Raw genomic sequence first — 45,055 nt, forward strand, 5'->3', positions numbered from 1 at the left:
CATAGCCGCCCTGCCCACCATTGGCCTTCGGATCGTAGGTGTAGGTGGTGCCGTCCACCAGCAGCGCCTTGATGAAGCCGCCGTCGGCCCCGAAGTCGCCGCCGCTCATCAGGCTGCCGGTGATCGGCGCGCCCAGCACCGTGCCGGAGAGCACCGCACTCAGCTGGCTGAGGTCGGTGACCACCACCGAGTTGGTGTCGGTATGGCTGCTGCCGTCGTACGCCAGCGGGTCGAGGTTGCCCTCGTTGACGCCGCTGCCCATGCCGATGGCGTAGGACTTGATGCCGTTGTTGTCGAGGAAGGTTTCCCAGGCGGCCTCGCGCGGCGCCGTCATGGCGTGGCCGTTGGTGGGCTCGCCGTCGGAGAAGAAGTAGCTGATGTTCTGCGCCCCCACCAGCTTGCCGGTGGTGGCGAAGGCTTCCTGGGCCTTGGTGGCCGCCGAGTCGTAGTAGGTCGAGCCGCCGGGATTGAGCCCGGCGATCAGGCTCTTGGCCTCGCTGATCGAGACCCACACCGGCGTCTTCATCTCGGCGCCGGTGCCGAAGGTGACGATCTGCACCTTGATGTCGCCCATCTCGTCGTACTTGTCGAGCAAGGCGCTGATGGCCTGCTTGGCCAGCTCCAGGCGGGTCAAGCCCGGAACGCCGGAGCTTGCGGCCATGCTGCTGGAAACGTCCACCACCAGCAGGATGTTGGAGTCCACCTGGCCGGGCGTGATGCTGCGCACCGCGCATTGCACCTTCGGCACATCGTCGACGATGTTGATGGCGATGGTGCTGGTGACGCTGTTGCCCAGGGCGTCGGTGGCCTTGTAGGCGAAGTACTCGTTGACGGTGTTGGCCCCGTCGTTGGCGCCACCCGGGGTCTTCGGCGCCGAGGTCAGGGTGTAGGTGTAGGAGCCATCGGCGTTGAGCTGGATCTGGCCGTACTGGCCCGCAGCACTGCCGACCAGGCTGTAGGTCAGGGCGCCGACGCCGCCATGCACCGAGCCGACCAGGCTGCCGGAGGCGGTCTCGCCGGTGGAGCCCGGATCGCTGCCGGTCACGTTGCCGGCGGCCAGGTCGTTGCCATCCTTGTGCAGGTCCAGGGCTTTTTCGTAGACGGTGACGTCGTTGTCCTCGCACGCCACCAGCTTGCTGTCCTGGACATTGATGCGGATGGTCGTGGTGCTCTCGTCGCCATCGGCGTCGCGGATGGTATAGACGAAGCTGTCGGTCGCCCCGGCGGGCGGCACGCTGTCGGGGTTGGCGTGGTAGGTGGCGTTGCCCTGGCTGTCCAGGGTCAGGTAGCCGTACTGGCCGACGATCGTGTCGCCGACATGGCCGATGGCTGACGTCGAGGTATCGGAACCTGAACGCACACCGACCACATATTGCCCGTCGGCACGTACATCGGCGCCGACCACATCGTTGTCCAGCACGTTGCCGCTGACACTGGCGCCCTCCTTGACCGAGGCCACGTCGCAATGGGCCTTGGGCACATCGTCGACGATGCTGACCACGATGGTGCTAGTGGTGGTGTTGCCGAGCGAGTCCTTCACCTGATAAGTGAAGCTCTCGGCGACCACATTCGGGCCATCGTTGGCGTGGTTGGGCGAGTTCGGCGCCGAAGTCAGGGTGTAGGTATAGGTGCCATCGCTGTTCAGCTGGATCTGGCCATACTGCCCGGCGGCATTGCCCACCAGGGTGAAGGTCAGGGCACCGATGCCGCCACTGACCGAACCGGCCAGCGAGCCGCTGGTGGTTTCCGTGGTGGCGTGCGGGTCACTGCCGGTGACGGTGCCAGCGGCCAGGTCGTTGCCATCCTTGGTCAGGTCCAGGGCTTTCTCGTAAACCTTGGCCGTGTCGTCGGGGCAGGCGACCAGCGAGATATCGTGCACGTCGATGGTGATGGTGGTGGTGCTCTCGTCGCCATCGGCGTCGCGGATGGTGTAGACGAACACGTCCGTGGCACCGGCCGGCGCCACGCTGTCAGGGTTGGCGTGGTAGGTGGCGTTGCCCTGGGCGTCGAGGGTCAGGTAGCCATACTGCCCAACCACATTGCTGCCCAGCTGGCCAATGGCCGAGGTCGAGGTGTCGCTGCCTGCGCGCACGCCAACCACATACTTGCCATCGGCCGGCACGTCCGCGCCAATCACATCGTTGACCAGCACATTGCCGCTGACGGTACCGCCTTCGTAGACATTGGCGAAGTCGCTGTGAGCCTTGGGCACGTCGTCGACGATGCTGATCACGATGGTGCTGGTGGTCGAATTGCCGAGCGAGTCCTTCACCTGGTAGGTGAAGGTTTCCGTCAGCACGTTCGGCCCGTCGTTGACGTGATTCGGCGAGTTCGGCGCCGAGGTCAGGGTGTAGGTGTAGGAGCCATCGGCGTTCAGCTGGATCTGGCCGTACTGGCCGGTGGCATTGCCGACCAGGGTGAAGGTCAGCGCCCCGGTTCCGCCACTGATGGAGCTGGCCAACGAGCCGCTGGCCGTCTCGCCGGTCGAGCCTGGCTGGCTGCCGACCACATTCCCTGCGGCCAGGTCGTTGCCATCCTTGGTCAGGTCGAGGGCTTTCTCGTAGACCGTGACTTCGCTGTCGGCACCGGCGATCAGCGAGCAATCACGCACGTCGATGGTGATGGTGGTGGTGCTTTCGTCGCCGTCACTGTCCCGCACGGTGTAGACGAACACGTCTGTGGCCCCGGCAGGTGCCACGGCGTTGGGGTTGGCGTGGTAGGTGGCGTTGCCCTGGGCGTCCAAGGTCAGGTAACCGTACTGGCCCTGTACCTGAGTGCCCAGCTGGCCGCTGGCCGAGGTCGAGGTATCGGCGCCGGCCCGCACGCCGACCACGTACTTACCATCGGTGCGCACATCCGCGCCTGAGGTGTCGTTGTCGAGCACGTTGCCGCTGACCGTGCCGCCTTCGACGACACTGGCCGAATCAGGATTGGCCTTGGGCAGGTCATCGACGATGTTCACGTCCAGCGAGCCATTGGCCGTACTGCCGTCGGTGTCCGTGGCCGTGACGGTGAAGTGCTCGGACAGGCTGTTGGCGCCGTCGCCGTTGGCGTGGCTTTCGTTGTCCAGCAAGGTGTAGCTGTAGCTGATCACGCCCGTGGTCGGGTTGTAGCCAGTAATGGTCAGGGTGTTGCCAAGAGCCGTGGTGATCGACTGCGGGAAGCTCGCCGCCACGCCGCCGCTGACCACGCTGATGCCGCCGACGCTCAAGGATTGCAGGCCATCCGGCGCGCTGACCGTGAAAGTGCCGCTCTGGGTCAGGGCACCCGGGTTCGGCGCGCTGCCGTCGGCCAGGTTCTTCTCGTAGACGGTCAGCTCGCCACCGTTTACGTCCAGACCGCCCAGGGTCACCGGCTCGTTGAGGTTGCTGACGTTGAGGGTCAGGGTCGCGGTGCTGGTGTCGCCGTCGGCATCCTTCAGGGTGTAGGTGAAGGTCTCCACCCCATTGCCACCGCCGTTCAGGCTCTTGAAGTCCGGGTCGTTGGTGTTGAGGGTGTAGGTGTAGGAACCGTCCGCAGCCAGGACCAGGGTGCCGTAGGTGCCGACGAAGGTACCGGCCACCACCGGACCGCTTGGGATACGGTCCGCCCCCTGGATATCGTTGCTCAGCACATTGCCGCTGAGTTCAACATGCTGCTCGGTGGCGGCAGTGGCATTGCTGTCGTTCACGGCCTTGGGCAGGTCATCGACGATGTTCACGTCCAGCGAGCCATTGGCCGTGCTGCCGTCGGTGTCCGTGGCCGTGACGGTGAAGTGCTCGGACAGGCTGTTGGCGCCATCACCGTTGGCGTGGCTCTCATTGTCCAGCAAGGTATAGCTGTAGCTGATCACGCCCGTGGCCGGGTTGTAGCCGGTGATGGTCAGGGTATTGCCCAGGGCCGTGGTGATCGACTGCGGGAAGCTAGCCGCCACGCCGCCGCTGACCACGCTGATGCCGCCGACGCTCAAGGATTGCAAGCCATCCGGCGCGCTGACCGTGAAAGTGCCGCTCTGGGTCAGTGCACCTGGGTTCGGCGCGCTGCCGTCGGCCAGGTTCTTCTCGTAGACAGTCAGTTCGCCACCGTTCACGTTCAGACCGCCCAGCGTCACCGGATCGTCGAGGTTGCTGACATTGAGGGTCAAGGTCGCGGTGCTGGTATCGCCGTCGGCGTCCTTCAGGGTGTAGGTGAAGGTCTCCACCCCATTGCCACCGCCGTGCAGGTTCTTGAAGTCCGGGTCGTTGGTGTTGAGGGTGTAGGTGTAGGAACCGTCCGCCGCCAGGACCAGGGTGCCGTAGGTGCCGACGAAGGTGCCGGCCACCACCGGACCGCTGGGGATGCGGTCCGCCCCCTGGATATCGTTGCTCAGCACATTGCCGCTGAGTTCCACCTGCTGCTCGGTGGCAGCGGTGGCATTGGTGTCGTTCACCGCCCGTGGCACATCGTCACGGATGATCACATCGAGCGTGCCACTGGCCACGTCGCCGTCCGTGTCGCTGACCAGCACCGGGAACTGCTCGCCCAGGGTATTGCTGCCCGCGCCGTCCGGGTGCTGCTCGGCGCCGGTCAGGGTGTAGCTGTAGCTCACCACGCCGGTGGCCGGGTTGTAGCCGGTGATGGTCAGTACATTGCCGAGCCCGGTGACGATGGACTGCCCGACGCCGGTGACCACGCCCGCCGTGACCACATTGATGCCGCCGACACTGAGGTTGAACACGCCGTCGGCAGCCACCACCGTGAAGCTGCCTGACTGGGTCAGGGCCGCCGGATTGCTGGCCGAGCCCTGGGGCAGGTTGGCTTCGTCCAGGGTCAATTCGGCGGGGCTGATATCCAGGCCATTAAGGCTGACCGGATTGTCGATCGCTGGCGCATCGGCCAATACCGGCCCGTCATCGTTGCCGTCTAGGCCACCGAGTTCGAGATTGGCCAGCAAGGGGAAACCATTGAATCCTGCGGTGGGGAAGCCGATGGTGGGATCCACCCGGGCGGCCACCTCGGTCAGTATCACGAAACTGTGCCCCCCGCCGAGCGCCCCCGACACACCCGACGGGTTGCCGCCCGCCGCCGTCGCCTCGGCCTCCTGGGTGGGGTCGGCGCCTGCGGCAATGGCTTTTTGCAGTTGCTCGACATCGCTGAGCTGGGCCTCGCTGGGCTGCGCGTCCGGCGCCTGCACATGGGGCGCGCGATTGGCCAGCAGATCGGTGGTCATCTCCAGGCTGCTGCCGCGACCCAGGGTCAGCTCCGCGCCATTGTGCAGCCGCACCGCCACGGCGCCCTCGCTGCCGGTCTCGAGCTGTTCGCCAGCGAACAACCGGTCACCCTCCACCAACAGGCGGCGATGACCATCGTCGCCCACTGCGAATACCTGGCCGATCACCTTGCCGACTACACCGACTAATTTAGCCATGAGCGTACGCCTCCCCTGCCGATGGGCTTTTCGCAGATCAAGGCGTGCCGGGTAATGTGCGCAACGTTCCGAGTGCCATGGCTGGTGGATCGCTGCTGTCACGTTCGTGAGAAACCACGCTCCTTGTGACGACTGCCGCGATAGCAGAGAGGGCGAATGGCCATTATTGAGTGCCATTTTTTTGTCGCCAAATTCCGCTTTCGCCTTCCTCCCCTGTCTCCTTAGCTGCAAAAAATCTGGAACTTTCACCAAGGCCCGAAAATCGCCTGTCCCAGCCAATTCCCGTAACCGCCTGAATGAAACAATGTCGCGGATTCCTTAGACCGCATAAGTTTTTTTTCGCATATATCTTATGAAAAAATCTTCTTAGCTCGCCCGATAAATGTTCTTAGCTCTGTTGTTACAAACCTGAAACGGTTTGATTCTAATTTTTCGTCATTTTTTTGGCGATTAGCAGGACATTATTCAAGACCAGGGAGATGTACCCCATGCGCGCTTTAACCCCCATCACCAGTGCGATTTTGTTGGCCATGGCGTGTGCCAACAGTCAGGCGATGTCGATCACCGAGGCTGTCCAGAACGCCGTGGACCAGCATCCCGAGATCAGCGCCAGCCGCAACAGCAGGCTGTCGGCCGACGAGGATGTGAAGTTCGCCCGCGGGGGGTACTACCCAACCGTCGATCTGGTCGCCGGCTACGGCCGGCAACGCTCGGACAACACCAACACCCGCGGCTTCAACCCCGACGGCACGCGTAACCACAACAAGGAAACCCTCAACTACACCCAGTCCGAACTGCGCCTGCGGCAGATGCTGTTCGACGGCTTCAACACCTCCAACGAGGTCGCCCGCACCGAAGCGGTGGCCACCTCGCGTGCCTACTACACCCAGGCCACCGCCGAGAGCATCGCCCTGCGCGCCATCGAGGTCTACCTCGAGGTGCTCAAGCGCCGCGAGCTGGTGACCCTGGCCAAGAACAACCTGCAGGCCCACCTGCGGGTCAACGACCAGATCGGCCTGCGCAGCGAACGTGGCGTGGGCAGCACCGCCGACCTCGACCAGTCCCGCGCCCGTCGCGCCCTGGCCGAGAACAACCTGGACACCGCCGAGGTCGACCTGGCCGACGCCGAGGCCAACTTCTACAGCGTAGTCGGGCGCATGCCGGACGAGCTGGAAACACCGGTCACGATCAAGGGCGAAGTACCGGGTGACCTGCTCAATGCCCGCCAGGGCATGCTGGAGAACAACCCCTACCTGAAGTCGGCGCAGGCTGACGTACGCTCCGCCGAGCAGCAATACGAAGTGGCCAAGTCGCCCTTCTACCCGCGCCTGGACGCGGTGCTGGCCACCGGCGCCAACAACAACATCGGCGGCCAGAAAGGCCACGACAACAACGACTGGCAGGCCGGCGTCGAGCTCAGCTACAACCTGTTCCGCGGCGGCAGCGACAAGGCCCGCCTGCAGTCCGACGCGCACAAGATCAACCAGGCGATGGACATCCGCAACAACGCCCTGCGCGAGCTGAACGAAAACCTCAGCCTGGCCTGGAACGCGATGAACAACGCCCGCAAGCAGACCCCGAGCGCCCGCGAGTACGCCGAAACCACCCAGCGCGTGCGCGCCGCCTACCAGGACCAGTTCGGCCTGGGCCAGCGCACCCTGCTCGACGTGCTCGACAGCGAGAACGAGCTGTACAACGCCAACCGGCGCTATACCGAAGTGCGCTACACCGAAGAGTTCTCCATGTACCGGGTCCTGGCGACCATGGGTGAGTTACTGAGCAAGCAGCACATCTCGCTGCCGCCCGAGGCCATCGCCAAGACCGAAGTACGCAACGAGGCGAAACTGCCCGACATGCGTTAGGTTCTGACGAGACAAGGGACTTTTCGCCAGCGCCCATTTCCCGTCCACCGCGGCAGGAGTAGGCCATCGTGACCAGTATGCAAAGCGCGCAACCGCGCCTGGATGTTGATGATCCGTTGCTCGATGGCCTGCTGATCCTGTGCAAGCTGCACGGCTGCCCTGCCAGCCGCGCCAGCCTGTGCAGCGGCCTGCCGCTGGCCGAGCAACGCCTGCCCCTGGCCCTGCTGCCCCGCGCCGCCGCGCGGGCGGGGTTGCAGGCGCGGGTCCTGCAACGTGACCTGGACGCCATCTCGGCACTCAACCTGCCGGTTCTGCTGATCCTCAACGACGGCCGCAGCGCCGTGCTGCAACGCTGGGGGAACAACGGCCGGGCCCTGCTGCTGCCGTGCGAAGCCGAAGGCGGCGAGCAGTGGGTCGAACGCGATGCCCTGGCCGAGGCCTACAGCGGCCAGGTCCTGTTCGCCCGTCCTCGCCATACCCTGGAAGAGGTGCGCGCCCCGCTGATCCCACGGGTCAATGCCTGGTTCCGCGACACCCTGCGCCACTCCCGCTGGCTGTATGGCGATGCCCTGCTGGCCAGCCTGCTGATCAACCTGCTGGGGTTGATGGTGCCGCTGTTCGTCATGCAGACCTACGACCGCGTGGTGCCCAACCAGGCGCTGTCCACCTTGTGGGTGCTGGTGGCCGGCCTGTTCATCGGCACCGCCTTCGAGCTGGTGCTGCGCATGGTTCGTGCACACCTGCTGGACCAGGCCGGCAAGAAGACCGACCTGATTCTCTCGGCCACCCTGTTCGAACGCATCACCGGCATGAGCATGAAGGCGCGACCCGCCACCATCGGCGGCTTCGCCCAGAGCATCCATGACTTCCAGGGGCTGCGTGAGTTCCTCACCGCGGTCACCCTGACCAGCATCATCGACCTGCCGTTCGTGGCGCTGATGCTGCTGGTGATCGGCCTGCTCGGCGGCTGGCTGGTAGTAATCCCGCTGATCGCCTTCCCGCTGGCCGTGGGCCTGGCGCTGTTCATCCAGGTGCGCCTGCGTGACACGGTGCAAAAGAGCCTGAGCCTCGGCGCGGTGCGCCAGGCGCTGCTGATCGAAACCCTCGGCGGCCTGGAAACCCTCAAGGCCTGCGGCGCCGAAAGCGAGCGCCAGTACCAGTGGGAACACACCAACGGCGCCATCGCCCGCCTCGACGCCCATGCCCGCAACCTGTCCTCGCTGGCCAGCAACGGCACGCTGTTCATCCAGCAGTTCTGCGGCATGGCCACCATCGTCGCCGGGGTGTACAGCATCATCGCCGGCAACCTCAGCGTCGGCGCGCTGGTGGCCAGCTACATGCTCGGCAGCCGGGTGCTCGCACCGCTGGGCCAGATCGCCGGGCTGATCACCCGCTACCAGCAGGCGCAGCTGACCATGCGCAGCACCGATGCGCTGATGAGCCTGCCCCAGGAACGCGAAGCCGAGCACCAGGCCCTGGAACACACCGCCCTGCTGGGCGGCATCAGCATCAACCACGCCACCTTCCGCTATGCCGGGCAGACAGCCCCGGCGCTCAACGATGTCAGCGCCACGCTCAAGCCGGGCGAGCGCATCGGCATCATCGGCCGCAGCGGCTCGGGCAAGAGCACCCTCGCCCGCCTGCTGATGGGCTTTCATCACCCTGACGAAGGCCAGGTGTTGCTGGACAACCTCGACCTGCGCCAGCTGGACATCGCCGACCTGCGCAGCCAGCTCGGCTACGTGACCCACGACCTGCCCCTGCTGGCCGGCAGCCTGCGCGACAACCTCACCCTCGGCGCCCGCCATGTCAGCGATGCGCGAATGCTCGAGGTGGCCGAACTGACCGGGGTCAGCGAACTGGCCCGCCAGCACCCGCAAGGTTTCGACCGCCCGGTGGGCGAACGCGGCCAGCTGCTGTCCGGCGGCCAGCGCCAGGCCGTGCTCCTGGCCCGGGCCCTGCTGCTGGAACCGCCGATCCTGATCCTCGACGAGCCCACCAGCCACATGGACAACAGCAGCGAGGAGCAACTGCGTCAGCGCCTGCTGGACTGGGTGCCGGGCAAGACCCTCCTACTGGTCACCCACCGCACCTCGATGCTCAGCCTGGTGGACCGGCTGCTGGTGCTGGACAACGGCAAGATCGTCGCCGACGGGCCGAAGGACGCGGTCATCGACGCACTGCGCAAAGGTCGTATCGGCGCGGCGCTGTAAAACAACAATCTGAGATCCCGGTGGGAGCGGGCTTGCCCCGCGATAGCGTCATCGCGGGGCAAGCCCGCTCCCACAAAGGCACCGGCCTGCATCGGAGGTAGAACATGCCCCTCAGCCACAGCGTGCGCAGCTACCTCCAGGGCGCCGACAAGCGCGCCGAACGCGACTACATGCCGGAACTGGCCGGCGCCACCTTGCAGGAGTCCCCCAGCCTGTCGCGCCTGACCGTGTGGCTGGCGGCGATCCTGCTGCTGGTGGCCCTGGCCTGGGCCAACTTCGCGGTGCTCGACGAGGTCACCGTCGGCGAGGGCAAGGCCATCCCATCGAGCAAGGTGCAGGTGGTGCAGAACCTCGAGGGCGGCATCGTCACCGAGATCTTCGTGCGCGAAGGGCAGATGGTCGACAAGGGCGCGACCCTGTTGCGCCTGGACGACACCCGCTTCAAGTCGAACAAGGGCGAGAGCGAGGCTGATCGCTATGCGCTGACCGCCCAGGTCGAACGCCTGTCGGCCGAGTCCGACGGCCGCCCCTTCGTGCCGTCCGACGAGGTACGCGGCAAGGCACCGCAGGTGGCCGAGGACGAAATCGCCTTGTACCAGTCGCGCCAGCGGCGCCTGGCCAGCGAGAAGCAGACCCTCAACGAACAACTGCGGCAGAAGACCCAGGAACTGGCCGAGTTCCGCTCCAAGGCCGACCAGTACCGTTCGGCCGTGGGCCTTTTGCAGCAGGAACTGGACATGTCCTCGCCGCTGGTGGGCAAGGGCGCCATCTCCCCGGTGGAGATCCTGCGCCTGAAGCAGCGCAGCGTCGAGGCGCGCGGCCAGCTCAATGCCACCAACCTGGCGATCCCCCGCGCCGAGGCGGCGATCGCCGAAATCCGCAGCAAGATCCAGGAGTCCGACGCCAGCTTTCGCTCCGACGCCGCCAAGGAGCTCAACGACAAGCGCACGGAGCTGTCGAAGATCACCGCCACCAGCATCGCCATCGACGACCGGGTCAACCGCACCACCGTGGTGTCGCCGGTGCGCGGCATCGTCAAGCTGCTCAAGGTCAACACCATCGGCGGCGTGGTCCAGCCCGGCAGCGACCTGGTGGAGATCGTGCCGATCGAGGACAACCTGCTGATCGAGGCCAAGGTAAGACCCCAGGACGTGGCATTCCTGCACCCGGGGCAGACCGCGATGGTCAAGTTCAGCGCCTACGACTACACCATCTACGGTGGTTTGAAGGCCAAGCTGGAGCTGATCGGCGCGGACACCGTCACCGACGACAAGGGCAATGCGTTCTACCTGATCCAGGTACGCACGGACAAGAACCACCTGGGTGGGGACAACAAACCGCTGCTGATCATTCCGGGGATGGTGGCCACGGTGGATATCATCACCGGGCAGAAGAGCGTGCTGGACTATCTGTTGAAGCCGGTGCTGAAGGCGCGGACGGAGGCGTTGCGCGAGCGGTGATAGTGATTTTCACTACATGCCGGCGTTTATTGGTTCGTCGTCGAGTGCTGTGTGCAGGTCAATGATTCTGACATTGAAGACCTGCTCGATGACTTGTCGAGGCCCCTGGTTCAGGCTCCAGGTGAACATCACCAGCAAACCGAGCAGCAACACGGAAATCACCGAGGCAACCACGCCCTGGGACACGCCGGTCCAGTAACTTGGCTTGTGACGCCGAAGTTCCTCGGTCGCTTGCTCCGCCAGGCGCCGCTCAAGCTCTTGCGCCCTGCCCTCCAACGTCGTGTTCAGAAAGTCCTCGGCCAGCTTGCCTGCCTGGCTGCGGTAGACCTCCAGTTGGAAGCGAGAGTTGCTGACCTCTTGGAAGTGTCGGAAGTCTGCTTCCTGGGGATCTTCGCCGAGCCTGTCCCGCCAACCCTGGATGAACTCGATCTTCTGCCGCTTGTACAGGGCATAGGAAATCATGCCCAGAAAGTCGACATCATCTGTCACAAGCTCCGTGTAGATGAAGTTGTAGCGATCCGTCGCCATGCATATTCAACCCTGGCCAAGCCTTCGCATCGCGGCTTCAAGCGCCGCGCGGATCTCCTCCCGGCTAACACGGGTGTTATAGATGATGTCCTCCACTTCGGCGGACCAGCGACGCCCCCTCTCGCGCACTCTGCCCGAGCGCTTCTCGCAAAGCCTCGCATTGGCTTCGGTGATGAGGCGTTGTGAAAAAATGACCTTGGCACTCATGACGGCACCCTCCTGGCGTTTCATGGAGTGGCAACCTTAGCGCATCTGGCAGTACCGGCATGTACCTTGTGGTTTCAAGGGATTTCAAGCGTTCCCCCCGCGCAGCAAGGGCTTTATCCACCGTGGTTACGCAAGTACGTCTGCGCGCCCATGGCTTCGATCTGACCTTCGATCAACGCCTCGAACGGCTGGAGCAAAGCATCGAACGACTCGGGCGCCTCGAGCACATTCAACGCCTGCACCGTTGCCTCCAGGGTCGACAAGGCCCCCGGCTCCGGTGCCTTGCGCAGCCGGTAGCGCGATGGCGGGACGTTGCCCAGCGTCACCCGCGGCAACGCCTCGAGCAGCGGGTTCAGGTACAGCATCTTGCGCGCCTTGCGCCAGGTGCCATCCGGCACGATCAGCATCAACGGTAGGCCGGCGTCTTGCCCATAGCCTTGCAGGACCTCGGCCTCGTCACCGGGGAACAGCAGCGCCGGTCGGTAACCTGGCGTTGCCAACAACGCAGCCAGGTCGCCGAACACTTCGCCGATGCGCAGCTCGGCGTTGACCAGCCCAAGGGCCGCCAGGCGTGCGGTGTTCAGGGCGTGGGCGGTTTCGCTGGGGTGCTGCAGCACGACCACGCGGGTGCGGCTGCCGAGGTGCGGGATCAGTGGGCAAAGGCAATGGGTGAGCGGGCGCTGGCAACGCTCGCAGCGGGGTCTGGGCATGGGGGGCTCCTTGGGGCGGGTAGTTTGCCACAGGGTTGCCATCCCCGGTGGGCTGCGAGGCGTTCGTGGGAGCGGGCTTGCCCCGCGACAAAGCCAGCACTGCAATCGCGGGGCAAGCCCGCTCCCACACCCCGCTCACACGGTCCAACTTCAGCGGTTGAACCGCTCCGCCAGGCTGTGCAGGTACTCCGCCATGCGCTCCAGGTCCTGGCTGATCTCGGCCCCCTGCCTGGCCTGCCCCGCGCTTTCGTCGCACAGATGGGCGATGCGCACGATCTGCTGGTTGATGTCCTCGGCGACATGGCTCTGCTGCTCGGACGCCGTGGCCATCTGCTGGCTCATGCCGGTGATGCGACTGACCGCCTGGGCGATCCCCGACAACGCCGCCTGCACCGCTTCGACGCTGTGCACGCTGTCGCTGGAGATCTGCTGGCCGCGGCTGGCGCTGGCCACCGCGCGGTCGGCACCGGAGCGCAGGGTGGAGATGATGTGGTGGATCTCCTCGGTCGAGGCGCGGGTCCGCTGCGCCAGCGAACGCACCTCGTCCGCCACCACAGCGAAGCCCCGGCCCTGCTCGCCGGCCCGCGCCGCCTCGATGGCGGCATTGAGCGCCAGCAGGTTGGTCTGCTCGGCGATAGAGGTGATCACATCCACCACACTGCCGATCGACTGGGTCTGCTCGGCCAGGGCGTTGACCGCCTGGCCGATGTCGCTCACCGCCTCGCTCATGCTGCCCATGGCGCGCAGGCTCTGCTGCGCCAGGTCGCTGCCCTGCTGGGCCAGCTGGTCGGCGTCGCTGGCGGCGTGGGCGGTGCTCTGCACGTTGTGGGTGACCTGCTGGATGGTCGCCGCCATCTGCGCGATGGCGGTGGCCGACTGGTCGGTCTCGCTGCGCTGGCGATCAAGCATCTGCGCCTGGGCATCGGACAGGTCGGCGGACTGCGCAGCCCGTGACTTGACCCCGACACCGGCGTCCACCAGGCGGGTCAGTGCAGTCTGCAGGCGCGCCTCCTCGCTGATGATCGCCAGATCGAGCTGGCCCTGCAGCCCTGGGTTGTCGCTGTAGGTCAGCGCCACCAGCGGGCTGGTGAAGGCCTTGGGGTGCTCCTGCAGGGTGCGCCGGATCGACTGATTCTGCCGGTGCTCGACCACGTACCAGGCCGCCAGCAGGCTGGCCATCAGCACACCCAGTGCCGCGTAGGGGGGCAGCCACAGGTAGGCGGCGGCCGACAGCAGGCCCGCGCCGATCAGCGGCCAGCCATGGCCGATCCCATGCCCCAGGCGCGCCGCCAGCGGCACCGGCGAGCGCCCTGCCCGCAGGCGGGCGTACAAGTTCTCGGCCCGGCGGATCTGCTCCCGGGTCGGCACCGAGCGCACCGACTCGTAGCCGCTGATGCGGCCGTTCTCGTACACCGCCGTGACGTAGGCGCTGACCCAGTAGAAGTCGCCGTTCTTGGCGCGGTTCTTGACCACGCCCATCCAGGGTTTACCTTGCTTGATGGTGTCCCACATATGCCCGAAGACCGCCGGCGGCATGTCGGGATGACGCACCAGGTTGTGCGGCTGGCCGACCAGTTCGTCGTAGGTGAAACCGCTGATGGCCACGAATGCGTCGTTGCAATAGGTGATGCGGCTGTTCAGGTCGGTGGTGGAGATCAGCCGCTGGTCTTGGGGAAAGGTTCTTTCGTGCTCGGTGACGGGCAAATTCATGCGCATCGTTGGCGATCCCTTGCTTATCCAGATGAGTGGGAAAATCATCAAAGCAAGTAGATATTTAGCAGAAGGCCATCACGTCAGCGGTCAAGTTTTGTAGGAAATTAGCCCGACCTGACGGAATGTGCTGAAAACGACCTGGATCAACCCACGTTGAGCTGACTCTTGAGCAGATCACGGAAGGTCTGGATCAAGGGTTCCCGGCTACGGCCACGGCGGATGATCAGGGAAAACGGCGCCTGATAGCCGAAGGTTGCCGGCGACAGCACGCGCAGATCGCCCTTGTCGACCCAGGCCTGGGCATAGTGCTCGGGCAGGTAGCCGATGTAGGCGCCGGAGAGAATCAGAATCAGCTGCGCCTCCATGCTCTCCACGGTGGCGGCGCTGTGCTTGAAACCGTGCCGGGCCAGCTCCGCCTGGCTCCAGTAGCCACGCCCGACCATGCGCTGCTGGGTGATCACCGGCTCCGGAATCCGTCGCTCGCCGAACAGCGCGTGGCGGCTGCTGCAATACAGCCAGTGCTGCTCGCGGTACAGCGGCTGGTAGACCAGGCCGCTCATGCGCGACGAGAACGCTCCAATGGCCAGGTCCAGGCGGTTGTCCTGAACCCCCAGTTGCAGTTCGTACGGGCTGGACACCGACAGGTGCAGGTGCACCGCCGGGTGTTCCTGGCTGTAGGCGCCGATGGCCTCGGCCAGCGGCAGGGCGCGGTCACCCACGGTGGAGTCGATCACCCCCAGGTTGAGGGTGCCGCGCAACTCGCCCTTGAGCGCCGCCGCATACTGCTCGAAGCCGTCCAGCTCCCCCAGCAGGCGCAAGGTCTCCTGGTGGAACAGCTCGCCCTTGCTGGTCAGGCTGAAACCGCCACGGCCTCGGTGGCAGAGCACGATGCCCAGGGCGCTTTCCAGCTGGCTCATGTAGGTGCTGATGGCCGAGGTCGACAGGTTGAGGTCGCGCTGGGCGTTGGCGAAGCCCTGGTGACGCACCACGCTGGCGAAGATGCGCAGCAGTTTCAGGTCGGGCAGCGATGAGGCCATGGGGCAACGGGTCCGTGGGCTGGAAATGGCCAGAGTCTAACCCGGCCGCACACCGATAGTTCAGAAATTCCTGAAGTAAGTTTTTGTCGGTAGCGATTCTTCCCGGGCACTACCTTGCGCAGACTGCGGCGAAATGTCCCTGCCCGCCGGCACAACCAGAGCAACGAGGCGCGCGGCGGCACAGGTTCGAACAAACAGAACAATCGACCGACTGATGAGGCCCACCGTGGACAAGATTCTCCACCAACCACTGGGCGGCAACGAAATGCCGCGTTTCGGCGGCATCGCCACCATGCTCCGACTCCCCCACCTGCAAAGCGCCGAAGGGCTCGACGCCGCGTTCATCGGCGTGCCCCTGGACATCGGCACCTCGCTGCGCTCGGGCACCCGCTTCGGCCCGCGGCAGATCCGCGCCGAGTCGGTGATGATCCGCCCGTACAACATGGCCACCGGCGCCGCCCCGTTCGACTCGCTGTCGGTGGCCGACATCGGTGACGTGGCGATCAACACCTTCAACCTGCTGGACGCCGTGCGCATCATCGAAGAGGCCTACGACGAGATCGTCGAGCACAACGTCATCCCGCTGACCCTGGGCGGCGACCACACCATTACCCTGCCGATCCTGCGCGCCCTGCACAAGAAGCACGGCAAGATCGGCCTGGTGCACATCGACGCCCACGCCGACGTCAACGACCACATGTTCGGCGAGAAGATCGCCCACGGCACCACCTTCCGCCGCGCCGTGGAAGAAGGCCTGCTCGATTGCGAGCGCGTGGTGCAGATCGGCCTGCGCGCCCAGGGCTACACCGCCGACGACTTCAACTGGAGCCGTCGCCAGGGCTTCCGTGTGGTCCAGGCCGAAGAGTGCTGGCACAAGTCGCTGGAGCCATTGATGGCCGAAGTGCGCGAGAAAGTCGGTGGCGGCCCGGTGTACCTGTCGTTCGACATCGACGGCATCGACCCGGCCTGGGCGCCCGGCACCGGCACCCCGGAGATCGGCGGCTTGACCACCATCCAGGCGATGGAGATCATCCGCGGCTGCCACGGCCTGGACCTGATCGGCTGCGACCTGGTTGAAGTCTCCCCACCCTACGACACCACCGGCAACACCTCGCTGCTGGGCGCCAACCTGCTGTTCGAAATGCTTTGCGTGCTGCCGGGCGTGGTACGTCGCTGATTGATGCGTAATGGTTATTGAAGGGACGTGGGAGCGGGCTTGCCCCGCGATTGCAATCGCGGGGCAAGTCGCATCGGCGCACCGCCGCTCCCACGAGACCCGCGCAATGCCATTGAAATAACCCCGGCAGGAGCCATTCGGGAGGGCCATAGAGGCCCGCCAACACATGACAGGACCGCCGGGCGCCTTGCAGCGTCCGGACGGCCGATCTCGCCATAATAAAGATAATCGGGAGACCCCCAATGGCCTTGGACATCATCGTTGTACTGATCTATGCCGCCGGCATGCTCGCCCTCGGCTGGTACGGCATGCGGCGCGCGAAGACCCACGAAGACTACCTGGTGGCCGGACGCAACCTCGGCCCGACCCTGTACATGGGCACCATGGCCACCACCGTGCTCGGCGGCGCCTCGACCGTCGGCACCGTGCGCCTGGGCTACGTCCACGGCATTTCCGGCTTCTGGCTGTGCGCCGCCCTGGGCCTGGGGATCATCGCCCTCAACCTGTTCCTGGCCAAGCCGCTGCTGCGCCTGAAGATCTTCACCGTCACCCAGGTGCTGGAGCGCCGCTACAACCCCATGGCCCGCCAGGCAAGCGCGGCGATCATGCTCGCCTACGCGCTGATGATCGCGGTGACCTCGACCCTGGCCATGGGTACCGTGCTGCAGGTGCTGCTCGACGTGCCGTTCTGGATGGCCCTGCTGTTCGGCGGCGGCGTGGTGGTGGTGTACTCGACCATCGGCGGCATGTGGTCGCTGACCCTCACCGACATCGTCCAGTTCGTCATCAAGACCGTGGGCCTGATGTTCATCCTGCTGCCGGTGTGCCTGTACAAGGCCGGTGGCTGGGACGCCCTGGTGGCCAAGCTGCCGGCGGCCAGCTTCAGCTGGACCACCATCGGCTGGGACACCATCATCACCTACTTCCTGATCTACTTCTTCGGCATCCTGATCGGCCAGGACATCTGGCAGCGGGTGTTCACCGCCCGTGACGAAAAGGTCTGCCAGCGCGCCGGCACCACCGCCGGTGTCTACTGCGTGCTGTACGGCCTGGCCTGCGCCCTGATCGGCATGGCTGCCCATGTGCTGATGCCAGACCTGGCCAACCCGAACAACGCCTTCGCCGAGATGATCAAGGGCCAGCTGCCCGAGGGCATCCGCGGCCTGCTGATGGCCGCCGCCCTGGCCGCGATGATGTCCACCGCCAGCGCGGGCCTCTTGGCCGCCTCGACCACCCTGACCGAAGACCTGCTGCCCAAGCTGCGCGGCGGCAAGCAGTCGAGCCTGGGCATCAACCGCCTGTTCACCCTGCTCACCGGCCTGGTGGTGCTGGGTATCGCCCTGGCGGTGAACGATGTGATCAGCGCCCTGACCCTGGCCTACAACCTGCTGGTGGGCGGCATGCTGATCCCGCTGATCGGCGCGATCTTCTGGAAGCGCGCGACCACCGCCGGGGCCATCGCCAGCATGACGCTGGGCTTCGGTACCGCGCTGTTGTTCATGTTCAAGGACGGTCTGGAGGCCAACACGCCGATCTACTACAGCCTGGCCATCGGCCTGGTGAGCTTCGTGGTGGTCAGCCTGGCTTCGCGCAAGCCGGTGGTGACGGCGAACCTGGCCTGAGGCCAGATCACGGGGCAACAACGCAAAAGGCCGCCGCATCGATAAGATGCGGCGGCCTTTTTGTCAGTGGTCAGCGCCGACGCGGCTGGCGCTTGCGCTGTTCTTCGTCGGTCGGGATCGGCACCGGCTGCAACGGTGGCGGGAGCAGGCCCAGGGCGACGGCGAGGTCATGGAGCCAGTTGTACATGCGTTCGTTCATAGTGCCCCCTTGACGGGTCAGCCTCACGGTCAATCAAACTTGCGATGCGTCATACAGATCATAGACCTATGTCCTGTATTGCGCATGCCTCTGTTCCTACACATAGGGGCGATTTTGACCCGGATCAAGCGCAGACGGCAGCTTCCGACGGTCGGTCAATCGTTTCGCTTTGTTGCAAGTCGATCCAGGCCTGCAGATTCGCCCCACGTTTGCCCTGGCGCCACATCAGCCAGGTCATCGCCTGGTCGAACGGCGCCTGCAACCGATGCGCCCGTACCTGCTCGCGACCCGGCAGGCTGTCGAGCATGGATTGCGCCATCAACGCCACCCCGGCCCCGGCGATCACGCAGGCCAGCATGCTCTGGTACGACTCGATCTCCATGACCCGCCCCATGGGCGTGTGGGCATGGGCGTACCAGGCTTCCAGGCGCATGCGGTACGAGCAGCCCTGACGGAAGGTGAACACCGCCTTGCCGGCGACATCCCTGGCGCTGTGCACCGCCGGGTGCTCGGGGCTGGTGATCAGCACCAGGATTTCCTCGCACAACGGCACGCCATCCAGCCCTGCCAGGTTGAGCGGGCCGTCCACCAGCGCCGCGTCCAGCCGATGGCTGAGCACCCCTTCCAGCAGCTCGGCACTGGGCGCCGCCTGCACCTGCAGGTTCACCGCTGGGTAGGCCTGGTGGTAACGCGCCAGCAACGCCGGCAAGTGGATGGCCGCCGTGCTGTACATCGTGCCCAGCACGAAATCCCCCGCTGGCTGGCCGCCCTGCACCGCAGCCAGGGCCTCGTCACGCAGGTTGGACAGGCGGTGGGCGTAGTCCAGCAGCACCTTGCCGGCCGGCGACAGCTGCAAGCGCTGGCGCTCGCGCAGGAACAGCTCCACCCCCAGTTGCTCCTCGAGCTGGCGCAGGCGCGTCGACAGGTTCGACGGCACCCGGTGCAATCGCTCGGCGGCGCGGGTCACCGAGCCCTCCTCGGCCACGGCCTGGAAGATGCGCAGTTGGCTGAACTCCATGAGATTCTCCAAAACAGAACAACTTGATCATCATTATTCAATTTTATTGAAAGTCAATGAACCCTACCCTGCCATCCATCGCTTCCCTTCGTGCAGGAGACTTTCCATGTCGCCCTTCGTACAACTGCTGGCCAGCGCCGTGGCGCTGATGATGGCCATGGGCATCGGCCGCTTCGCCCTCACCCCGCAACTGCCCCGACTGATCGCCGAGGGCCAGTTCGACCTCACCGCCGGTGGCCTGGTCGCCGCCGCCAACTACCTGGGCTACTTCCTCGGCGCGGTGGACGCCATGTTCGCCCGCCAGCCCGCCCAGGTGCGCCTGCGTCTGCATGGAGGCCTGTGGCTGTGCGTGCTGCTGACCCTGGCCTCCTGGGCCGCCGACGGCTTCTGGAGCCACCTGCTGCTGCGTTTCGGCACTGGCGTGGCCAGCGCCTGGGTGCTGGTGATGATCGCCAGCCTCAGCCAGCAACTGGCCAGCGCCCATGGCCGGCAGCGTCTCGGCGCGCTGGTGTTCGCCGGGCCTGGCGTCGGCATCGCGGTAACAGGTGTGCTGGCCCTGGGCGCGCACCTTCTGGGGCTGGATTCGGCAGCCCTGTGGCTGGTCTATGGCATCGCCGCGCTGGTCATGCTGCTGGCGGTGCTGCCGTGGCTGCCACGGGCGCTGGAACCCGCCGCCACACCTGCGGCCGGCAATGAACAAGGCCGCAGAACCGGTATCGGACTCCTGGGCCTGGTCTATGCGCTCTACGGGATCGGCTACATCCTGCCGGCCACCTTCCTGTCGCAGATGGCCAGCCAGCAGTTCCATGGGCAGTGGCAAGCCGACCTGTTCTGGCCCGCGTTCGGATTGGCATCTGCGCTCGGCGTGGCCATCGTCAGCCTGCGCCGCCCGGGGCGGACCTCTGCCTGGCTGACCACCACCCTGTGGCTGCAAGGGCTGGGTGTACTGGCCTGCCTGCTCGGTGGCGGCATCGGTCTGGCATTGGGCGTGCTGCTGTGCGGCGGACCGTTCCTGGCCTGCATGCAACTGGTGATGCAGCGCTCACGGGAGCTGGCGCCCCATGCCACGCAGCGCAATGCCGGGTTGCTGACCGCGTGCTTTGCCCTGGGGCAGTTGAGCGGGCCGTTGCTGGCGGCGTTGAGCAGCCATTTCAGTGGTGGATTACAGCCAGCGTTGGTGCTGGCGGCGGCAGGGATGGGATTGGCCGGGATCTTGGCCAAGGGCTCCTCGCGCTCACAAGCCTGTGCCAGCCTGCGACAGGCTGGCTGAAGGAATACAGGCCCTAACAGTCCTCGTGGGAGCGGGCTTGCCCCGCGATAGGGCCGGCCCCGCCGAACGCCTACCCCACCACCCTGCGCAACTGCTGCCGCACCCACGCCTCGGCGCTGACCATGACCACCCCGAGCAGCACCATCACCGCACCGATCACGAAGTTCAGGCTCAACGGCTCATCCAGCAGCAGCACGCCGAAAGTCACCCCGAACAACGGCGTGATGAAGGAAAACACCGCCAGGTTCGAGGCCAGGTATTTGCGCAGCAACCAGAACCAGGTCAGGTAGCTGACGAACGACACCACGATCCCCTGGAACAGCACACTGCCCACCGCCAGCGGGGTCAGCGAGAAATCGGCGATCTGCCCGCTCACCAGGGCAATCAGCACCAGCCCGACAAACCCCACCGCCAGCTGGTAGAACAGGGTCAGGGTCGCCGGCGCCTCGGACAGGCGCGAGCCGCGCACCACCACCGTGGTCGCGCCCCAGGCCAGGCCTGCCAGGATCGCCATGGCATCGCCCAGCAACATGCGTCCATCGAGGTGTTCGAGGGAAACGCCGCCGGCGAAGGCCAGGGCGATCCCCCCGAAGGCCAGCAGGATGCCCAGCCACTGCAACAGCCGCAGCCGTTCGCTGGGCATCATGAAATGCAGCCCCAGGGCGGTGAAGATCGGCGCGGTGTAGAGGAACACCGACATATGCGCCGCCGAGGTCAGCTTCAGCCCCTCGGCGATGAACAGGAACTCCAGGCCGAACAGCGCGCCGGCCAGCAACCCGGCGCGCCAGGTGCTGCCCACCTGGCTCCAGCCACCCCGCCAGCAGACCAGCAGCCCCACCAGCAGCGCGGCGATACCATTGCGAAACGCCGCCTGCATGACCGGTGCGATATCCACGGCAGCGGATTTGATCAGCACCTGCTGGCAGCCCCAGATCAGGCACAGCCCCAGCATGACCTGGAAGGCAAAGGCGTCGGGGTTCTTGCGGGCCGCGGTCATAGGCGGCCCCTCTGCAGGTTGAACGGCATGGCAAGGCTCGGCAGTGAGAATGGATCCCGATTATCGGGGGACCGGCCTTGGCGATGCCAGCCTAAATTGTCCCGTCTCCGGTCCGTGCCATGGCGAAGGCTTGAGTAATCGGGGGCGTACAGGTTTTCTTGCCCGCATCGCTCGACGGGAGATACGCAGGCTTGCCTCTGGGCGTCGACGCATCAAGCCCATCTATTCAGGCTGAACTGAGCGCAATACGCACCCCAATCACCGTGTCAGCCGATCATAGGATCTCTTCAGAAGGCACTTCAAAAGCAGAATCATCGCTTTGCCGGACTGCGCCTTGAGCGACAGGATCGAATCCCGCTGGCCACCGGGTACTGTCGTTGAACATGGCCAACTGGAACTCTGCCTTCTCGATCCTGCGCGCGCGTAAATCGGCACCGCATAGATTGCTGCCCTTGAATACAGCCCCTCCGATATCCGCCTCTGCCAGGTTTGCAGCGCGCAGGTCGGCCCCGCTGAAGTCGGCAGAGGCGGCCAGCGCCCGAGAAAGATCGACATTGCGCAGCCGGGCGCCATTGAACAGGGCATTGGCCAACGTCGCTCCTCGCATGTCGGCAGCGGTCAGATCCGCCTCGATGAACGACGCGTTTCTGAGATCGCTACCTATGAACGTCGTCGCCCTGGCATCCAGGCCGTCGAACTGCGCCCGGTGCAATGACAGTCCATCGAGGTTGGCGCCGGGCAAATTGTCTTGGTCAAACACCCTGCACTCTCCCGTTTCAAAGCACAGTGAGATCATCTCGGCCCATCCAATGATTATCGCGTCCGGCGACCTTTGCGAGCGCCTGGGAAACAGCCTGAGCGTACAACCTGCCCTGCCTACGCCTGGTACAACGAACAAAAATGCTGGCTGACAAGCCTACTCTCCAGCACCTGGAGCAAAGAAAAGTCCAAGCTATCAGACACCACCAGCCCTCGCCTCAGCCCAACGGGAAAATCCTCAAGCGTGGCGTACTCTCCTGGCACTAAAAACCTGAAGTAATCACCCATCGCAGTATCCCCAGCATACCCTTCGGGGTAGTCCTCACCCGCACGGCTACCCTCCACGGCGTGATACACGAATAATCCCTTGTTAAAAGCAAGGTTCGCCTCGCTATAGTTCAGCCGTTCTTCCAGGTCATTTTGCAGTGCGCTTGCCACACTGGCTTTCGACTTTTCTTGCCAGCGCCAAGCTGAGTAAAGATCCACTGCAAAGCCACCCTGTTTTGCTGGCGGGTAATCAGAATATTCCTGGGACTCCTGCCAAACAAACTCGCTTATCGAGTCCAGTACCTGCTCTACCCCTTCCAGCCTCAGCAGTACCTCGGGAATGGCCCCGTAGCAATTATTCACCATGACTGCAATTCGACCAAATTTATCCATGGCGAACCAAGTGAATACCTCTCCAAAACCTGGAACCCATTTCTCATTCAGCCCCATCGCCATGCCTCCAAAAACACACTAAACCCGGCCACGTTCAGCCCAATTCTACTTTCCGAGCAACTCGCTACCAACCCTCAAGCCCCTGCCTGTTCTACGGCATAGGCCGTGAAACTATTCTTACCTTCCTCCAAATACAATCGTTTGCATTGGGGGCAACGGTAAACTGTCATGGCAGTCACTTCAATCGCCTCATAGAATTGCTCCGAAGACATTGGCCCCACCTCCAGGCGCTCAGCAACCCGCTCGATCACTGACTCAGGCATCAATGTCATTTCATGATCTGACCATCCCTGCGACAAATTCATGACATAACCACATCTACACAAAAACTTTGGCATTCTGCTTTTCCGCTGTCTGGTCTATCGAAGCCTGCCTCTGCCAGGTTGCACTACTTAAACCATCACTAAAAAGGCATGAAATATAACCTGATAACGGTGTCAATACCTACACCTGCACTAGGTGCCTTGGGATCCATAAGCCCACTCCGCGAAGCATACGGTCAAATACCATCCAGAAGCGCCTGAAGCTTTCGTGGATCAGCAATGCTGCCGAAGGAATAAATCCACGCTACTGGTAGAGAGAGATCTGGCGATTTCACCTTCAGATAGGGAACAAAATACTCAGCATCCAGCAGATACTCCAGCCGTTTGCAGTCCTCGGCCCCCACAACATAAACGAAAGGTCCCTGCTCAGGGTCCAGATGAACCTGAACCCGCTCACCGGTTACAGAATCGATCATAAGTGACTTACCCTCTCTCTTGAAACCTTGGCGAACGCCTATAGCTCGATGCTATCGAGCAGTGCCTGAAGTTTTACAGGGTCGGCAATGGTGCCAAAATAGTACTCGCTCCCCCCATGAACACTAAGGTCCGGGCAAGGGCCCAACCAGTAGAGCACATTGAATTCATCATCAAACAGATCCCGGAGCGCCCCACTGTCCTGAAATGAAAAAACTCTGATATAAGGCCCATAACGGGGATCCATGAGAACCTGGACCCGATGTTTAGTAATACCGTCAATCATTTTGCACTTCGTCGCCCGCCTAGCCATTTCAACTGATTTTTCACTTAGCCTGCTCTCTGACCTCACCCCTATCGGTGATGGGAGCACCACCAAGCGACCCCATACCCCTGGGAAACATCATTGCAAAGAAAAATAAAAGAGAAAAGCTTTGTCAATCCAATGGATGTTCTCTGACATAGGCCTGCAAATCCTCGAGTGCTATACCCGGTGCACCTGCCGCCAACCACAGCTGGAACTCTGCAGGATAGGGTGACAGCACTTGGCCATCAGCGATCTGAGGTTTCGTTACCTCTCCATATCGCGTGACAAATCTGAGATGCGTTACAACAAGCACCCAGATTCTTCTCAGCCAAGGTGATTCCGGCACCCCCTGTGAGGCATCAGTCAGATAGGGAGACTCTCCTTCGACAAAAGCAAGAAGATCATCGCTCCTGCCCGCTTTAATCAAAGCACGAATTAACTCAATCTTTTCCATAATACTACCCAACGACGGAACTCAACCGAGAAATCTGGCATCACTTCGGCATTCTCAAAACCGAGCAAGCACATTATTCACCTAACGGAGCACCCCACACAACAAACAGGCACAAAGGAAGACAGATCTATTCTTCATGCGATCAATTCGATACTCCGCTTCCAGCACTCGACGCTTTCACTGGCAACTTAAACACCAGACTTCGCCGTCACTCTGGCCACACAACAGCAGAAATCAGAGCAGCAAAAATAAATCCGCCACATTAAACCTTAGCCCATTCCAAAATAACTCTTCATATGTGCAGTAAGCCCCGCCATATCTTCATATGCCTGCTTTCCGAAGCCAGGATCATTTTTAGCCAGAAACTGCTTCGCAGTTTCATCGTCCCGATTCGCCTGCTCCTCCACATCAAACAAACGTTGAGGAGCAATAACCCAACTATGTCGCCCATCCTCCCTGCCCTCGCCAATCATTGTCCACTTCAAATTCCCCCGATAGATCTCCACGCACCTAATCAACTCAGCAACAACCGCAACATCCTCTTTAACGAAGCGAAAACAAACTGAGGGAGGATATTCAATCTGACTCCTGAGAGACAACCCTGCATGTGTTTTTACAACATACGTACTGGTAGACCCTTTACGCCACTCGGTCTCTCCCAAATACTCAACAATATCTAAAATCTGGCGCCCTTCATGCGTTGCACTCACACCCATCACCTAACCCTTTCAATTGCCCCGAGTTATTTTCTCCGTCGCTACTTATTAATTCAATGTATTTTCCCCAACCACCTTTTGGCATCAAACATTCAGGAAGCCGTACAAAAGCGGACAAACTCAGCCTCACAACATATAGCGACTACTTGAAAGGCACGAAACGATAAGGAGATCCTCCTCCACTGGGGAAGTCCTCCGGCAAGAGTCGTGAGTGGATCTCACTTCTGAGCAGCTTACATAAAAACTCAACACAACCACAGGCGATTAGATCTTCCTCCCCCTGGTCCACACTATGAAGCGCAACGGACCAAGAGTCTGGTTCATCGTTAACAATCCACACCAGCGTCTCGCCATTTTCAGTGAATCCCCAAGGCCAAAACGCCCCCTGAGCTGGGTAGGCTGGCCTAGGATAGTCACTAGGGAACTCAGCTTTCATCACCGCATAAGATTCACGAAAGTAATCACCTTTATCGATATTCAGATCACTACTGCTGGAGAATGGATCGATTACCCATAAAAAATCGTCTATGCACCCCGCCCCAAAACGCTCGATGTAAGCCTTGTAGTCAGCAGGCAATCGGATGCCATGGTCATTTTCCACTCTTGCCCAGTCAGGGTTCGAGTAGGCAGGAGAAGCCGGTGGAGGCAACAGCTTCATTAGGTCGGCAAGCATTACTTGATTCCATTGATGCTAGGGCTGGATATATCCACATTGTAAACCGATGGAGTCTCGAGCGGTCAACGTCACGCCAGTCAGCATTAGGTTGCTGCCTGAGTAGATAAGAATAGCCCAATAGTTTACCGACTCTCCAGCTAGAACGGCTGGTCGTATCTGCCGCACGAACTGAGCCAAGTATAAAATGGTACGATAAAAGGGGACAAATTCACCCCCCTACTCTAACTTCTATCCCCCCTGCATGACCGCTAGACACCTTCATCTAAAGGGATCGAAATTAGAGTAGAAAAAATAGACCTGCCACTTTCCGGTCTTTGTCCAGCGAGGCACCTGCGACCTTTCACTTTCAGACAGTCATAATAAATTTCTTCCAGTCTAAGAGCGCCTTCTCAAAATCATTAATACTCAAAACAAAACAACAGCCTTCATCACATAGCGAATATATCTTTGCAACTTGACCCTTGAGCTCCACCCCCAAGTATCACGACTCCAATCGCAACCACCAATAGTTCCAGACCTTACCAAGCCGATTCTAGATAGCCCTTCATCCAGCCAAGCCATGGTGCTTTCATATTTTTGTCCGCCATGATCAGTCAGCAAGCACGCTAAGAAATCTATTCCATCACGACCGAGCACATCAGACCGACAGCCTGGCTCGCGGTCGCTACCTTCGCCACTCCAGAAGAAGACTATTTCCATATAAGCCTAGTATCCATCAGTAAAAAAGCACCAGTAAAGGGGACAGATTTATTTTCCCCACTCTAATTTTTACTGCCCCTACATGACTACCAGGACCGAAATTAGAGCAGGGAAAATAAATCCGTCCCCTTTTTCCTTTTTACACCATTAAATCATGCCAATATTTCGCAACACTCCCTCACTTACAAATTCTAACCCACCAGCGTCCACCTTGGATCCGTCTATGTAATGGGAATGACCACAGACGTCACATTGGTAAGCCAGTAACCCGTTATGCCTACCTATAAAGACGCGCAGCCCAGTAGACTCACACCTAGGGCATTGTTTATCAACTTCAACAGTTATCAAGGCCTCGATTGTATCGCGTAGAAACCGCGCTATAGACTCAACGTCCTTAGCCTGATGTCCCAGAATGACCTTTTTGAAACGTGTTATATCACTAGGTAAAAATGACGAATAATCAACAGGCATCAAACTTTCATTTACATCTGAAAGCTCATCGACTCCATAACTCAAAAACGGCTCAACAGTAAAATACTTATAATTACCTCTGACCCACAAAAGAATAACCCCAAGAACATCTCTTAACGATGACTCTTCACTAAGCAGCATCACAGCCAACTGAAGCTCACGCCACATATGCACAGGGAGAGACCTCATTAGTTCATCACCTTAACCGGGAAGGTACTTATCAAGTTACCGGCTTTATCAGAGAACACCTTTATCACTAAAGTAGCGCAAAGGGGACAGGTTTATTTTCTATACTCTAGACTCCACCTTCCCTGCATGACTGCTCGCCCCCTTCTCTACTACAGAATCGAAACAAGAGCAGGAAAAATAAATCTGTCCCCTTTTTCGTTCGTTAGCACACCTAAAAGCATTCGTATCGGGAAATCCCCAACACGCAGCAGCGGCAATCTAAATTTGCTCACACCTGTGCCGGGACAGGTATATAAACAGCCTCCACCATTGCACTTTTGCCATTCTCCAAATCTGGAACATAGAGCCCTATTTCGAGACCATCTGTCAGTAATTTCAAACCGGAGCCATCGTCCTCGAACTCATAATTGACATGGATCCGTTGGAGAAATTGCTCCAGCAAATCGACCGAAACCCCGAGAAGCGCCTGCCCCTTAAAGTTCAACGATGCTTCAGGATAGTAAAGTTGCACTCCGCTCAAGATATCGTGCTGGTCATACCATGACTTCATCAGGACGTCACCAAAGACATCCGTCGAGCTTTCGGAGAAAGCAGTCTTGGCAAACACCTTGTAGGGGAGCTGTAACTTGGCCCTGACTTTATCACGCCCTCGCACCCCAGCAAATATATCAAGCCCATCTTTTGAACTATACGTAAAATTCAAGCCATCACCTTTCGATGAAACCATTTGAGTCTAGTGCGCCCGCACACTTTAACATCCGCTCGATCACCGCATCTTATTTGCTGCCAAAACGAGAGCGAATGTCACCCACCTCCATCTGCAACAAAAGGGAATAGATTTATTCTCTCGACTCTAACTTTCACCGACCCTGCATGACTACCAGCCCCCTTCATCCAAAGACACCGAAATTAGAGCAGGAAAAAATCCGTCCCCTTTTCCCCGCCCCTCCCCCTTTGCGCCATCAAGTTTTTACTAGAACGAATTCCAAAAAAACATCAGAACCTGAAATCGTGTCAAGAAAATATCTGGCTGACTTTCTCGACGCAGCAGGAAATCTCTTTCCGGCGGATACCGCCAAGGAAGAAAAGTCTGCAATACAATCTAAGTCAGGAATTCTTTTATACCCTACAACTTTAAACCCCTCAATACCGAGTACAGCCGCATCGTGCACCTCACAAAAATCCAGTAACTTACGTCCATCTTCTAAATTGAATAGAGGTGTATCACCCCACATCCTAGTAGGCTCTGCACCCACAAACATGAACTCCTGCATCTCTAATCCCACGCAAAAGCGCAAAAGAGGACAGATTTATTTTCTATACTCTAGTTTCGACCTGCCCTGCATGACTGTTCGACCCCTCCTCCACTACAGAATCGAAACTAGAGCAGGGAAAATAAATCTGTCCCCTTTTTCCCGCTTTCCCCGGTCCCCTTCCCCCCTCTGTACGAGTTCCGCCCCCACCAACGTCAAATGCTTGCCCAGCTTTAAGGGGGCATCGATCGTATACGCCCCTGCACGAGACCGATGCTGATTCAAGTCTATGCGGAACGACTATTCATAAACCTTCGACGCGCACAATATTTTTGCAAAAGTACTCCAGCCAGGGCTAACAACATCATTATCGCCAGAATTTTTTGCATACATCTCCATTGACCTAATCCAGGCTTCCATTGCACCCAAAAATCTTTCTAAGTCCGGATTCTCCCAGTCATCGGGATTAAGCACCAGCCCCTCTCTTAACTCTCCAACAAAATCAGCAAGGTCTTCTTTTGTCTGTATATCTCTAACTCGCTCAAAGCTCATATGAACCTCACTTACAAATACCTCGAACACAGATAACCGACCCATTATTTGGCGTGGTCATCTTCCATCCTTCCTTGGCTACCTCCGCTGGCGTAGCCGGAACAATTTTGATTGGAACGCCCGCCTCAGATGCAGCAAGCAATCGTCTATTATCCAAGCTATAAACAACTCCATCCTTCTCAAATACACGGATAGGAGGCAGGTCATCTGGAGATATTTTTCCTGACTTCAACCCATCGATTGTTGACTGCAGAGTTTTGCCATCCTTGGAGTTATTCGAAACACTATCTTGCGTGAAGCGGATATCTTTCGGATTCGCATAACCGGTCAGGTTTTCTGGTAGCGCAGATGGCAGCTTTTGGCCCGCAGCTCCTCCTCCTTTTGTACCATCTTTGACACCCTTCCCGCCCCCTGGCAACTCCACAGGAGTAGTCGTTGGCTTTTTGGCCTCATGCCCACCACTCCCTTTGCGCCCCGAGGCAACACCCAGAATCATGCTGCTGATGAGCTTGCCGCCCCCCACCAGGAACTTGTCGCTGTCAGACTCCCCATTCAGGACAACACCGCCGCCTTCCATGTGCTCGGCAAGCATCGTGCCGACTCGGGTCATGGCACGGTCGTACTGTTCATTGAGGTCTTGACCGAGCTCCGTCTGCCCAATCGCTGTCGACACCGCCAGCTGTATAACCGCCTTGGGCCCCTGGATCATCGCCAGAGCCAGCGCCAGTTTCTGACCTCGCTCCGGGTCTGTCCCCTTTTTCCCCAAGGTCGGCGTCAGGGTGTCAGATCAAGCCTGAGACTTCTACAGATAAAGCAACACCGGTACATGACCGGCGTTAGATAAACAATCTTATTAATTAGGATTGGTAATCATCAAACTCCCAGGCAAATACCTTCCCCAGCTTTATCACGATAGTTTCCCAGCCATCCCCCTCGCAGCGACTCACATACTCATGAATTAACCCATTAATAGTCGAATAATCATATTCTCGAACAATTAATAGACCTCTCCCCCAACGAGGCTCCCACATCGTCTCTTCCAACCACTTTGGAGTGCAGATGAAAAGCTCAAAATCATCTGCCCCTTGTGTAATATCAAGCCCAATTCGAATACGAAGACTCAAAGAAAAGTTGTCTACATCCTCAGGAACGTAGGTCTCGACATCAAATAAATCATTAGAAATACCTTTTATAACAGCACGCATCATTCCTCCTAGTCAGTCACATTCAGATGGCCGTTACTTACTTTTACGCGCTGACCTGTTACCGGGTTGATGTTGTACATTTCAAAATTGGCCTGCACGCCTGTCGTTGCAAAAGATGAATCTTTTGGTGTTGGCGGCCTATATACACGAGTGCCGTCTGCGCTAATCAAACCAAGCCCATCACTTGTTTTTGTTGCACCATCTCCAACCCAGGTTTTACCCAACTGATTAGCTTCGGAAGATGTACCTTGACCTATAGAGAAGTTCGGATTTTTCGTTCCACTGCCGTTCACAGCTGCAGCTAATCTTGAGTCCTGAGCCGCAATATTGCTCAGATTTTCTTGTATCAGTTGATCCTTCAGCTTTGGATACAAGGCTGCATTTTCAGCGCCGGAGCTAGCAGCTCCCCCTTTTTTACCATCTATGACATCTTTCCCGCCCCCTGGCAACTCCACAGGAGTAGTCGTTGGCTTTTTGGCCTCATGCCCACCACTCCCTTTGCGCCCCGAGGCAACACCCAGAATCATGCTGCTGATGAGCTTGCCGCCCCCCACCAGGAACTTGTCGCTGTCAGACTCCCCATTCAGGACAACACCGCCGCCTTCCATGTGCTCGGCAAGCATCGTGCCGACTCGGGTCATGGCACGGTCGTACTGTTCATTGAGGTCTTGACCGAGCTCCGTCTGCCCAATCGCTGTCGACACCGCCAGCTGTATAACCGCCTTGGGCCCCTGGATCATCGCCAGAGCAAGAGCCAGTTTCTGACCCCGCTCCGGGTCTGCATCCAGATACTCATTGATTTGCGAGCTATAGGTCAGCGCCATCTGCACCGGACCACGACGTTCAATGATCGGCGTAGGGTCAAGCTCCATCGCCCCCCACAGACGGGCAAGCTCGTTCGTCGACTCCTCGTGCTTATCGAACACATGTTCGATCTGGTTAAGGCGTGCCAACACCTCCTGCTGGAAACTCGGCGTGCGCATGAGCGCCTTGGCTTCATCAGGCTTGAAGTTCGCCATCAGCAGGGCTTCATAGGTGTCCTCTGCGAGCTTCACCCCGCCAATGGCCACGGCACCTGCATCCAACTGACGCCCTTGAAGGCGCTCGAAGCGATTGACCAGAACATTGACGACATTGCCGGCCTGCTCGAGGTTCTTCAGCGCAGTCTTGTCATAGTTGCGAAGCTCGTTGGACCACCTGTTCACCGTGGCTACTGGGTGAAGCGCATCGTTGACCGCCGTGTCACTGATGTAGAGGTCGGTGCGCGACTCGTGGTCTCGAGTGATCTGGTAAGCCTTGTCCAGGTCCCGATTCAGCCCGACCGTGGAGTCCTGGCCGGTGTCGGCATCCCCGCGCACTGTGATGTCGCCGGCACCAACGGTGGCACGGACAATCTGCTCGCGGTCTTTCTCGTACTCCCAGCCACTGACGGTTGCACTCTTCTCGTCCTTGGCATTCTTGACCGGCTTCCAGCTGCCACCGACATTCAGGTAGTAACCATGCTCCTGGTCCTTGCCCGCGATATCACGGTGCCCCAACGTGCCGGTGTCGAGCTTGAGGTTGCCGTTGTCGGAGGCGATCAGGGCACCATCGAGCTGGGTGTGGTTTTCGGTACGGATATCGACCTTGTCCCGAGCGCTGATGCGGGTCTGGTTCTCCACCCACTCGGTTTCGCCCGTGGTCTTGCCTTTGCCGACCGAGCCACTGATACCCGAGCCCGGGCCGATGGTGACGGTGGCACTCAGGTCGAACTCCTTGCCCTTGACCTTGCCGGTGTCAATGGCCGAGGCCACGCTCAGGTCGCCCCCCACACGGCCGATGACTTCGTCCCCGCGCACCTGGGCACCCTGGATGTTGGTGTCCTTGCCGCTGGTGAACTTCAGCTGGTCGCCCGCGTAGACATAGGCCTCCTGGTGACGCTGGGCATCGCGTTCCAGCGCGCCCTTGCCAAGGTTGACGCTGGCATAGATACCTACCCCTTCCGAGCCGAACGCCAGGCCGACTTCACCTCCGCCGCTGCGGCGGTTCTGCTCGTAGTGCGAGTCGTTCTGCGCAGCGCGGATGTTCAGGTCATTGCCTGCGGCCAGGTCGATGTCACGCCCGGCCTTGACCTGCGAACCGACGATGTTCAGGTCGTGGCTGGCGTCGAGCTTGATATCGCGCCCCGCCTCGAGCTGGCTCGGCGTCGAGTTGCCCTGGGTGCCATCGGCACCCGCAGTACCGTGGCTGCCACCAATACCAACTTTGAAGCCACCGCTGGTACCGCCGTGGATGCCCCCCCAGCTCTGCGACTGGCTGCTTTCCTGGCTGCTGCTGCCCTTGGCCACATCAATGTTGATATCGCGTCCCTTGACGTCGATATCTCGCCCGGCCTGCACCTGGCTGCCCTTGATATTGACGTCGTTGCCCGCCTGCAGCTTCACATCGTTGCCAGCGTCCAGCGTCGAGGGACGGTTGTTCTGTTCGACACTTTGCTGGCTGCTGGTCTGCTTGCTGCTGCCGATCTTGCCGTCACCGGTCGGGCCGGCGAAGAATTGACTGATCGCATCCAGGGTCTGCAGGGCGCTGGAGCCCTTGCTCACCCCATTCTCGCCCTTGCCGGTGTTGCTCAGCGCGTCCTTGGTCTTGCCCAGGTTATGGTTGACCGAGCCACTGATACCATGCCCCTCGTACTCACGCTCCAGTTCCTGGATACGGGTTTCGCGTCCCGCGTCGATGTTGATATTGCGACCAGCCCCCAGGCTGATGTCATGGCCGGCCACCAGGTCGGAGCCAGTCTGGTTGATGTCGCGACCGGCCTTGACATCCAGATCCTGCCCGGCCTGGATGCGACTACCAGCAGCCAGCTGCTCGCGCAGACGGTCCTTGGCCTTCTCCTTCTCGACACCGGCGAAGAAGTTCATGCCGTTGTCGTCACTGTCGAAGCGCAGGCCTGTCTTGCTCGAACTCGACCAGTGCGAGTTGTCGCTCTGGTTCTGCGCGGCGCTGACATTGACATCGCGCCCGGCGTTGAGGCTGACGTTGCGTCCGGCGCTGACGCCGCTACCCAGCACGTTGATATCGCGGGCCGCCTGCAGGGTGGCGTCACGCTCTCCACTCACCTGACTGCCGACGCTGGTGCTGCTGCGAGCCTCCTGCCCGGAAGCCTTGGCCGAACCGATCGACACCGATGGCAGGACCGTGCCCGGTGCGATCGGCATCATCAGCGCTGCCGGGTTCAGGATGATCTCGGGGGAAAGCGACAGTTTGAACTTCTTCTTGTATTCCTCCGACCGGCTATAGGCCGTGTCATTGGCCGACACCAGGTTGACGTCACCCTCTTTGTCGATTAACCCAGCACGCAGTTCGACGTCCTTGCCGGCATTGGCCTCACTGGCGCGCAGGCGCACATCGCTGCCTGCGGCGATGACGATGTCGTTGCCGGCATCCAACTCGCTGCCGACCTGCTTGGCCTGGGTCTGCAGCTGGCTCTTGCCGCTCTTCGAAAGGCCCAGGAAGCCGGACTTGGTCTTCTTGCTGTACTCGCCGTGTTCCTCGACGCCGGACAGCACCGCCACGTCGCCGGTGGCACCGAGCATGACATCGCCGCCGGCCTTGAGCTGGCTGCCGATCACCGAGACATCGCGACCACCGTCCAGGGCAATGCCGCCGCCCTCCTTCTTGCTGACGTTGACGGTCAGGTCGCCACCGGCCTCGATCACCGAGGCGACGTTGGTGCTGTGGTAGCTCTCCTGCTGCTTGGAGCTGCCGCGACCGAACGAACCCTTGCTCTTCTTCAGATAGTACGAAGCGCTTTCGTTCTGCTCGGAGGCGATGGTCAGGTCGCGCTCGGCGTTGATGTCGACAGCGCCCTTGCCCTTGACCTGGCTGGCGACGATGGCCATGTCCTGGCCCGCGGACAGCGAGACATCGCCACCGGCCTTGACCGTGGTCGAGACCTGGGTGACCTGGTCATTGGACTGGGTGACCTTCTTGCTGCGGCTGAAGCTGTGCGCTTCGTTGGCGGCGGAGGTCAGGTTCAGGTCCTCGCCGGCGGCCAGGGTAAGGTTGCGGCCCGCGTCGATCTGGCTGGCCACGGCGGTGAGGTCGCGGCCGGCGCCGAGGCTCAGGTCGCGGCCGGCGCTGACCGTGGCGCCGTGCTGCTGCACCGTGCTGCTGCGCTGGCGATCGGTGTAGAAGCCTTGACGTTCTTCGACCGACAGCAGGCTCACATCACGACCGGCACTGAGCGACAGGTCGCCGCCGCTCTGGATCACGCTGGCGACGTTCTTGATGTCCTGCCCGGCCTTGAGGCTGAGGCTGTTGCCGGCCTCGATACGCGCGGCGCTTTCAAGATAATCCTTCTGCTCACGCACGCCGCCGTAAACGATGTCCGTGCGCGTGAGGTCGCGTCGGTTGATCAGGTCACCGTTGATGGCGGTCAGGCTGACGTCACGACCGGAGACGATGCCACCGGCACTGTTGACCAAGCTGTTGCCGGCCAGCAGGTCCAGGCGCTCGCCGGCCTGGACCAGGCCGGTGTTGGTCAGGTCCTTGCCGGCGGTGGCGCTGAGGTTACGCGTGGCCCGCAGCGTGCCTACGTTGTCGAGATTCTCCCCGGCGATCAACTGGACGTCCTGCCCCGCGATCAGCGCACCGTCAGGCGCCAGTCGGCCATTGGCATGGGCCAGGTACAGCACTGGCGCAAGTACCTGCTCACCATTGATCTCGCGTGCTTCGAGCCAGACGATGTCGTGGGTCAACGCCGCGACCTGGGCGGAGGTCAAACCGACACCCAGACTCAGGTTGAGCTGGTCCTTGCTGCGGATGGCATTGTCCATCAGGTGCTTGTACAGCTGCTCGCCGGAGGTCTGGCCATCGATGAACTGCTGGCCGGTGCGAGCCACCACCGCCTGCTGGATCAGGCGTTGCTCGTAGAAGCCGTCACCCAGACGCTTCCAGCTCTTGTCCGGATCGAAGCCCAGGTTGCCAAGCAGGTAATCGGAGCTCATGAACTGCTTGAGGTCGGTCAGCACCGGATTGGTTTCGATCAGATACTTGTGCGGCTTGCTCGTGTACTGGCTATCCGGCAGGCGAGTGACGCCCGCAATCCAGGGGCGAGCGCCGATACCCGGCTCCTGCGCTACCAGCTCGGCGGCCTGCGCACCTGCGCTCGGTGGGGGAACGTAGCTATCCACGGCCTCGCCCGCAGGCGCATTGACCCCGATGACACTGGCCTTGGCAGCCGACTCGACACGCTGGTGGGCAACGCGATCGATTGCCTGCTCACTTCCTCTGGACGCGGACGCATCCATTGCCTGGATCGAGCCCGGTCGGGAACTGGCCAGCACCTCACGCTCATGCGAGGTGACAGTGGCGTTGCCCAGTGTCCAGCGCTGGGCGGTGCCAGTGGCTGCATCGCTGCCTTTGCCACTCAGGCGGAACAGGCCATTCTGCCCGGCTGGCAGGCTGAAGCCTGGCAGGGTGGTGGGATCGACCTGTCGCTGGGCCAGATCAGGTGGCAACTGCGCATTCAGGTTGACCACCGTGGGCTGCGTCACGCTGGATACCTGGGTATCGAACGAGCGATTGCCGGTAGCCGTTGCCGCCCTGTTCACAACGATATTGCTGATGCTGCCTGCGGCAGTGAGCTTGGCCGTCCCGGCGGCCTGAATGACCGCTGGAGCGATGAACTTCTGATCCGGCTGGACCACGGGCTCTGCATCGATGCCGTAAAATACCCCGGGGTCGAACTTCGCGACCAGTTTGTTGAAGGCGGCTTCATCAAACGGCCCGGAACGAGGGTGTGCCTGGTTGTAGGCGTTGACTTCGTTAATCAACTGGAAGAAATACGCCCTGGGGATCTTGACTCCAGCCCCCACCTCTCTGCCAACGGTTCCCGACCTGGAACGCTCACCCTCGTTGGTAATGCTGCCGGCCGTGATGGTGAGATCATTGCCCGCCGAGATCACACTTCGAGAATTGAGAACGCTGTCCCCACCGATGGTCAGGTTACGCCCGGCAGCCAGGGTTGCCGTTGGCGAATCTTCCAGCACCACGGTTTCCTGGGTCTTGTAGATGTGCACCGGCCCCCTCACCCGCGGCCCTTTGCAATGCTGGACGCAGTAGATGGTCATGTAGCCATCGGTGATCTGGTGGCTGGCCCTGAACTTGTCGCGTTTGTTGACGAAACTGGATGCCTGCAGGTTGATGTCGCCGGCCGCCTCGACAGTGCCGGAGCTGTTCAGGAAGGTTGCCGCAGAACTACCCGCGGTGACGCCGGCAACCAGCAGATTGCCCAGGCTGTACACATCCGCGTAGCGATTGCTGAAATCGGCGGTGCCAATCGTCATGTCCCGCCCACTGAACAGCAAGCCTCGACTTCCGTCGGCAGCCTGGTCGTTGTGGACGGAGTGGGTGATCAAGTTCAGGTTGCGTGAAGCGGCCAATGCACCGTAGTTCGACAGGCTGCCCGCGTTGATCGTCAGGTCATTGGCCGCCGACAAGCGCCCAAGGTTGCTCAGCTGGTCGCCGATGTTGACCACAATGCTGTCGCCACCGGCGATGCTTGTGGCGGTGCCCAGGCTCATCTGCGCCGCAGTCAGGGTCATGTTCCCCAGGCTGGTCAATCGGCCGTTGCCCGAATAGGCACCACCCAAGGTCAGGTTCAATGTGCCATCGCTGGCAATCAACCCGTCATTGAGCCAGTTGCCGCCCGTGCCCAGCAACGCCTTGGTCGCCAGCAACTGCCCGCTCGAGGTCTGGCTGAAATTGTTGACATTGAGCTTGAGCGTGCCGGCTTGCAGCACGCTGCTGTTGACCCAGCTGTCGGCACTGAGATTCAGGGTGCCATGCGTCAACAGGCGACCTCCCGCCGCCATGACCTGCTGGCTGCTGACACCGAAATCGCCATTGCCGACGTGTACGATGCTGCCCCCGGTGTTCAACAGATCACCAATGACCAGGGCAAGATCGGTGTTGGCGGTTTCCACGGTTCCGTTTCGGTTATCCAGCACCCCGCCAATCTGGAATCGCGTTGTGCCGCTGTTGCCCAGGGCACGCAGTTTCCCCGCCTGGTTGTCCAGGCTGGCGGCTGCGATGGCCAGGGTGCTGGCGCTTTCGATGATGCCGCCGCGGTTGTCCAGGGCGCTGCTCAGTCCGATGTCGATACGCTGGCCGACCATTTCGCCGCGCGCGTCGCCACCGTTGAGCAGGCTGGTGCCGGTGACCTTGAGCAGGCTGCCGGCGGAGATGCCGCCGTCACGGTTGTCCAGCTGCCCGGTGCGGATCAGCGCATCACCGCCCAGCGCTGCGATACGCCCGCCATGGTTGTCGAAGCTGGCGCTTTGCACATCGATGCCCAGGGCCTGGAGAACGCCGCGCTGGCCATTGGCGTCGCTGCCGTTACGCAGTACACCGGTGGTGCGCACGCCCAGCGACTGCTTGAGGCTGGCAAGGATGCCGCCGCGGTTGTCGAGGGTGTCGGCGGTCACGCTCAGCGCGCCATCCTGGGCGATCAGCTTGCCGCCCTGGTTGTCGAGCACACCGTTGGCCTGCACGCTGATCGCGCCCTTGGCCTGCACGGTGCCCTTGGCGTTGTTCAAACTCGCCACCTGCAGGCCTACCTCACCCTGCTGGCTGTAGATCAGGCCATCGCCTGTGTTGCTGAGCGCCCCGCTGCTGTTGAGCACGAGCGCGCCATTGGCGGCCAGGGTGCCGCGCTGGCTGTTGTCGATGCTGTCGGCCAGCACCTTGAGCAGGCCCTGGCTGGCGATCTGCCCAGCCTGGTTGTCGACCAGCCCGACGCGCTGGATCAGCAGGTCCTTGCCGGCGAACAGCGTGCCCTTGCGATTGAGCAAATCGCCGAGCAGGTCGAGGGTCAGGGCGCCCTGGGCGGTGAGGTTGCCGTCGTTGTTGTTCAGGCTCGCGGCGCTCAGGCCGAGGTCCTGGCGGGTGGCCACGCGGCCGCCGTGGTTGTCGAGGGTGCCGGCGCTGATAACCAGCTTTTCACCGGCATCGATCAGGCCGCCCTCGTGGTTGTCCAGTGCCGCCGTGATGGTCAGCTGCTGGCCGCTGCCGCTGGACAGGATGCCCTTGGCGCTGTTGTCCAGGCTGTCGGCCTTGACGTCCAGGCGCTGCTGGGCGACCAGCGCGCCGCCGTCGCTGTTGCGCAGGGCGCCGGCCACGGTCGCCTGCACGGCACCGGAGCGACTCGACAGCGTGCCTTGCTGGCGGTTGTCCAGGCTCTGGCCGGTAACGGTCAGCCCCTGCCAGCCCGAAACCAGGCCGTTGCGGTTGTCGATGGCGCCGCTGGTGATGGCCAGGGTCTGTTCGCTGATCAGCTTGCCGTCACGGTTGTCCAGCTCGCTGAGGTCCAGGCGCAGGGCCTGGGCGGTGGAGATCTCGCCGCTCTGGTTGGTGAGCTTGGCCAGGTTGGCGAGGGTCAGTGGGCCGGCGGTGGTGATCAGGCCGGCGCCGTTGTCGAGGTCGGCGCCGAGCAGGTCCAGTGCAAGGCTGCTGCCGAGCAGTTTACCGCCGTGGTTGTCCACGCCTTTGCTGGTGAGTGTGAGCGCGTCCTTGGCTTCGATGCGGCCACCGTCGCGGTTGCTCAGCAAGCCATCTACGGTCACCTGCAAGCCACTCTGGCTGCTCAGGGTGCCGCCGCTGTTGTCCAGCACGCCGGCATGAACCTCCAGCGACTGGCCACCGATCAGGCCCTTGAGGTTGTCCAGGCGCTGGCTGACCCGCAGCAGCAGGCCCTGGTCACTGAGCAAGCGGCCGTTGCCGTTGTCCAGTTGCTCGGCGGCGACGGTGAACGCTTGCGCGCTGGAAATCTCACCGCCTTGGTTGGCCACGGTCTTGAGGTTGTTCAGCAGCAGCGACGGGGCGTTGATCAGGCCGCCACGGTTGTCCAGGTGGCCATGGCCCAGGTCGAGGTTCACCGAAGAGTCGCTGAACAGCTTGCCGCCCTGCTGGTCGAGGCCGGTAACCGTCGCGCTGAGTGCTTCGCGGCTGCCCACCCGACCGCCGTCACGGTTGTCCAGCTGGCCGGCGTGCAGGTCGAGGGTGCGGTTGCTGCTGACACTGCCCTGGCGGCTGTTGTCCAGGTGGCCGGTGGTAATGGCCAACGCGCCCTTGCTGGCAATAACGCCCTTGTCAGTGTTGTCCAGGCTGACACTGGCCAGGGTGATATCGCCGTCGCTGAGCAACTCGCCACCCTGGTTGAGCAGCGCGCCCACCGTGGTCAGCTTCAGGCTGCCGGCGCTGTCCAGTTTGCCGGTGCTGTTGTCCAGGCTCTGCGCGGCCACCACCAATTGGCCCTCGGCGCTGATCAGGCCGAGGCGGTTGAGTGCCGCGCCGGTCAACGCCAGGGTCATGTCCCGCTGGCTGGTCAGGCGGCCACCGTCGTTGTCCAGGGTCAGGCCGGTCAGGGTCAGGCCGGTCTGGGCCTCGATGCGTGCCTTGTTACGGTTGAGCAGGCCCTGCAACGCGAGGGTCATGCCCGTGCCGGCGACCAGCAGGCCGCCGTCGCTGTTGTCCAGCGAGGTGCCGGTCACGCCGACGGCGGCCTTGCCGGTGATCTCGCCGCCACGGTTGTCGATGCGATCAACGTCCAGGGTCAGCGCGCCGTTGCTGCCGAGCAGGCCCGCCTCGCGGTTGTCCAGCTCGCCGCCCTTGACCTGCAACTGCTCCAGGCTGACCAGCGAACCCGCAGTGTTGAGCAATGTGCCAGCCTGGATCTCACCACGGCCTTTGCCGGAGACCTTGCCCTGGCGGTTGTCCAAAGTGCCGGCGTCGATGTTCAGGGCGGTGTCGCCCACAAGAATGCCTTGGCGGTTATCCGCGCGGGTGGCGCGCAGGTCCAGGCCCTTGGCCGAGACCAGCCCCTTGGTATTCTCCAGTACCTGGGCAATACGCACCGTCAGAACCTGGTCGCTGATCAGCTTGCCCTGGCGGTTGTCCAGCGTCGTGGCGGCGAGGGTGAAACCTTGCGGGCTGGAGATCTCGCCCTTCTGGTTGTCGACGCTGCCGAGATTGTTCAGCACCAGCAGCGGAGCCTTGATCAGGCCATGGTTGACCAGCGCGCCCTGGCCCAGGTCAAGGGTGATCGAGGCCTTGCTCAGCAGGCGCCCGGCCTGCTGGTCGAAGCCTGTGGCGGCCAGGCTCATTGCGCCATCGCTGTCGATGCGGCTATCGCTGCCTGCATTGTTGACCTGGCCAGCCTTGATGGTCAGGCGGTCGTTGCCGACCACATGGCCACTGTCGCGGTTGTCCAGCGCGCCAGTGGCGATGTCCACGGCCCCCTGGGCGCCGATCTCGCCGGCACGGTTGTCCAGGCTGGCGCTGCGCAGGTCGAGGGTGCCGTCGGCGGTGATCGAACCGCGCTGGTTGTCTACCTTGCCGGTGGTGGCCAAAGTGAGCTTGCCGGCGCTGCTCAGCTCGGCGTCGCTGTTGTCGAGGCTGGCGGCGCCGATATCGAGGTCACCTTCGCTGGTCAGCAGCCCCTTGCCGTTGTCGAGCGCCTGGCCCAGGCGCAGGCGTGCACCCTGCTCGCCGGAAACACGCCCGTCGCGGTTGTCCAGGGTCTGGCCGTCGAGGGTCAGTTGGCCCTTGCCACGCAGCAGGCCCTGGGCCTGGTTGATGACCTCGGCCACCGTCAGCGCCAGGTCGGTGTCGGCCAGAACCTGGCCGCCGGTGTTGTCCAGGCGCTGCCCGGTCAGGCTCAGCGCCTTGGCCGCGGACAGCTCGCCGCCACGGTTGTCGACGTTGTCCACGGTCAGGTGCATACCCTGGCCGGCACCCAGCACGGCGCCCTGGCGGTTGACCAGCGAACTGCCCTTGAGGGTCAGCTTGCCATCGGCGGACAGCTTGCCGCCGAGTTGTTCCAGGCGCGTGACCTGCCCATTGAGATCACCGCCGCTGGTCAGGCTGGCGCCGCTGTTGTCCAGGTGGGCAGCGACCAGATCGAGGTTGCCCTTCGCACCGAAGATGCCGAGCTGGTTGAGCAGTTCGGTGCCATTGAAGCGCACCCCGGCCTGGCCGCTGACCAGGCCCTGGTCGCGGTTGTCGAGGTGGTCGATGGTCAGCGTCATCGCGCCATCACCCTCGATCTTGCCGCCGCGGTTGTCCCAGCGCTGGCCGTGCAGGGTCAGCAGGTCCTTGCCCTGCAACCGGCCGCCACGGTTGTCCAACTGCCCCGCGTCGATATCAGTGGCACCCTGGCCATTCACCAGGCCCTTGGCCTGGTTGTCCAGCAGGCCGGTGACCTTGGCGGTCAGCGTGCCATCGCTGAGCAGCTTGCCCTGCTCGCGGTTGTCGAGGCTGGCGGCGTTCAGCGTCAGTGCCTTGCCGGCAGCCAGCACACCTTGGCGATTGTCCAGCGCCTGGGCGACTACCAGCTCCAACGCCCCACCCGTTACCGTACCCTCGCGGTTGTCGAGGCTGCCGGCCTTTACCTGGCCGTGGCCGGTGCTGGAGATCTCGCCGTGCTGGTTGTCGATGGCTGCGCGGGTGGTCAACTCCAGGCCGGACTTGCTGGTGACCACGCCGCCCTGGTTGTGCAACGCCAGGGCCTGGATATCCAGGCCGTCGGCCGAGACCAGGCCATCCAGGTTGTCGAGCAACTGGTCGAGGCGCACGGTCAGGGCCTGCTCGCTGTAGAACTTGCCACCGGTGTTGTCGAGGCTGCGGCCCGTCAGGGTGAAGGCCCTCTTGCTGGAGATCTCGCCACGCTGGTTGTCGATATCGGCCATCTGCCGCAGACGCAGCTGGTTGGCGGCGATCTCGCCGTCACGGTTGTCCAGCCGGCCATGGTTCAGGTCGAGGGTCAGCTCGGTGACGCTGCTCAGTTGGCCACCTTGCTGGTCGAGCCGCCCGACATTGACGTTGACCGCCTGGTTGCCGCTGATATGGCCGCCCTGGCCGTTGTTCAGGGCCTGGGCAGTCAGGTCAAGGGAAGTCTGGCTGGCGATCCGGCCGGTCCGGTTGTCGACCAGGCCCTGGCTGGTGACGGTAATGCCCCGGTTGGCCAGGACCTTGCCATTGCGGTTGTCCAGGCTGCCTAGGTTCAGGGCCAGGGCATCGAGGCTGGACAACTCGCCGGCCTGGTTGTCGAGATGCGCCCAGGTGGCGTTCAGTGCCCCTTGGCTGATGATCTGGCCACGATCGCTGTTGAGCAGTTGCCCACCGGTGAGGGTCATATGTCCGTCAGCAAGGACCTTGCCCTGCTGGCGGTTGTCCAGCGTTGCGGCGTTGATGTTGACATTGCGCCCGGCGCTAAGGCTGCCGCCCTGGTTATCCAGGCGTCCACCCGTGAACAGCGTCAGGTCACCGCTGGCGATCAGGCGTTGGTTGCGGTTATCCACGGCACCGGCGTTGATCTTCAGGTCGGCGTCGGCCGCGCGGCTGCCATCGGCCTGGATACCGGCCTGGATGCCCCCAAGGTTGCTCAGTTGGCCTGCCGCGTCCAGTTGCACCGAACCCGCGGCAGTCAGCCCCTGGCGGTTGACCAGGTCACCGCGGCTTTCCACCTGCAGTTGCTTGCCGGCATGCACCGGCCCCTGGGTTTCGATACCGGTCACCCGGATGCGCACATCGCCCCCGGCGCTGGCCTGAACCATGCTCAGCTGGCCATTGGCATCGAGCTGGATATCGCCACCGCTGGCAATCATCCGCCCATCAAGGCGCACACCGACACCGGCCTCGGTCCCCACCAGCCTCACCGCGCCGGCATACATGCCGCCCAGCGCGCTGGAGTCGATCGCCAGGCTCGGCTTGGCGCTGCCGTCGTCAGCACGCGCAGTGGCCGCCAGGGTGCGGGCATCGACATCGTTGCGCCCGGCGACGATGGCCAGGTTGCGGGCCTGGATCTCGGCGTTGATCTTGGTACTGCGGGCAATCAGCTCGAAGCTGTCGACGTTGCTGGCATTGATCCCCGCGCCTTCGATGGCGATGTGGCCCTGGTCGACCTGGTAACGGGTCAGCTGGCCGTTCTCGATCACCGGCTTGCCGGTGCTGAGCGTGGCCTGTGGCGTGTTGATGAAGCCGCAGCCATCGCAGGTGATGCCGTGGGGGTTGGCGACGATGACATGCGCTGCATGCCCGGCCACTTCGGTATAGCCGCGCAACTGGCTGGCGTTGGCACCGTTGACCTCGTTGAGGATGGTACTGGCCGCCTGGCCCTGCAGGTTCGGGTTGCCAAGGATGATCCCGCCCAACTGGGTAGCCTGGGTGCGCTCGGTGGCGTTGTTGAGGATCAGCCCCTGCTGGCCGACGTTGTAGTCGCTGAACTGGTTGTGCGACAACCCGCTGCCGTTGGGCGCGGCAATGTTGACGATCGGCACGCCGTTGCCCGCCTGGCCGAGGCTGGTGCCTGGCCCGCTGACCACCACGCCTTCGGCGGCCTGCGCCCACAACGGTTGCCAGAACATGGCGTTGGCCAGCAGGAAGGCCAGGCCACGCTTGGGCAGCCCGCAGAAGCGCTCGCGGGGCTGAATTGCGGCCGAGCGTTGGCGGGCCAGGAAGGCAAACAGGCGAACGTCCATGTCAGGTCTCGTGAATCAGGCGGTCAGATGACAAAGTCCAGGCGCAAGTACACCGGGCATTCCTTGTCGGTCAGCATGTCGGGGCGTTCCAGGCTGTGCGAAGGTAAGCACGCAGGCTCGCCCCCGCTGACAACGCACAGGCATCATCCAGTGCCTGGCCCCCGAAAAAAGAGCGCGAGATGTTATTTGGCCATCACGTAAACGTCAAATTAATATCGTCAAAAAACCGTGAAACCATCTACTGCCTGTTCCAGCAGTCACCCAGGCTGAAACGCCAGGCAGCCTGAAGCCACCAGCGCACTGCATCCAGGGCTATCAAGGACGTCGGGAGGGGAGAAATCGGTGCCATGCCTCATCTGGGCATGCGCACCGCAAGAAGCCACACAGAGAAGAGACGAACTGGCCGCAGCGGCCAGCAAGGACCCGCGAAGCGAAACCGGGAGACACCGCCTGGTGATTCCCGGCCCTTGCAGTTCACACGGACTACAAGTCACCCAACAGTTCGCGTATGAACTCGGAGAAACTGTCCGCCACCTGATGAGCCTCACGGCTCACCGGGTCGATATCGACAACCACCCAGCCATTGTTCGTGTCGAACCCTGAGCAGTAACCCTGCAGGTCATCGCCGAACAGCAGGATGCCTTCCAGGGCGTTGTCCCCGTCCTCATCGTAGACCTGGTCAGGCGTAAGCAGGCCTTCGTACAACATATAGGCCGCCTCACCCACTTCCCCCCATCCAAGCTCCCTGATGAACGCCAGGTAATCGGCCGGCACCTGCGAATGGGGGCCAGCCAGGGCCGAGAGTACCCGCGCTTCGGCGGTCGCCAGCTTGGAAAGGGGGCCGGACACCTTGTCCGGCTGCAGATCGTCATACATTCCCATTCAGATGAAGAAGTCCAGGCGCAAATACACCGGGCGTTCCTTGTCGGTCAGCACGTCGGGGCGTTCCAGGCTGTGGGCGAAGGTCACGCTGGCGGCCATGTGCTGGCCACGGGCGAACAACTCCAGCGAGTGGCTGCTGGCACGGCCGTGGTACTCGCCGTTGTAGCGATCGTTGCGGATCACGCCCAGGTCGTAGCCCAGGCCCATCCCATATTCAGCCACCAGCGGCTGCAAAGCCTGCCAGGCCACCGGACGGGTCCAGCGCAGGTCGTTGCGCCAGTAGCCGCCGCTGTCGCCGGACAACGACTGGTCCTTCAGCCCGCGCACCGACGACAAGCCGCCAAGGCTGATGCGCTGCGGGCTAAACAGCACGTCCTCGCTGCGCTGGCCGGTGGCCAGGCTGCTGAAACTCAGGCGCTCGCCGAAGAGCTGGAAGCCCTGCACGTAGCTGAGCGTGGCGCTGTACTTGCGGTAGCGCGCCACCGGCTGGCCCGGGCGTGGATGGCCGTTGTC

Annotated in this window: 31 protein-coding genes (1 of these 31 running past the window's edge); 6 read left to right on the top strand and 25 right to left on the bottom strand. The window is 62.0% G+C overall.

Annotation, left to right across the window (positions count from 1 at the left end; all coding sequences use genetic code 11):
* Positions 1-5,386: the 5' portion of a retention module-containing protein gene (locus HU735_RS17500; RefSeq protein ID WP_186714528.1), read on the bottom strand. It extends 1,724 nt beyond the left edge of the window; 5,386 of the gene's 7,110 nt are visible here — the first part of the coding sequence; it begins with the start codon at positions 5,384-5,386; the stop codon falls past the left edge of the window.
* A gap of 488 nt (positions 5,387-5,874) precedes the next feature.
* On the opposite strand from HU735_RS17500, the gene HU735_RS17505 reads away from it, so the two are divergent.
* The 3 genes from HU735_RS17505 to HU735_RS17515 all read left to right on the top strand — a co-directional run bounded on the left by HU735_RS17505 (position 5,875) and on the right by HU735_RS17515 (position 10,921).
* Entirely contained in the window at positions 5,875-7,248 is a 1,374-nt protein-coding gene (locus HU735_RS17505; RefSeq protein ID WP_186714529.1) for a TolC family outer membrane protein, read from the top strand.
* A 77-nt stretch (positions 7,249-7,325) separates the two neighbouring features.
* Positions 7,326-9,461, top strand: a complete 2,136-nt coding sequence (locus HU735_RS17510; RefSeq protein WP_186714553.1) for a type I secretion system permease/ATPase — start codon at positions 7,326-7,328, stop codon at positions 9,459-9,461.
* 104 nt (positions 9,462-9,565) lie between these two features.
* Complete coding sequence (locus tag HU735_RS17515; RefSeq protein WP_186714530.1) at positions 9,566-10,921, top strand: HlyD family type I secretion periplasmic adaptor subunit; 1,356 nt, start codon at positions 9,566-9,568, stop codon at positions 10,919-10,921.
* A 12-nt stretch (positions 10,922-10,933) separates the two neighbouring features.
* Here HU735_RS17515 and HU735_RS17520 read toward each other — a convergent pair whose 3' ends face one another.
* From HU735_RS17520 to HU735_RS17540, 5 genes are all read right to left on the bottom strand, one after another.
* Positions 10,934-11,449: a hypothetical protein gene (locus HU735_RS17520; RefSeq protein ID WP_186714531.1), complete on the bottom strand. Its 516-nt coding sequence runs from the start codon at positions 11,447-11,449 to the stop codon at positions 10,934-10,936.
* A 6-nt stretch (positions 11,450-11,455) separates the two neighbouring features.
* Positions 11,456-11,656, bottom strand: coding sequence for a hypothetical protein (locus tag HU735_RS17525; protein ID WP_186714532.1), 201 nt, complete (start codon positions 11,654-11,656; stop codon positions 11,456-11,458).
* A 113-nt stretch (positions 11,657-11,769) separates the two neighbouring features.
* Positions 11,770-12,366 (bottom strand): DTW domain-containing protein, encoded by a 597-nt coding sequence (locus HU735_RS17530; protein ID WP_186714533.1) that lies wholly within the window; start codon positions 12,364-12,366, stop codon positions 11,770-11,772.
* A 150-nt stretch (positions 12,367-12,516) separates the two neighbouring features.
* Positions 12,517-14,082, bottom strand: coding sequence for a PAS domain-containing methyl-accepting chemotaxis protein (locus HU735_RS17535; protein WP_028691116.1), 1,566 nt, complete (start codon positions 14,080-14,082; stop codon positions 12,517-12,519).
* A gap of 140 nt (positions 14,083-14,222) precedes the next feature.
* Positions 14,223-15,116 (bottom strand): LysR family transcriptional regulator, encoded by an 894-nt coding sequence (locus tag HU735_RS17540; protein ID WP_028691117.1) that lies wholly within the window; start codon positions 15,114-15,116, stop codon positions 14,223-14,225.
* Between the two features lie 226 nt (positions 15,117-15,342).
* Here HU735_RS17540 and speB point away from each other — a divergent pair, with 226 nt between their 5' ends.
* Entirely contained in the window at positions 15,343-16,293 is a 951-nt protein-coding gene (gene speB / locus HU735_RS17545) for an agmatinase (RefSeq protein WP_028691118.1), read from the top strand.
* A 242-nt stretch (positions 16,294-16,535) separates the two neighbouring features.
* Positions 16,536-17,915, top strand: coding sequence for a sodium:solute symporter (locus tag HU735_RS17550; protein WP_186714534.1), 1,380 nt, complete (start codon positions 16,536-16,538; stop codon positions 17,913-17,915).
* Between the two features lie 70 nt (positions 17,916-17,985).
* On the opposite strand, the gene HU735_RS27305 is transcribed toward HU735_RS17550, so the two are convergent.
* Both HU735_RS27305 and HU735_RS17555 read right to left on the bottom strand, forming a co-directional pair.
* Positions 17,986-18,114: a PA1414 family protein gene (locus tag HU735_RS27305; protein ID WP_256206021.1), complete on the bottom strand. Its 129-nt coding sequence runs from the start codon at positions 18,112-18,114 to the stop codon at positions 17,986-17,988.
* A 124-nt stretch (positions 18,115-18,238) separates the two neighbouring features.
* Positions 18,239-19,132 (bottom strand): LysR family transcriptional regulator, encoded by an 894-nt coding sequence (locus tag HU735_RS17555; protein ID WP_186714535.1) that lies wholly within the window; start codon positions 19,130-19,132, stop codon positions 18,239-18,241.
* Between the two features lie 106 nt (positions 19,133-19,238).
* On the opposite strand from HU735_RS17555, the gene HU735_RS17560 reads away from it, so the two are divergent.
* Positions 19,239-20,402, top strand: coding sequence for an MFS transporter (locus HU735_RS17560; protein WP_186714536.1), 1,164 nt, complete (start codon positions 19,239-19,241; stop codon positions 20,400-20,402).
* 70 nt (positions 20,403-20,472) lie between these two features.
* Here the strand turns inward: HU735_RS17560 and HU735_RS17565 are convergent, their stop codons facing one another.
* From HU735_RS17565 to HU735_RS17645, 17 genes are all read right to left on the bottom strand, one after another.
* On the bottom strand, positions 20,473-21,399 hold the full coding sequence (locus tag HU735_RS17565) for a DMT family transporter (protein ID WP_186714537.1): 927 nt from the start codon (positions 21,397-21,399) through the stop codon (positions 20,473-20,475).
* 274 nt (positions 21,400-21,673) lie between these two features.
* Complete coding sequence (locus HU735_RS17570; RefSeq protein ID WP_346655368.1) at positions 21,674-22,159, bottom strand: pentapeptide repeat-containing protein; 486 nt, start codon at positions 22,157-22,159, stop codon at positions 21,674-21,676.
* 116 nt (positions 22,160-22,275) lie between these two features.
* A complete protein-coding gene (locus HU735_RS17575) occupies positions 22,276-22,875 on the bottom strand; it encodes a hypothetical protein (protein WP_186714539.1) in 600 nt (199 codons plus the stop codon).
* Between the two features lie 77 nt (positions 22,876-22,952).
* Positions 22,953-23,183, bottom strand: coding sequence for a hypothetical protein (locus HU735_RS17580; protein WP_202888868.1), 231 nt, complete (start codon positions 23,181-23,183; stop codon positions 22,953-22,955).
* Between the two features lie 194 nt (positions 23,184-23,377).
* Positions 23,378-23,617 carry a hypothetical protein gene (locus HU735_RS17585; protein WP_110739570.1) on the bottom strand — a complete coding sequence of 80 codons (240 nt, stop codon included), beginning with the start codon at positions 23,615-23,617 and terminating at the stop codon, positions 23,378-23,380.
* Positions 23,618-24,052: 435 nt separating this feature from the next.
* A complete protein-coding gene (locus HU735_RS17590) occupies positions 24,053-24,376 on the bottom strand; it encodes a hypothetical protein (RefSeq protein ID WP_186714541.1) in 324 nt (107 codons plus the stop codon).
* A gap of 269 nt (positions 24,377-24,645) precedes the next feature.
* A complete protein-coding gene (locus HU735_RS17595) occupies positions 24,646-25,086 on the bottom strand; it encodes a hypothetical protein (protein ID WP_186714542.1) in 441 nt (146 codons plus the stop codon).
* A 148-nt stretch (positions 25,087-25,234) separates the two neighbouring features.
* Positions 25,235-25,765, bottom strand: coding sequence for an SMI1/KNR4 family protein (locus tag HU735_RS17600; protein WP_186714543.1), 531 nt, complete (start codon positions 25,763-25,765; stop codon positions 25,235-25,237).
* A gap of 849 nt (positions 25,766-26,614) precedes the next feature.
* Positions 26,615-27,106 (bottom strand): hypothetical protein, encoded by a 492-nt coding sequence (locus tag HU735_RS17605; protein WP_238349841.1) that lies wholly within the window; start codon positions 27,104-27,106, stop codon positions 26,615-26,617.
* A 289-nt stretch (positions 27,107-27,395) separates the two neighbouring features.
* Complete coding sequence (locus HU735_RS17610) at positions 27,396-27,854, bottom strand: hypothetical protein (RefSeq protein ID WP_186714545.1); 459 nt, start codon at positions 27,852-27,854, stop codon at positions 27,396-27,398.
* Between the two features lie 235 nt (positions 27,855-28,089).
* Positions 28,090-28,401, bottom strand: a complete 312-nt coding sequence (locus tag HU735_RS17615; RefSeq protein WP_186714546.1) for a hypothetical protein — start codon at positions 28,399-28,401, stop codon at positions 28,090-28,092.
* Positions 28,402-28,680: 279 nt separating this feature from the next.
* Positions 28,681-28,932 carry a hypothetical protein gene (locus HU735_RS17620; RefSeq protein ID WP_186714547.1) on the bottom strand — a complete coding sequence of 84 codons (252 nt, stop codon included), beginning with the start codon at positions 28,930-28,932 and terminating at the stop codon, positions 28,681-28,683.
* Between the two features lie 7 nt (positions 28,933-28,939).
* Entirely contained in the window at positions 28,940-29,641 is a 702-nt protein-coding gene (locus HU735_RS17625; protein ID WP_186714548.1) for a hypothetical protein, read from the bottom strand.
* A 148-nt stretch (positions 29,642-29,789) separates the two neighbouring features.
* Positions 29,790-30,137, bottom strand: a complete 348-nt coding sequence (locus tag HU735_RS17630) for an immunity 8 family protein (RefSeq protein WP_186714549.1) — start codon at positions 30,135-30,137, stop codon at positions 29,790-29,792.
* An 8-nt stretch (positions 30,138-30,145) separates the two neighbouring features.
* Positions 30,146-43,660: a hemagglutinin repeat-containing protein gene (locus tag HU735_RS17635; RefSeq protein WP_186714550.1), complete on the bottom strand. Its 13,515-nt coding sequence runs from the start codon at positions 43,658-43,660 to the stop codon at positions 30,146-30,148.
* Between the two features lie 483 nt (positions 43,661-44,143).
* Positions 44,144-44,536, bottom strand: a complete 393-nt coding sequence (locus tag HU735_RS17640) for an SMI1/KNR4 family protein (RefSeq protein ID WP_186714551.1) — start codon at positions 44,534-44,536, stop codon at positions 44,144-44,146.
* A gap of 6 nt (positions 44,537-44,542) precedes the next feature.
* Positions 44,543-45,055 (bottom strand): ShlB/FhaC/HecB family hemolysin secretion/activation protein (locus tag HU735_RS17645; protein ID WP_238349839.1); only part of this gene is annotated, 513 nt, incomplete at its 5' end.

This window comes from Pseudomonas sp. BW16M2, from assembly GCF_014268865.1.
In the GTDB taxonomy this organism is placed as follows: Bacteria; Pseudomonadota; Gammaproteobacteria; order Pseudomonadales; family Pseudomonadaceae; genus Aquipseudomonas; species Aquipseudomonas peradeniyensis.

What these genes read in the sequence shown, in the direction of transcription:
- HU735_RS17505 (WP_186714529.1), top strand. Translation starts at nt 5,875, where the DNA reads ATGCGCGCTTTAACCCCCATCACCAGTGCGATTTTGTTGGCCATGGCG.
- HU735_RS17510 (WP_186714553.1), top strand. Translation starts at nt 7,326, where the DNA reads ATGCAAAGCGCGCAACCGCGCCTGGATGTTGATGATCCGTTGCTCGAT.
- HU735_RS17515 (WP_186714530.1), top strand. Translation starts at nt 9,566, where the DNA reads ATGCCCCTCAGCCACAGCGTGCGCAGCTACCTCCAGGGCGCCGACAAG.
- HU735_RS17520 (WP_186714531.1), bottom strand. Translation starts at nt 11,449, where the DNA reads ATGGCGACGGATCGCTACAACTTCATCTACACGGAGCTTGTGACAGAT.
- HU735_RS17525 (WP_186714532.1), bottom strand. Translation starts at nt 11,656, where the DNA reads ATGAGTGCCAAGGTCATTTTTTCACAACGCCTCATCACCGAAGCCAAT.
- HU735_RS17530 (WP_186714533.1), bottom strand. Translation starts at nt 12,366, where the DNA reads ATGCCCAGACCCCGCTGCGAGCGTTGCCAGCGCCCGCTCACCCATTGC.
- HU735_RS17535 (WP_028691116.1), bottom strand. Translation starts at nt 14,082, where the DNA reads ATGCGCATGAATTTGCCCGTCACCGAGCACGAAAGAACCTTTCCCCAA.
- HU735_RS17540 (WP_028691117.1), bottom strand. Translation starts at nt 15,116, where the DNA reads ATGGCCTCATCGCTGCCCGACCTGAAACTGCTGCGCATCTTCGCCAGC.
- HU735_RS17550 (WP_186714534.1), top strand. Translation starts at nt 16,536, where the DNA reads ATGGCCTTGGACATCATCGTTGTACTGATCTATGCCGCCGGCATGCTC.
- HU735_RS27305 (WP_256206021.1), bottom strand. Translation starts at nt 18,114, where the DNA reads ATGAACGAACGCATGTACAACTGGCTCCATGACCTCGCCGTCGCCCTG.
- HU735_RS17555 (WP_186714535.1), bottom strand. Translation starts at nt 19,132, where the DNA reads ATGGAGTTCAGCCAACTGCGCATCTTCCAGGCCGTGGCCGAGGAGGGC.
- HU735_RS17560 (WP_186714536.1), top strand. Translation starts at nt 19,239, where the DNA reads ATGTCGCCCTTCGTACAACTGCTGGCCAGCGCCGTGGCGCTGATGATG.
- HU735_RS17565 (WP_186714537.1), bottom strand. Translation starts at nt 21,399, where the DNA reads ATGACCGCGGCCCGCAAGAACCCCGACGCCTTTGCCTTCCAGGTCATG.
- HU735_RS17575 (WP_186714539.1), bottom strand. Translation starts at nt 22,875, where the DNA reads ATGGGGCTGAATGAGAAATGGGTTCCAGGTTTTGGAGAGGTATTCACT.
- HU735_RS17580 (WP_202888868.1), bottom strand. Translation starts at nt 23,183, where the DNA reads ATGAATTTGTCGCAGGGATGGTCAGATCATGAAATGACATTGATGCCT.
- HU735_RS17585 (WP_110739570.1), bottom strand. Translation starts at nt 23,617, where the DNA reads ATGATCGATTCTGTAACCGGTGAGCGGGTTCAGGTTCATCTGGACCCT.
- HU735_RS17590 (WP_186714541.1), bottom strand. Translation starts at nt 24,376, where the DNA reads ATGGAAAAGATTGAGTTAATTCGTGCTTTGATTAAAGCGGGCAGGAGC.
- HU735_RS17600 (WP_186714543.1), bottom strand. Translation starts at nt 25,765, where the DNA reads ATGCTTGCCGACCTAATGAAGCTGTTGCCTCCACCGGCTTCTCCTGCC.
- HU735_RS17605 (WP_238349841.1), bottom strand. Translation starts at nt 27,106, where the DNA reads ATGTGGCGTGAGCTTCAGTTGGCTGTGATGCTGCTTAGTGAAGAGTCA.
- HU735_RS17610 (WP_186714545.1), bottom strand. Translation starts at nt 27,854, where the DNA reads ATGGTTTCATCGAAAGGTGATGGCTTGAATTTTACGTATAGTTCAAAA.
- HU735_RS17615 (WP_186714546.1), bottom strand. Translation starts at nt 28,401, where the DNA reads ATGCAGGAGTTCATGTTTGTGGGTGCAGAGCCTACTAGGATGTGGGGT.
- HU735_RS17620 (WP_186714547.1), bottom strand. Translation starts at nt 28,932, where the DNA reads ATGAGCTTTGAGCGAGTTAGAGATATACAGACAAAAGAAGACCTTGCT.
- HU735_RS17625 (WP_186714548.1), bottom strand. Translation starts at nt 29,641, where the DNA reads ATGATCCAGGGGCCCAAGGCGGTTATACAGCTGGCGGTGTCGACAGCG.
- HU735_RS17630 (WP_186714549.1), bottom strand. Translation starts at nt 30,137, where the DNA reads ATGCGTGCTGTTATAAAAGGTATTTCTAATGATTTATTTGATGTCGAG.
- HU735_RS17635 (WP_186714550.1), bottom strand. Translation starts at nt 43,660, where the DNA reads ATGGACGTTCGCCTGTTTGCCTTCCTGGCCCGCCAACGCTCGGCCGCA.
- HU735_RS17640 (WP_186714551.1), bottom strand. Translation starts at nt 44,536, where the DNA reads ATGTATGACGATCTGCAGCCGGACAAGGTGTCCGGCCCCCTTTCCAAG.